This window comes from Jannaschia formosa (assembly GCF_003340555.1).
In the GTDB taxonomy this organism is placed as follows: Bacteria; Pseudomonadota; Alphaproteobacteria; order Rhodobacterales; family Rhodobacteraceae; genus Jannaschia; species Jannaschia formosa.
Genome location: NZ_QPLJ01000030.1, coordinates 1 through 42921, shown reverse-complemented (window position 1 = coordinate 42921; position 42921 = coordinate 1). Strand labels below are relative to the sequence as shown.

The window sequence follows — 42921 nt, the reverse complement described above, 5'->3', positions numbered from 1 at the left end:
GATCGAGATGGCCTTCTCCAAGCTGAAAGCCCACCTCCGCCGCATCGGCGCGCGGACCTACGATACGCTCATCCGCGCGCTCGGCGATATCTGTGGCATCTTCGATCCCGAGGAGTGCTGGGGCTTCTTCAAAGCAGCAGGATACGCGTCATGCTAAAAGCAAAACGCTTTAGCCTCGCTGTTTCACCGAGCCGAGCCCCCAAGCCGGAGCAGCAGGTTCCGGACATTGGAGACGTGCCACTGCCAGCCGCGGCGGGTCCGGATGCCGCGGGCGTTCAGCTCTGCCGCCAGCGCCCGGAGCGTCGTGTGACCGGCGACCTGCAGGCCACGGACGGTCGGGGCAAGGTCGAAGGCGAAGGCGTTGGCGTTGGGCGCCCTGGTCCCGGCTCGGGATCTGCCAGAGCGTCGACTGCTTGCGGTCGCCCGACCAGCGCCCCGTGCCGCGGACGGCGTACCAGCAGGGCTCGTGCTGCCAGTGGTAGTGCCCGCGGCACAGCACGAGGCGCTCCTTGGCCCAGACGATCTGACTGCGGATGTCGAAGCCGGTGGCGGTGAGGCTCTCCGCCACCGTCGTGGCGTGCAGCGCGCCGTGCCAGACATAGGCCACCTCGCCGGGGAAGAGCGCCCAGGCCTCCCGCCAGTCGGCGCGGTCGTCGTTCGCCACCTTGCCGGTGCGCTTCGTCTTCGCGGCGCCGACTGCGTTGCGCCAGGCGGGATCGTAGTTCACGCCGTAGGGCGGGTCCGTGACCATCAGGTGGGGCCGGACGCTGTTCAGCAGACGGGCGACGTCCGCCGCGGCGGTTGCATCGCCGCAGAGCAGCCGGTGGCCCCCGAGGCACCACAGGTCGCCGGGGCGGCTGACGGGGCGGGCAGGGGGCTCTGGCGTCTCCTCCTCGCGCGGGTCTGCGGCGCCATTGCCGAGCAGAGCGTCCAGCTCCGCCCCGTCGAAGCCGAGGTCGCCGAGGTCGATGCCAAGCTCATCGAGATCGGCCAGTTCCAGCCCGAGCAGATCCCTGTCCCACCCGGCCTGCTCGGCGAGCCGGTTGTCGGCCAGCACGTAGGCCCGCTTCTGCGCCTCCGACAGATGCGTGAGCTCGATCACCGGCACGCGGTCCAGCCCGAGCTTCTGTGCCGCCAGCACCCGGCCGTGCCCGGCGATGATGCCGTTCTCGCCATCCACGAGCACCGGGTTGTTGAACCCGAACTCGCGGATCGAGCCGGCGATCAGGCCGACCTGGCGCTCGGAATGGGTCCTGGCGTTCCGCGCGTAGGGGATGAGCGTCGCGACGGGTCGCTGCTCGATCCTGTCCGCCCATGCCACCTGCGTCATCGCCATCGTCGCCCCCACCCGGAATTGCGCCCCGGCCCGCGGGGCGCCCGGCGACAGTCTATCACGATCGCTATCATCCTGGCATCATGACGTTTTCCGACGAGGGGCGACACCGGCCGACAATTTCCTCAGGGGCATGGTCGAGGGTCAGTCCTGTCGCTGCCGCGCGGGGCAGGGGGGCTGACGCGAAGCGGAACCGTCACGAAGATGCGGCGCCCCGACGTCGATCGCCCGAGCTTCGGAGCGCAGACCGGCTGGAATGACAAAAGTGACAGTTTTTCCCTTATCCACCGTATAGGTGTGGGCGCGCGTATACGGGTGATAACGGGGAACCTGTCATTTCTGTCATTTCTGTCATCTCTGTCGCGCCAGTTGCGCCGTGGACGATGAACCCGCCGGCCTTTGACGCCTCGCGCGCGCAGTGAACGACTCTATCTGTATGTGCTTGTGTCGGTTGGTGAGCCCTTGTGTGGAAGGCACAGGACGACCAGCCCCGGCGATCTGCCGAAGCCGGTCCCTGCTGCCTTCCGCTGTCCGTGTCGGTCGGAGCCGCCCCGTCGCTTCAGGCCCCCGAGGCCGCACTGGCCCGCGTCTCGGGGTTGGCCGCTACTTGCGACACCGGGCCTGGTGCCGGGGGACGCGCTTCGGCCTTTCGGACTGCGCCTGGCATGGGTCCCCGCCCCGTGGTGTGCCATCCCGGTGTCGGCGCCACGGTCATGATAACCCTCCGCCGGTCCGGGCCACGACGCGGAACCTTGGGTGCCGGCCGTAGCATTGGCAGAATACCTTACGAAGCAACATGTTGGAATATCGACATTTTGGGACACCTTCCGCCATCCGCCGACATTTCCGACGACAGCTTGCGAGTTCCGCCGCTGTCAATCTGCAAAAGGGGCGAACCGGCGCGCTCTCCGCCGGCGTCCCCGATGATCTTTGACTCGATCCGCACGACCGGGTTCTGATCATCGGGGGAGGCGGAGACGATGGGGCACAACACGCTCGGCGTGATCCCGAGAACGGTGAAGTGGCGCCGGGTCGTCGATCTTCTCGGGTCCGATGCGAGCAACGCTTCGGTCTTCGCGGCGAGCGGCGCGGCTGCGGAGAAGAGCATTCTCGCGGCGGCCGACGACCCTGTCTTCGTCGAAGCCGTCAGGCTGTTGCTCCTCGTTCCGGCGGCAGCCCGCGCCGAAGATTTCCGGGGTGCATTGAACGAGATCGGGGTTGTCGTCGGTGACAGCCCGGACTGCTCGATCTGCTCGTGGCCGTCTCCGTCCGCCTCGACGAGGTCAAGCGCAGCACCAACCGCCGCACCGATCTTGGCGAACTCGCCGGCCGCGCGATCGGAACGGCCCTCAACCAGCACATCAGCGACGCGCTCCCGGGCCTGTTCGAAGCCACCCCCGAGGACGTCAGGCTCGCCGCCCGGAGGCTCTCGCGGTCCGACGGGATATCGCAGCTGACGCGGGGATTCTTCGCCAACGTGATCCAGGCGACGCTCTCCTATTGGCTCGAACGGACGCTGGCGGACCAGGCCGTCTCGGGCGGCCGGTTCAGCTCCACGGGGAGCCGGAACGCCTTCGATGCGGAGCTTCGGGCGTACAGCCTGGAGGCCACGCGGATCATCAAGGAGTTCTCCAGCGGCTGGTATACGAAGACGCTGCATCAGCATGGAAGCATCTCCGGGAACGATGCGGCGGTCTTCGCCGCGGTCTGCCTCAGGAAGGTGACGTCGGAACTGCAGGTGAAGCGGGTCTCGGATGCCTGAGGCCCAGGTTCAGGTCGGGGGAGAGGCGGATCCGCGTTCCATCCGCATCAACGGCGCAGACCCGAACTTCATCCTTGCCTCGGACGTGATCCGGGCGGCGGCAGTATCGGAGATCGACACGCGGGCGCTCGACTTCCTCGAGATCGCGGCCGCGGTGTTTGCCGCCGACAGCAGCGTGAGCAGGGGCGGACCACCACGTCAGGAGATGGGGAAGGCTTGGCGTCGCGAGTTCACCTTCCGCCTTCCAGTCCGGCATCCGGAGACCTGGTCTCGGCCCGACGTGGCGGCAGCACTGGTGGCCGCGGTCGAGTTCCTGACGGAGGATCACGTTCGTTTCGACTTCGTAGCGGCAGACCCCGATCCTTCGCCCGAGCCCTATCTCGACCTGCAACCCGAGGAGCATTCCTTCCAGGCCGACGAGGTCATCCTGTTCTCCGGCGGCCTCGACTCCTTCGCGGGCGCGTTGGAGACGCTCTCGACGACCTTGGCGAAGGTGGTGCTGGTCACCCACGGTTCTGCGCAGAAGGTCATCCCGCGTCAGGTCGAACTCGGAAAGTATCTCCAGGAGCGGTTTCCGCGCCGGGTCCTCCACGTGAACGTTCAGGTGCGCCGCAAGGGGCAGGAGGCCAGGGACGCGTCCCAGCGGTCGAGGACCCTCCTGTTCGCCGCGCTCGGGCAGGCCGTCGCCACGACCTTTGGCGCGCGCCGGATCAGCTTCTACGAGAACGGGGTCGTCAGCCACAACCTGCCGATCTCGCAGCAGATCGTGGGCACCATGGCCACGCGCACGACGCACCCGCTGTCGCTGAAGCTCGTCGGCGATCTGATCGACCTCGTCTGGCCCGGGCGCGAGCGCATCTCGAACCGGTATGAGTGGCGGACGAAGACGGAAGTCGTCCGCACCATTGCCGAGCATGGCGGCGCGGAGAGGATTCCCCGGGCGGTCAGCTGTACGAGTGTCCGCGAACAGACGAGGCGACACACGCATTGCGGGGCCTGCACGCAGTGCCTCGACCGCCGCTTCGCAATCCTTGCGGCGGGACTGTCGGACCGTGACTTCGTGGAGGGCTACGCCACCGACGTCCTGTTCGGGGCGCGGCACACGACCTCCTCCCGGACGATCGCGATCGAGTGGACCCGGCATGCCCTCCGCCTCGGCAAGCTGGACGCTACCTCCTCCATGTCGGAGTTCCCGCTCGAGATCGGACGCATTCTCCAAGGGCATCCGGACATGGCCAAGGCCTCCGCGCTCGACCTCACCGTCGCAATGCATCGGCGGCATTCCGAGGCGGTCCGGGCCGTTCTGGCGGACGCCTTGAAGAACCGGGCACGGGAAGTCGCAGACCACGCCCTCCCAGGGGACTCGCTGCTGGTCCTGCATCTGGGCCAGGCCACCGGAGAGACGGGCGGGCCGGAGCCCCGGTATGTCGGCACGGTACAAGACAGCTTCCAGAGCGCGAGCGGCACGCCTGTGGGACGAACTCTTCCCCGCCGATCAGGCGCGCATTGTGGCCCTGCTGGTCGAGCGCGTGGACATCGGCACGGACGGTCTCGACGTCCGGCTCCGCGTGGACGGCTTGGTCGGCCTCACGCGCGAGACGCTGGCCGGCGGCATCGGAGAAGCTGCATGACCCGCGCAGCACCAATCCCCGACATGGTGACGCTCCACGTGCCGTTCCGCATCATGAAGCGAGGCGGGCGGAAGGAAATGCATTTGCCGAACGGTGCTGTTCAGCCGCGCCGGACGGATGGTGCGCTGGTCAAGGCGCTTGCCCGCGCCTTCCGCTGAAAGCGCATGCTGGAGTCGGGCGAGTTCGCGTCGATCTCCGAAATGGCTGAGCGCGAGGGCATCGCGCCCTCTTACGTGACGCGCGTCCTGCGCCTGACCCTGCTCGCGCCGGACATCGTCGAGGCGATCTTGGATGGGAAACAACAGGGGCCGGAGGTGACGCTGGCTCAGGTGCTGGAGCCTTTTCCAGAGGAATCGGTTGCACAACGAGCCAGCCTTCCGTGATCGAGTTCCTCGGCCCAATGGCGGCTGTCAGCGTGGGTAGCATGCTGCGCTGCTGTATCACCGAACCGGCCGTTGGTGCTTGTCGCGGCGATCCTTGCCGGTCAGCGTCTCTGATGCGGGACGCAGCGGCCCAACGCCGGTGCAGCGAAACTTGCCTGCGGGTGGCGACCGACATCTGAGCCATACGCGGCAGTGCAGCAGGATTTGCCGGAAGTGGAGATGTCAGGCCGGCAATTTCGCCAGAATCCGAAGCGGTCTTTCCCCGCACGAGTGCCCTGCACAATACGGCGGCAGGCGCGCCACTCCCCCTTGATACTGCGGCATCCCGAGAGAATGGCGACGATCCTTTCCGGCTCTGGTAACGTGACTTCCGAGGGGCCGCGAAACTGCCGATGGATAGCGTTCGTTTTACAGAATTTACATTGCAGCGGCGCGCAAGGCGGCTGGTGCGGGGCGATGAAGACGTCGCCATCGGGGCGCGCGCCTTCGATCTACTCGATCTTCTGATCACCTGCCGGGACCGCGTGGTGGCGCGGGACGAGATCATGGCGGCGGTCTGGCCGGACACCGTCGTGGGCGAGAACAACCTGAACGTGCAGATCGCGAACTTGCGGCGGGTGCTGGGGGCGGGTACGATCGTCACGGTGCCGGGACGCGGCCTGCGCTTCGCGCTCGAGGTCTCTTCCGCGAATCCGCTGGCGCTCGAGCTTCCGGACCGTCCCTCGGTCGTCGTCCTGCCCTTCGACGACCTCGGCGGCGATCCCACCCTGTCGTGGCTCGTCGATGGCTTCGTCGAAGAAATCACGACCGAATTGTCCCGATTTCGGGACCTCTTCGTCGTGGCGCGCAACTCGGCCTTCGCCTACCGGAACATGCCGCGAGACCTGAGGGTCATCTCGCGCGAACTGGGCGTCCGCTACGCCGTCGAGGGCAGTGTCCGCGCCGCGGCCGAGCGCGTGCGCGTCACTGCACAGCTGATCGACGCGCACACCGGAGGGCATGTCTGGGCCGAAGTCTTCGACCGCGATCTGGTCGGGCATTTCGATACGCAGGCGCGCGTTGCGCGTGCCATCGTGACGTGCCTCGCGCCGCAGATCGACCGGGCCGAGGCCGAACGAATACGCACCGCCGCACCCCAAGACCTGACCGCACATGGCCTCGCGCTCAGGGGATGGTCCGTTGTCTCGGCTGGCGACATGGCCTACGAGCCCGCCCCGCGCGACAAGGCGGCCGAGCTTGCCCGGCAGGCGCTGGACCTGGATCCGACCTCGGGCCTCGCCTGGCGCGTGCTGGCCTGGGTCGCGTGGTGGAACGTCTATCATGCCACGACGCACTCCGTGGCCGACACGCTCGCCGGAGGCATCAGCGCGGCCACGAATGCCATCGCCGCCGACGCAACCGACCACCATGCACGGCGTCTTCGGGCGCTGCTGCACTTCATGAACCAGAACGCCGAGGCCGGCCTGCCCGAGCTTAGGCAGGCGCACGAGATGAACCCGAACTGCGCGGTGACGCTGGCTTGGCTCGGCCTCTACGAGGGCTTCCATGGCGATGCCGAGCGCGGGGTGTCGCTGGCCGAGGCCGCCCTGCGTCGCTCTCCGCGCGATCCCTCGCGCGGCTCTCTCCTCGCGGCGCTTGGCTTCGCACAATTCGCCGTGCGCAACTATGATGCGGCCGCGCAGGCGGCAGAGGCAGCGCTGGCCGAAGCCGCGGGAAGCGCCACACCCCTGATCCTTGCCGCGATCGCCTGGGTGGGCGCGGGGCGCGTAGACCGGGCCGAGGCGGCCTTCAAGAAGGTCGAGCAGATTGCTCCGGCTTTGGTGAATGCGCGGCTCTCCGGACGCTGGCTGAGTTCGAACCCCGATTACCTTGCGCGTGCCGACATGTTCTTTCGGATCGCGGCCGGTCTTGCGCCGCCCGATGCTGCGGACGCCCTGCGATAGAGGAGCGCTTGCGCGGGGTTGGACGCCAGTCTGTCGAGCCGGGTCTTTATATCATTTTAGACGGTCGTGTAGTGGGCGCAGTGCAGGACTGCTCCACTGGAAAAGGCCGCCGCGGATCGCGGCCACCTGCCAGGGAGCGACAAGATGAACAAGTCCATGACGATGGCCGACACCGCCGCCGCGTTCTTCGACACCATCGAGACAGGCAAGGGCTGGGCTGCCTGCGCGCCCTTCTGCACGCCGGACGCCACATTCTCCTGCCAGTCCGCCGACGCCCTGGCGGAGATCGGCACGATCGAGGCTTATGCCGGCTGGATGGAGGGTCTGCTGACGCTGGCACCGGACGGCCGCTATGACATGAAGGCCTTTGCCGCCGACGAGGAGCGCGCCACGGTGTTGGGCTTCGCGGTATTCCACGGGACCCACACGGCCGAAGGCGGACCGGTGCCGCCGACCGGGCGCAGTGTTGCGGCCGACTACGTCTATGCGATGACATTCGACGGCTCGAAGATCAATCACATGACCAAGATCTGGAACGACGTCCAGTCCATGCGCGCCCTTGGCTGGACCTGACGCCGACCGCGCGGGCGCGCTTGCCGGCGCCGGCCTGTTCCGGATGCGCGGCATCGGCGCAAGTCACCCGCGTGGGACGAGAGGCCGGGATGCGCGCTCATAGGGATCGGTATGGGGTCGTCTGCGAGGCCGGGCGGATGGCCAGCACAGCTGAGCGGATAGGCCGGGGACGGCTTTGTCGCCGCGGCAGCCCTGATCGGTCTTTGCATCCCGATGCTGCTAAGGGTCTGCCAAATAACCGCGGGCAGGTTCTAAAATCAAGCCGCATGGACCAGGCCGAGGCAGCCTTCGCACGGGCCGCCGAGATCGCGCCGCCCTTTGTCGGGAGCCGGCTTGCGGGGCGCTGGCTCACGTCGAACCCCGACGACCTGGCGCGAGCGCACGCCTTCTTCCGCGTCGCCGCCGGTCTCGTCCCGACCGACATGGACGAGATGCTCAGGTAGCGGCGGCGCCTTCGATTTATATCGTTTTAGCCGCAATGGGTGACGCCGTTCTTCCGGGCGCGCCACTCTCACAGAAGGCGAGACGGCATCACGCCGGACGCCGCCACGAGGGAGAAAACACAATGCCGTTCTACCTGTACCAACTGGCCTATTCAGGCGAAGCCATCAAGGCGATGGTCGCCGATCCGACCGACCGCGAAGCCGCTGCGCGGAAGCTCGTCGAGGCGCTTGGCGGCAAGCTGCATCACCTGTTCTTTGCCTTCGGACAGTACGACGTGGTCTGCCTGATCGAAGCCCCGGACGACGTGGTCATGATGGCGGGCGCCGCGGCCGTCGGCTCGTCGGGGACGGTCTCGGCCTCGGCGACGACGAAGCTGATGACCTCGTCCGAGGCGATGGCGGCCCTGAAGAAGGCCGGCGAGGTCACCGCCGCCTACCAGCCACCACACGGATAGGCCGGGCCGCATGGCGATGATCGTTGCAGCAAGGGGACATGAGCGGACATGGACGAACAGGGCCACGACTGGATCACGCTGCACCGGGTGCGCTTCGCCGCGCCGATCGCCGCTCGGGACCGCAGCTTTCCCCCGGTGGCGGGCGCGTCGGTCTGGCGGTTCTGCCCGCAGCACGTGCCCGGCGCGGACGGGCTGACGACCCTGACCTCGGAGTTCTGGGGCGGGCTGGGGATCTGGGACAGTCGGGCAAAAGCCGAGGCCATGCTTTCCGATCCGGGGCCCGCGATGCCCTGGCTGAAGGAAGCCGTCGCGGCTTGGCACTGCCTCGCTGTCCCGGTCTCCCACCGAGGCAAGGTGAACTGGCGCGGCCATGTCGAGGATGGCACCGCCTTGCGCCCCGCCCCGGTTGACCCAGGCGGTCCGCTGGTCGTCGTCACCACGGCGGGGTTCCTGTCGCGCGAGGACTGGATGCTGCCCCGCATCAAGCTGTTTGTCGAAGGCGTGTCCGAGGTGATGGCGTGGTATGGCGCGCTGCCCGCCAACCTGCGCAACGACGTGTTCAACGGCCCCGACGGGCGCGAAGGCTTCACCTGCTCGCTCTGGCGGTCGGACGAGGCGATGCGCGAGGCCGCCTATCGCGACGGTCGCCACCGCGCCCGGATGGAGCAGAACCGCGCTGGGCTGATGTTCGACCGCTCGTCCTTCACCCGCCTGCGCGCCCTGCGCAGCCATGGCGACTGGGACGGAGATCCGTTTGCCGAATTGCAGGAAGGAGCCATGACATGACCGAGGCCATCGCGGCGATTGCCGCCAGCTACACGGCCGCGTGGAACAGCGGCTCGGCCGAAGCGGTGGCGTCGCATTACGCCGGGACAGTCGGGACCTCCATCGACCGGGGCAGGACCCGGGAGAGGGCGGGAAACGGGTGCCGAACGCGAGGCCGCCGCCTCGCGCGGGCGGGCCGACGCCGCGGACTGCACCCGGCAGGTGATTTGCGCCGCCTTCGCCACCGCCGATGCGGTGAACCCGGTTTTCGCGCAACGCGACCTTCAACGCCGCAATGATGGAGATGCGCATGTCCGCCAATCCTGAACCACCGCGCCGCATCTATACCGACGCCGTTTCCGACAGCTCGCGTTGGGACGCGTTCGTGCCGCGCGTCGGGGATGTTGTGGTCTCCACTCCGCCGAAGTCAGGCACGACCTGGACACAGGGCATCCTTGCCATGCTGATCGCGGGCGACCCGGAGGTGGACGCGCAGACCTCGATGAAATCGCCCTGGATCGACATCACCATTCGCGATCTCGGCGAGGTCATGGCGAGGCTCGAGGCGCAGGAGCACAGGCGGCAGGTCAAGACGCACACGCCGTTCGACGGCATCCCCTTCTGGCCGCAACTTCGATATGTCACGGTCTATCGCCACCCGATCGACGTGCATTTTTCCTATCGTCGGCACCTGGCCAACATGGCCCGCGACGTGGGACAGGCTCCGCTGTCCGAAAACCCGTCCGAGAGCTTTCAGGAGTTTCTGGCGGAAGACGTCGATCATCGCGGCCTCGGGGCGATCCTGGATCACTACCGCTGCACATTGCGGCGGGAGCCACGCGAAAACCTGATCCGGCTGCACTATGCCGACATGCTGCGCGATCTCCCGGGTGCCGTGGCGTCGCTGGCCGCGCATGTCGGCATCGCCCATCCGGCCGAGGTCATGGCGGCGATCGCCGAGGCCGGGACATTCGCCAGCATGAAAGCCAACGCGGCCCGATTCACGCCGTCGGCCGGACAAGGCTTCTGGAAGGCCGATGCGGGGTTCTTCGACAGCGCGACGTCGCGAAAGTGGGAGGGCGTGCTGACCGATGACGACCTTGCCGCTTACGATGCCAGGATGAACGCAGGGCTGACGGTCGAGGAACGCGCCTGGCTTGAATGGGGAGATGCAGGCCGTGACTGAGGGTCGGGCGGCTCTCATCGAAGCAGGCCGTCCTGCGCGCTTGCCCAAGCTCCGCGGCAAAGGGACAGGCAGGGCGTGCCGGAGTTGAGCAGTCCCCGTTTTTCGGGCGTCGACGTCTGCATGGACATGATCCCGGTCCGTGACACTGCACAGGAGAACCGCCTTGACTGACATGCCCGACCCGTTCGTCCACCATCCCGAACTGCGCGGTCGGATCGAGGATTACGAAACCTCGCTCTTCCGGACCTTCCGGGCTGACAATCTCATCGTGCAAGAGCCGCATCTGCGGGACTGGGTCTATCCCGAAGACCGGCGCGCGGCGATCCGGGCCGAGGCGCTGGCCGGCCACTCCGGCGACCTCTGGATCTTCGGCTATGGCTCGCTGATGTGGAATCCGGCGCTGCGCTTCGCCGAGGTGCGCCGCGCGCATGTCCCTGACCATGCCCGTCGCCTGATCCTCGTGGAATACCGCGGCGGCCGCGGAACGATGGAGGCGCCGGGCCTGATGGCGACGCTGGACGCGGGCGACGGCTGCGATGGGCTGGCCTTCCGCATCGCCGCCGCGGATGTGGAGAGCGAGACCGATATCCTCTTTCAGCGCGAAATGCTGGCGCCCGGCTACCTCGCCCGGTTCATCCCGGCCCGGATCGGCGATGAGGAGGTCCGCGTGCTGACCTTTCTCGCGGATCATGACGTGCCCGATGTCCGCCCGGACCTGACACACGAGGAACAGGTCCGCTACGTCGCCCACGGGGCTGGGGACCTCGGCACCAGCCGCGACTACCTCGCCAGCATCGTCGGGCATCTGGGCGAACTCGGCATCGTCGACCAGCCTTGCACCGACCTTCTGAACGCGGTCGATACCTATCTCGCGGCGACTGCCGAAAAGGAGCATGCTCCATGACCGCCCTCGTCCCCTTCTTCGACGGCCACAACGACTTCCTCCTGCGACTGATGAAGACGCCCGCCCCGCGCGAGGAGACCTGGCTCGGCGCGGGCGGCCACGGCCACCTCGACCTCGCGCGGATGAAGGCTTCGGGCTTCGCGGGTGGGCTTTTCGCGATCTTCGTGCCGCCGGCGTCCAGTGGTCCGCCGCCCGACTTCAAGGCGCTGATGGCCGATCCGCCTTATGCGCTGCCCATGCCGCCCGAGATGACGCACAGGCAGGCCCAGCCCGACGCGCTCGCCATGGCCGGGCTTCTGCACTGGATGGAGCGGGCGGCGCCGCAGGATTTCCGGGTCTGCCGTTCGGTGTCCGAGATCCGCGCCGCCATGCAGGCGGGCATCATTGCGGGCGTCATGCACATGGAGGGCGCCGAGGCCATCGGCCCGGACCTCGACGCGCTCCATCTTTTTCACGACATGGGCCTGCGGTCGCTCGGCCCGGTCTGGAGCAGGCCCACGATCTTCGGCCACGGCGTACCGATGGCCTTTCCGGGTTCGCCCGATACGGGGCCGGGCCTCACCGGGAAAGGCCGCGACCTCGTCCGCCTCTGCAACCAACTCGGCATTCTGATCGACCTGTCGCACCTGAACGAGAAGGGGTTCGACGACGTTGCCCGCGTCTCCGACGCGCCGCTCGTTGCCACGCACTCGAACGCCCATGCGCTCTGCGACAGTCCGCGCAACCTGACCGACCGGCAGCTTCACATGATCCGCGAGCGCGGCGGCATGGTGGGGTTCAACTTCGCGACCTTCTACCTGAACGCAGACGGCAGGGCCGATGGCGGCACAGGCTGGGACGTGATGCTCCGTCATCTCGACCATCTGATCGCCGAGGCAGGCGAGGACCATGTCGGCCTCGGCTCGGACTTCGACGGCTGCGTGTTGCCCGATCTCATCGGCGACGTGACCGGCGTTCCGCTTCTCTTCGAGGCGATGGGCGCGCATGGCTGCGATGCGCCGCTCCTCGGCAAACTCGCGCGCGACAACTGGCTCGCCTGCCTCGACCGGAGCATTCGCTGATGCGCGGGAGAGGCGACATCGCAATCCCTGCGCGAGCGTCACAAGGCGCGACCGGCGGAGCATCGCTATGAACGCCTGCCAGCCATCGGCATCACCGGAACGAAGGAGACCGCGATGAAGAACGAGGAAGAAACCCTCGACCCGTCCGACTGGACGGAGGTGCGCGAGCTTGCGCATCGCATGGTCGAGGACGCCGTCCGCCACCTCGACGAGCTGCGCGAGCGCCATGTCTGGCAGCCGATCCCCGAGGACGTCCGAGCCCGCTTCCGGACACCATTGCCGACGGACCCACGGCCGCTCGGCGACGTCTACGAGGAATTGCGGACCAACATGCTGCCCTATGCCATGGGCAATATCCATCCGCGCTTCTGGGGCTGGTACATGGGGTCGGGGAACTTCACCGGCGCGCTCGGCGACTTCCTCGCTGCCATCGACGGCTCCAACCTCGGCGGCGGCTCGACGGCGGCCGCCATGATCGACATGCAGGTGATCGACTGGTTCAAGGAGATGATGGAGTTCCCGTCGACCGCCAGCGGCACGCTGACGAGCGGCGGCTCAGTGGCCAACCTGCTGGCGCACACCATCACACGCAACATGATGGCGGGCGTGGACGTGCGGGCCGAGGGCATACTGGGCCTCGCCCGGCCCTTGCGCTTCTACGCCTCCGACCAGGTCCATAGTTGCCACCAGAAGGCGCTCGAGACGCTGGGCCTCGGGGCGCGGTCGCTCCGCATGGTCCCGTCGGACGAAAGGCAGCGCATCGACCTGTCCGCGCTGGAGGCGGCCATCGCGGAGGATCGGGCGGCCGGCCTCGCGCCGGTCTGCGTCATCGGTACGGCGGGCACGACGAACACGGGCGCGACCGACGACCTGCGCGCGCTCGCCGCGATATGTCGGCGGGAAGGGCTTCGCTTCCATGTCGATGGCTGTATCGGCGCCTTCCTCAAGATCGCCCCGGAAAACAGGGCCCTCGTTGCCGGGATCGAGCTGGCCGATTCCATCGCGCTCGATCCGCACAAGTGGCTGCACACGCCTTTCGAGGCGGGCTGCGTGCTGGTGCGCGACGCCGAGCGCCATTTCGAGACCTTCGAGATGCATGGAGAGTATCTCCAGTTGCAGACCCGAGGCATGATCGCGGGGAAGTTCCTCGCCGACTACGGGCTGGAACTCAGCCGCGGCTTCAAGGCGCTGAAGATCTGGATGTCGCTGAAGGAGAACGGTGCGGCCAAGCCGGGCGTCTGATCGACCAGAACATCGCACAGGCCCGCCATCTGGAAGCGCTGATCGCCGCGGAGCCACGTCTGGACCTCGTGGCCCCGGTCGACCTCAACATCGTCTGCTTCCGCTACGCCGACGGTTTGAAGGACGAGGCGGCCCTCAAGGCGATCAACACCGAAATAATGCTGCGCATCCAGGAGTCGGGCGTCGCCATCCTGTCCGACACGACCGTCGGAGGCCGGCATTGCCTCAGGGTTGCCATCAATAATCACAGGACAACCCGGCAGGATCTGGCACTTCTACTGTCGGAAGTCCTGCGCACCGGAGAGGGCGTCGCGCGCGATCAGGCGCCGCCGGCAGCTCCCGTTTCGACTGCTGGAGAAAGAAAGGCTGACCACCCACGCGCGTAAATCGAACAGGCTGCGCTGGAGCCCGGGGAGCGAAGCGCAACTGCCCTCGACCAGTTGTTGCCGCGATTGCCGGGCAAGCTCTCCGATAAACTTTGGTCTGGTCGGTTCTGAGCCGGAAATTCCGCTACTTAGGCGAATAGATGCTTCCGAGTAACTCTGTCATGCGCTTTACCTGCTCGACACCCGGGAACCTCGCCACTAACGAAGCAGGTCAGCATTGGGCTCGACGCAGGCCCTTGCCGCGGCCATGAGGCAGGTTCGGCATGGGCCGTCCCTTTTACCTCCGAGTATGCTGCGGCAGCGAACCACCACGGCGCCGGGCAGTCAGCTTGGGCTCGTTGCGCGAAGGCGATGTGCGGCATGCTCGGCCCGCGCTAGCGTATCGATGAAAGATCGCTGCGGCCGTATGCCGTGAGCGCTCTACCGCACTTGCATCGGTCCGGTCCCCGCCCTCTCCGACTGCTCAGCCCGATACGACACGATGACCAGACACGGTTCGACCGCAGTTCCACAACGCGCGAACGTGACCGTGATCCAACTCCATTAGGGTCTTGAGAAATCTGTTCCTTCGCAAGGTTTTAAAACCTGAACACCGAAACGGCGCAGTCATGAGGTCCGGAGAATATCCGCTCTGAGAGACCGCTTTCGACCCGTGTGGCGCCGGGGCCGGTGCTCAGCCCTGCCCGCATAACCCTCGAAAAGCACGGAAAAATCCGGCCCCGCCCGGATCAGGAGAACGCTTTCGCGAGGGCAAGTGGCGGAGACGAAGGGATTCGAACCCTCGAGACGGTTTCCCGCCTACTCCCTTAGCAGGGGAGCGCCTTCGACCACTCGGCCACGTCTCCGCCGACGGGGATAGGCCGCCCCGGGGACCGGGCGCAAGGCGAAAGTGACCGGGGCGGCGCCTCGGGGCCGCCCCGGCAGAACTCAGACGTATTTCGGATGCAGCACCACGCGCGACTGCAGCGGCACGCGGTTGTAGAGGTCGATGGCCTGGTCGTTCACCAGCCGCGCGCAGCCGTTCGACACCGCCGTGCCGATCGTGCTCGGGGCGTTGGTGCCGTGGATCCGCAGGAAGGTGTCGCCGCGACCGGGCTCGAACAGGTAGAGCGCGCGCGCGCCCAGCGGATTGTCGGGGCCGCCGGGCATCCCGTCCTCCCACTGCTTGTAGTCCGGGTTGCGCTCGATCATCGACTGGGTCGGCGTCCAGGACGGCCATTCCTTCTTCGCGCCGACGAAGAACTCTCCGCTCTCGTAGAGACCCGGGCGGCCGACGCCGACCATGTAGCGAATCGCGCGGGCGCCGGGCAGCGTCCAGTAGAGCATGAAGCTGTCCGGGATCACGTGCAGCTCGTTCGGCGGGATCTCCGGGCGGATGTCGACCTCGACGGGCAGCAGCGAGGCAGGGGTCGCCTGCGCCTGTGCCGGCTCCACCGCGGCCAGGGCCAGCGCACCGGCTGCGGCGCCGCCCAGCAATACGTCACGTCTGTGCATCTCTGTCGCTCCTTTCAAGCCCCGACCGGGTCCGGGGCAGCCTCGCAGGCATCATATCTATCGGTTCAACGATCCATCGACCGCAAGGTTTCGCCGTTCACGTTTCCGCAGGTCGCCACTCCGCGGCCCCCCGGGGCAGGCCGCGCTTTCAGGTGTTGAACAGGAAGTGCAGGACGTCGCCGTCCTTGACGGTATAGCCCTTGCCCTCGGCGCGCATCCGGCCGGCCTCCTTGGCGGCCTGCTCGCCGCCGAGCGAGACGAAATCGTCATAGGCGATCGTCTCGGCCCGGATGAAGCCCTTCTCGAAGTCGCCATGGATCACGCCCGCGGCCCTGGGCGCGCTGGTGCCCGCGCGGATCGTCCAGGCGCGCGCTTCCTTTGGCCCCACGGTGAAGTAGGTCTCCAGCGACAGGAGCGTGTAGCCCGCGCGGATCAGCCGGTCGAGACCGGCCTCCTTCAGCCCCATCTCCGCCAGGAACTCGGCGGCCTCCTCCTCGCGAAGCTGCGCGATCTCCTCCTCGATCCGGGCCGAGATCACGACATGCGCGGCGCCCTGCGCCTCGGCCATCGCGGCCACGGCCTCGGAATGGGCGTTGCCGGTCGCCGCCGAGCCCTCGTCGACGTTGCAGACATAGAGGATCGGCTTGGCGGTCAGCAGTTGCAGCATCGACCAGGCGCGGGCGTCCTCGGCATCGACGGCGACCGTCCGCGCGGGGCGTCCCTGCTCCAGCACGGCCAGCGCGTCCTTCAGCAGCCGCTCCTGCTGGATCGCCTCCTTGTCGCCGCCGCGGACCTTGCGCGACAGGCCGACGAGACGCTTCTCGATCGACTCCATGTCGGCGATCATGAGCTCGGTCTCGATCACCTCGGCATCCTCGACCGGGTTCACCCGGCCCTCGACATGGGTGACGTCCCCGTCCTCGAAGCAGCGCAGGACATGGGCGATGGCGTCGGTCTCGCGGATATTGGCCAGGAACTGGTTGCCCAGCCCCTCGCCCTTGGAGGCGCCCTTCACCAGCCCCGCGATGTCGACGAAGGTCATGCGCGCGGGGATGACCTGCTTCGACTTCGCGAGCTCCGCCAGCCGATCGAGCCGCGGGTCGGGCACGGCGACGTCGCCGACATTGGGGTCGATGGTACAGAAGGGGAAGTTGGCGGCCTGCGCGGCGGCCGTCTTCGTCAGCGCGTTGAACAGGGTCGACTTGCCGACATTCGGCAGCCCCACGATGCCCATCTTGAAGCCCATTGCGCCCTCCTGTGGCAGACCGCGCCCGCTTATCGCCGCCCTGCGGGCAGGGCAAGCCGACCGAAAGCCGACAATTCGAGTAAAATTGGCCCGCCCTTCCTGTGGCCCGAAATACTCCGGGGGGGCGCCGGAGGCGCGGGGGCGGAGCCCCCTCCACGGCCGAGGCCCTGCGCCGTCAGACGCTCTTGTTGCGCCGCTCGAAGATGACGAACCAGGCCAGCAGGATGAACATCGGGTGGGTCAACCCGCCCGAGAAGATGAGGGCCGGGATCCAGATCAGGAAGACGACGATCCCGAGGATCGGACGCCCCGCAAGGAAGATCGACAGGGGCGGCAGCAGGATGGCGAGCAAGTAGTTCATGGACCCGACATGGGGGTTCGGGGTCCCCGCGTCCAGTCTCGGTCGAAAACCTGACCGGAGCCCTTGGCGGATCGCCGCCGGATGTGGACGTCCGACGCGGATCCGACGCGGATCACCCGTGGATCATACCTTCGGCGCCGACTCGTTCCGGTCCGGACTCCGGACCAATCTGCCTTACCCGTCCGTTAACCGTCACGCCTTCGATTGACCTCGCCGCGCCGCTCGGGCACCCCTCCGGCCAGCAGACCGGAGGCCCTTCCATGACCCGCATCGACGCCACCTTCGCCCGCCTTCGGGCCGAGAACCGCAAGGCCTTCGTCGCCTACCTGATGGCTGGCGACCCGGACGCGGCCACCGCGGCCGAGATCGTGAAGGGCCTGCCCGGCGCCGGCGTCGACATCATCGAGCTCGGGCTGCCCTTCACCGACCCGATGGCGGATGGCCCGACGATCCAGCTCGCAGGCCAGAGGGCGCTCGAAGGCGGCATGACGCTCGACGGGACGCTGGAGACGGTCCGTGCGCTGCGCGCCCAGGACGATGCGACGCCGGTCGTGCTGATGGGCTACTACAATCCGATCTATTCCCGGGGCGTCGATCGCTTCCTCTCCGAGGCGTCCGAGGCCGGCGTCGACGGGCTCATCATCGTCGACCTGCCGCCCGAGGAGGACGACGAACTCTGCCTGCCCGCGCAGGCGGCGGGGATGAACTTCGTCCGTCTGGCCACGCCCACGACCGACGACCGGCGTCTGCCGAAGGTGCTGCAGAACACCTCGGGCTTCGTCTACTATGTCTCGATCACCGGGATCACCGGCGCCGGCTCGGCCAGCGCCGCCAAGGTCGGACCGGAGGTCGCGCGGATCAAGGCGAAGACGGATCTCCCCGTCATCGTCGGCTTCGGGATCAAGACCCCCGAGGCCGCCCGCGAGATCGCCGCCGTGGCCGACGGCTGCGTCGTCGGCTCCGCCATCGTCGAGCGGATCGGCAAGGGCGACAGCGTGGGCGACGTGCTGGCCTATGTGAAGACGCTCGCCGACGGGGCCCATTCCGCCTGACGGAGGGGATCTCGATGGAGGCCATGTTCCTCGTCGCGGCGCTCGGCGCGGCCGGCCTGCTGATCTTCGCCGTCCTTCGGCGCGTCCTCGGACGGGGGCGCAAGCCGGGGCCGGAGCTGATCCTCGACGGCTCCAACGTGATGCACTGGCGAGAGGGCGGGCCGAGCCTCGATACCGTGCGCGAGGCCGTGGACCATCTGACGGCCAAAGGCTTCACCGTCGGCGTCATCTTCGACGCAAATGCGGGCTACAAGCTGTCGGGCCGCTACCGCGACGACGACTGGTTCGCTGCGAAGCTCCGCCTGCCCGGGTCGCGCGTGGTGGTGGTGCCCAGGGGCACCCCGGCCGACGCGACGATCCTGCGCGCCGCCCGCGACCGGGGCGCGCGGATCGTCACCAACGACCGCTTCCGCGACTGGGCCGATGCCCATCCGGAGGTGACACGTCCCGGCCATCTCGTTCGCGGCCGCTATCGGGCGGGAAGGTTGCAGTTCGACACGTAGCGCGAACGCCCCGGTCTCAGGGCAGCGTCAGGACGTAGCCGTCGCCCCAGCCATGCACCGAGTCATGCGCCCGGATCACGACCTCCGACAACCCGTCCGGCACCTCCACGCCCGCCAGCGACCGGGTAAAGGGCTGTTCGTTTTCATGGGGATGCAGCAGCTCGCGATGACCCAGTTCGGCCCCGTCCGGCGCAAAGACGGACCACCCGTCGGCATAGTGGTCCCAGCCGGCATCGGCATGGCGCACCGTGACCGAGAAGGTCCAGCCGGCGCCGTCCTCGCGCGCGACGACCTCCTCGACGACAGGCAGGTCGGCCAGGGCCGGGGTGGCGAGCAGCAGGAAGGCGAGGGCATGTCTCATCCCTCAATCCTCCATCAGGACGCCCCGGGAGGTCGATGCAAATTCCCGTGACAGCACCGTCCAGGTCGTCACCGCGACCGCCGCCATCAGGCCCCAGGGCCCCAGCAGCCAGGCCAGCGCGGCGAAGGCGAAATAGACCGCCCGGAGGCCGCGGTTGAAGTTCAGGGCCGCCCGCACGTTCAGCTCCGCCGCCTTCGCGGCGCGGGGCAGGGCGTTGGCGTTCCTCGGGTCGTTCGGGACCGAGGCCATCACGACCGCGCAATAGCCGAACAGGCGGTTCGACCAGACGAACTTGAAGGCGGCATAGACCAGCAGCAGCGCGACGATCGCCAGTCGCAGCTGCTGGATCTCGGGCGACGGCCCGTCCAGCCCGACGCCCATGACGACGCCGTCCAGCCGCTCCGCATTCCCGGCGAGCGCCAGCACGCCTCCGACCGAGATCATCGCCGCCGAGGTCAGGAATGTCGTCCCCTGCCGCAGGCTCGACAGGATGGTCGCGTCGAAGATGCGCGGCTGGCGGGTGGTCATCTCGACCATCCAGTCGCGGCGATAGCCCTGCATCAGCAGCGTCACCGACATGCGCCCGCGCGGCGGATGCTCGATCGCCCAGCCGCTGCCGAGCCAGGCGAGCAGCAGGACCGCCAGGGCGGCGAGGTCCAGCGACGACAGCGGGAAGGGCAGGACGGGGATCATGCCTCGTCCCTAGCGCGGAACGCGCGGCGGGGGAAACGTCCGGCGGGCGAGGCGGGCGGGCCCTTCTTGCCATCTGTGAAATTGGTTATATTATCTTACCAATCCAGCGCGCGGAGGCCGCCTCCATGGAAATGCCCAAGCCCGACCCCTTTGTCCTCGACCGCAAGGCCGAGCTCGTGTCGCGCCTCCTGACGGTGCTGCCCGAGGACGCGGTGATCTCCGACGTGGAAGAGACGCGCGCCTATGAATGCGACGCGCTGACCGCTTATCGCTGCCCGCCTCTCGCGGTGGTTCTGCCGCGGAGCACCGAGGAAGTCAGCAAGGTTCTGGCGATCTGCCACGAGATGCGGGTGCCCGTCGTGCCCCGCGGCTCGGGCACGTCGCTGGCCGGTGGCGCGCTGCCGACCGCCGACAGCGTGATCCTCGGCGTCGCACGCCTGACCGAGGTGCTGGAGACAGACTATGCCGACCGCATCATCCGGGTGCAGACCGGCCGCACCAATCTCAGCGTCACCGGCGCGGTCGAAGCGGACGGCTTCTTCTACGCGCCGGACCCCTCGTCGCAGCTGGCCTGCGCCATCGCGGGCAACATCGCGATGAACTCGGGCGGGGCGCATTGCCTGAAATACGGGGTGACGACCAACAACCTGCTGGGCGTCACCCTGGTCCAGATGGACGGCACCGTGGTCGAGATCGGCGGCGCCCACATGGACGCGGGCGGGCTGGACCTGCTGGGCGTGATCTGCGGATCGGAGGGCCAGCTCGGCGTCGTGACCGAGGCGACGCTGCGCATCCTGCCCAAGCCCGAGGGCGCGCGCCCGGTGCTGATCGGCTTCGACAGCCTGGAAGTCGCGGGCGCCTGCGTGGCCGACATCATCAAGGCAGGCGTGCTGCCGGTCGCCATCGAGTTCATGGACCGCATCATCATCCGCATCGTCGAGGACTACGCCAAGGCCGGCTATCCGGAGTGCGAGGCGCTGCTGATCGTCGAGGTCGAGGGCTCCGAGGACGAGATCGAGGAGCAGCTGGGCCTCATCGAGGAGATCGCGAGGCGCCACGAGCCTGTCGCGCTGCGCCGCTCCGAAAGCGAGGACGAGAGCGCGAAGATCTGGCTCGGCCGGAAGTCGGCCTTCGGCGCCACGGGGCGGATCAGCGACTACATGTGCCTCGACGGGACCATCCCCGTGTCGGAGCTGCCGCGCGTGCTGGGGGGGATCGAGCGGCTGTCGAAGGAATACGGGCTGGCCGTCGGCAACGTCTTTCACGCCGGCGACGGCAACATGCACCCGCTCATCATGTACGACGCCAACACGCCGGGCCAGCTGGAGACCTGCGAGAAGCTCGGCGCCGAGATCCTGAAGCTCTGCGTCGAGGTGGGCGGCTGCCTGACCGGCGAGCACGGGGTGGGCATCGAGAAGCGCGACCTGATGGATCACCAGTTCGCGCCCGAGGACATGGAGGCGCAGATGCGCGTCAAGGACGTGTTCGACCCGAAATGGCTGCTGAACCCCGCCAAGGTGTTCCCGCTGGCCGTCACCGCAGGGCGGCGCGCGGGCTGAAGCCCCGGGACCGCCTCCGGCGGGAGTAGTTTTGGCCACAGGAAGGGGGCACGCGGTGCTTCGACCCGAGACGGAAGAGCAGCTTGCCGAGATGGTGCGCGGAGCCAACGGGCCGCTGGCGGTCCGGGGCGGCGGCACGCGGCATCTGCCGGGGGCGGGAGAGCCGCTGACGACCTCGGCGATGACGGGGATCACCCTCTACGAGCCGGGCGCGCTGACGCTGGTGGCACGGGCCGGGACGCCGATGGTCGAGATCGAGACGGCGCTCGCCGCCCAGAACCAGCGCCTGCCCTTCGAGCCGATGGACCACCGCGCGCTGCTGGGCGCCGAGGGGCAGCCGACGATCGGCGGCGCGGTGGCGATGAACGTCTCCGGCCCCCGGCGTGTGCAGGCCGGAGCCTGCCGAGACAGCCTGATCGGTGTAGGTTTCGTCGACGGGACCGGGGCCATCGTGAAGAACGGGGGGCGCGTGATGAAGAACGTCACCGGCTACGACCTCGTCAAGCTGCTGGCCGGGGCGCGGGGGACGCTGGGCGTGCTGACCGAGGTCAGCCTCAAGGTCCTGCCCGCCGCCGCGACGCAGGCGACGCTGGTGCTGGAAGGGCTGTCGGTCGAGAACGCGGTGCGCGCGATGGCGGCGGGACTCGGGTCGCCCTTCGAGGTGACGGGCGCCGCGCATGATCCAGCGGCCAGAGAGACGCGGCTCCGGATCGAGGGGCTGGCGGGGTCCGTCGATTACCGCGCCGGGCGGCTGGCGGAGGTTCTGGCTCCCTTCGGCGCGGCTCGACGGCTCGACGCGGACGCCTCCGAGGCGGTCTGGCGCGAGGTCCGGGACGCCGGCGCGATGGCGGGGCAGGGCGATGTCTGGCGGGTGCATGTCCGCGCGTCCCATGCGCCGCAGGTGGTGGCGCGCGCGCAGGCCGAGGCGGCGTTGCTCGACTGGGGCGGCGGGCTCGTCTGGCTGCGCCTGCCGGAGGGGACCGACCTGCGCGCGCGGCTCGACGGCATCCCAGGCCACGCCACTCGGGTCCGGGGGCAGGGCCCCGGCGCAACGCCGCCCGAGGCGCCCGCGCTGGCGGCGCTGACCGACGGCATCCGCGCGAAGTTCGATCCCCGCGGCCTGTTCGGAGCGGCCTGACATGCAGACCACCTTCACCCAAGAGCAACTCGCCGACCCGCAGACCGCGCGGTCCAACGAGATCCTGCGTGCCTGCGTGCATTGCGGCTTCTGCACGGCGACCTGCCCGACTTACCAAGTACTTGGCGACGAGCTCGACAGTCCCCGCGGCCGCATCTACCTGATCAAGGACATGCTGGAGAACGACCGTCCGGCGGACGCCAGGACGGTCAAGCATATCGACCGCTGCCTCAGCTGCCTCGCCTGCATGACGACCTGTCCTTCGGGCGTGCATTACATGCACCTCGTCGACCATGCGCGCGAGCATATCGAGAAGACCTACCGCCGGCCCTTCATGGACCGGGCGCTGCGCTGGACGCTGGCGCGGATCCTGCCCTATCCGACCCGCTTCCGGCTGGCGCTGCTGGGCGCGAAGATCGGGCGGCCCTTCGCGTGGGCGATGCCCGACGCGCGGCTTCGCGCGATGCTGGACATGGCGCCGAAGACCATCCCGCCGGTCAGCCGCAACGACGACCCGCAGACCTTCCCGGCGAAGGACAGGAAGATGCGCGTCGCGCTGATGACGGGCTGCGCGCAGAAGGCGCTCAACACCGACATCAACGACGCCACCATTCGCCTGCTGACGCGGCTGGGCGCCGAGGTGGTCGTGGCGAAGGGGGCGGGCTGCTGCGGGGCGCTGACGCATCACATGGGCAAGACCGATGAGAGCCACACCTTCGCGGCGCGCAACATCAGGGCCTGGATGCGCGAAATTGAGGGCGACGGACTCGACGCCATCGTCATCAACACCTCCGGCTGCGGCACGACCGTGAAGGATTACGGCCACATGTTCCGCAACGATCCGCTGGCCGAGGACGCCGCGAAGGTCAGCGCGCTGGCGAAGGACGTGTCCGAGGTGCTGCTCGACCTCCTGGCGAAGGATCATCCGTTCGAGACACCCCCGCGCCCGGCCCGAGACGGCGTGGGCGGCGTCCCGGCCTCGCGCGTGCCCGACGCACGGGGGGCGGGTCCGATGCATGTCGCCTATCATGCGGCCTGCTCGCTGCAGCATGGCCAGCAGATCAAGGGCGCGCCGAAGGAGCTTCTGAAACGCGCGGGCTTCACCGTGCTGGAGCCGAGGGACCCGCATCTGTGCTGCGGCTCGGCCGGGACCTATAACCTCATGCAGCCCGAGATCAGCAAGGAGCTGAAGCGCCGCAAGGTCGCCACGCTCGAGGCGCGGGACCCGGACGTGATCGCGGCGGGCAATATCGGCTGCATGATGCAGATCGGGTCGGGCACCGGCGTGCCGGTCGTCCATACCGTCGAGCTGCTCGATTGGGCGACGGGGGGGCCGAAGCCTCCCGCGCTCGACGCCGCCGGGGCCGCCGCCCCGCCCGTGCCGCAATTGCGCTGACCTCCGGCCACATCCCTGTGGCAGCCCGGTGGCGACGCCCCTGCCGCCGGAGCCTGCCATGCGCCCCTTCCTCGCGATCCTCGCCGCCTGCCTGACGCTCGGCGCACCTCTCGCCGCCTCCGCCGATGGGCTGCGCCCGCTCGCCACTGCCGCCGAGATCTCCGGCTTCGAGGCGGTGGGGCGGGTCGACCATGTCAGCGACACCGAGCAGGGCTTCTGCACCGGGACGCTGATCACGCGGTCGCTGGTGCTGACCGCGGCGCATTGCCTGACTCGCAAGGACGGCATGCTGCACGATCCCGAAACGCTGCGCTTCCGGGCCGGGCTGCGGCTGGGCCTTGCCAAGAGCGAGCGAGGCGTGCGCCGCTTCACGCTTCACCCCTCCTACCGCCACGAACCCGACCCCACCGGCGCCAGCGTCGCCCACGACCTCGCCCTGCTGGAGCTGGACCGTCCGCTCGACTACTGGACCGTCCCGCCCTTGCAGACGACCACGGGGTTGGAGCGCGGCCAGAGCGTCCAGGTCATCAGCTACGCGCAGGACCGGGAGGACACGCCCTCGCAGGAGACGGCCTGTTCGGTGCTGGGACGCACCGGGCCGGTGCTCGCGCTCGACTGCCAGGCGACCTACGGCGCCTCCGGCGCGCCCGTCTTCGTGGCGACGCCGCATGGGCTGAAGATCGTTTCGGTGGTCTCGGCCATCGGCCTCTATGACGGCGAGCGGGCGACCTTCGCCGTCGAGGTCGCCGATGCGGTCCCGACCATGATCCGGGCCTTCCCGCCGCAGCAGGCGCCGGCGCGGGTTGCCGTGCCCGGCAGCCGGACGCTGCGGCCCGGCGACCGGGCCGGGGCCAGCGGCACGATCCGATTCCTGCGGCCGGGTGGCTGATCCCCGCCCGACGCCGTCCGATCGCGGCAATCCTGCCCAGATCTGTCGCCAAACCGGAACCAATCGCGCGGGGCTGCCGCGAAATCCCCCAGAACCGGGGACAATCACACCTCTCTCCCGCCCTGTTCGCCTCCTAGCGAGTAGGTAGGATGACGTAGGGGGCTTCGATGCGAACCACTTTGCGAAAGATCGGGCTGACGACGCTCGCCGCCTTGCTGTTCCTGTCCTCTCCGGTCTCGTCGGAGGGGCTGAGGACGCTGAGCACGGCCGACGACAATCGCGGCTGGGAAGCGGTGGGCCGACTCAACTTCGGGGAGGCGGGGTTCTGCACCGCTGTGCTGCTGACCTCGGAGATCGTGCTGACGGCGGCGCATTGCCTTTACGACAAGGGGACGCACGACCCTGTCCCGGCCGACGAGATCGAGTTCCAGGCCGGGCTGCGCTTCGGCCGCGCCGAGGCCAGTCGTGGCGTCCGCCGAATCGTGATCCACCCCGATTACGATTTCGAGGTCGAGGACCGGCTGGGCCGCGTCGGCGCCGATGTCGCCCTGCTGGAGCTCGACCGTCCCGTCCGGCTGGGCCACGTCCAGCCGTTCCGCACCCAGTTCCGCGTCCAGGCCGGGCAGCGGGTGCAGGTCGTCAGCTATGCCAAGTCCCGCGCCGACGCCCCCTCCCGCGAGGAGGAATGCGAGATCCTGACCCGCGACGCCGAGATTCTGGTTCTGTCCTGCGAGGTCGATTTCGGCTCCTCCGGGGCGCCGGTCTTCGCCTCCTTTGACGGCGAGATTCGTATCGTCTCGGTGATCTCGGCCAAGGCCGAATGGGAGGGGCGCCCGGTGTCGCTGGCCGCGGCGATGGAGGGCGAACTGTCGGCCCTTCTGGCCGAGTTCGCCCGCACCCCCGCCTTCGCCCCGGTCGGCGAGCCGCTGGCCATCGAGGAGCCCATCGACACGCGCGCGATGCGATGAGGCGCTTGACCCGAGCCGCCCGCGCGTCATGATCCGGACATGATCCGCGCGACGCTCTCCGCTCTTCTCCTCTCCGCCACCGCCGCATTGGCGGATTGTCCACCGGCGCCCGATATCTCGGCCGAGATGGAGGCGCTGCTCGACCAGATCCAGGACGTCCCGAACGAGGGGGCGGCCCGGCCGCTGTCCAACCGGATGTGGATGCAGTGGCTGCGCGCCCCCGACTCCCGCGCGCAGGAGCTGCTGGACGAGGGCATGGCCCGGCGGGAGTCCTATGATTTTCAGGGCGCCATCGCGGCTTTCGACGCGCTGGTCGACTACTGCCCGGACTATGCCGAGGGCTACAACCAGCGCGCCTTCGCGAATTTCCTGCGCTCCGACTTCGAGGCGGCGCTGCCCGATCTCGACCGCGCGATCGAGTTGAGCCCCCGCCACGTCGCCGCCATCGCGGGCAAGGGGCTGACGCTGATCTCGCTGGGCCGCGTGGCCGAGGGGCAGGACGCGATCCGCGAGGCGGTCGCGCTCAACCCCTGGCTGTCGGAGCGCCGTCTCCTCGACATGCCCGCCGAGCCGGAGCGCGACGGGATCAAGCTCTGACGCTTGCCTCCGGCCCGCCGCGCCACTAGGCGGGAATGGCGCAGGCGTGGTGGAATCGGTAGACACAGCGGACTTAAAATCCGCCGGGCCCAGCCCATGCGGGTTCGAGTCCCGCCGCCTGCACGCCTCCCCTCTCCGCGGTTGATCGGCGAAGGTCCTCTGGGCTAGGCTTTTCGCGTTCCCCGGGGTGATCCTTGGGGCCGGAGGCCGCCAGCCCAAGGCCCGAAGGCGGATCCGCCCTCGATCGGCATGACCCCATCGTTTGCCTTTTTCAAAGGAGCGCCGTGACATGGCCGTGTTTTCCGAACCCCCCGACTTTTCCGACAGCGCAGCCGGCGCCAATACGCTCCGGCCCGGCGACACCGCCAATGGAAGCTTCGGCACCGCATCGGATCGGGATCTGTTCCTGCTGAGCGCCGAGTTGGGCTTCGACTATTTTGTCTCTCTCGTCCCACGCGGCGACAGCTTGCTGAGCGGCTACAGCTTCTTCAGCTTCGACACCGAGAACCGCTTCGCCGACGGCGCCGACGAGACGGCAGAGGGCGCTTCCCTCGTGCTGACCGCCGCCGATCTCGGATCCTTCCAGCCGCGCGGCACAGAGGATCGCGACTTCATCATCACACTGGAGCCCTTCGACGGCAGTGCCGCGACCGGCGATTACGCGGTGTCGGTCCTGCGCGAAGAGGACAGCACCGCCGCCACCGCCGTCTCTCTCGCGCCGGGCGAAAGCCATGACGGCGCCTGGCAGTATCGCGGCGATGTCGACATGATTGCGCTGGAGGTGCAGGCCGGACGATCCTACGCCGTCACCTTGGACATCCTCGACAGCTTCGCGCAGCGAGAGCTGCTGACCCTGAACAGCCGCGACTTCGCGTTGCGCGGGCCGTCCGACACGGCGGTCCGGGGCGCCTTCGTCGACAATGACGGGGCAGCGACGCAACGCGCCATCTCCTACCTGTTCGAAGCGGAGGAGACGGGGACGTATTTCCTCCTGGCCGAGAACGACAGCCGCGAGTTCGACAACCTCAATTTCGGCGCCGAAACGGGTAGCTATACCGTCACCCTGACCGAGGACGAGCCCGCCGACGAGACCAGCCCGCTGCGGCTGGAACTCGGCGTTCCGGTGATCGACAGGGTCGATTTCATCGGGGACGAGGATTGGTGGGGCGTCGAACTGCAGGGTGGCGTGACCTACGACGTCTTCTTCGGCGTCCAGACCGAGGACGGTCTCAGCGGCTCCTTCGTGGAGATCTTCGACGCGAACGGCGCCGAGGTCGCTCAGATCGACAGTCCAAGGCCGCCGTCCTTCTCCGACCCGATCCCGCCGGTCGACGGGACCTTCACGCCCGATGCGGACGGGCTCTACTTCTTCTCGGGCGTCCGCTTCGCCGAACTGGGCGAGTACCGGCTGGAGGTCTCGGCCCCGCCTCAGACCCTGACGGGCTCGGACGAGGTCGAGGACGTGCTGAACGGCGCCGGGGGCAACGACCTGATCCGGGGTCTCGCCCTGAACGACGTGCTGCGCGGCTTCGGCGGCAATGACACGCTGGACGGCGGCCTCGGCGCCGACCGGATGGAGGGCGGCCCGGGCGATGACCTGTTCATCGTCGACGACCGCGGCGACACCGTTGTCGGCGGCGACGGGACGGACACGGTCCAGACTTCGGTCAACTTCCAGATCCGCCGGTCCGGGGTCGAGCGGGTCGAGGCGACCGGCTCCGACAATGTCCGCCTGACCGGCACCGGTGCCGGCGAGGAGCTGATCGGCAACGGCGGCAGCAACATACTGATCGGCAACGGCGGCTCCGACATCCTGACCGGCGCAGGGGGCGACGACTTCTTCGTCATCAACGGCGCAGGCGGCACGGCGCCGAACCTGCGCGTTACCGACTTCGAGGACGGGGACAAGCTGGCCTTCGACGACCAGCTGGTCGGCCTCGGCCGCGGCAGGGTCGACGTGCGCGACCTGACGGCGGACGTGGCCAAGGGTCTGCTCCGCGACGGGATCGCGACCTATAACGGTCGAACCGGCGAGGTGAGGCTCGACCTCGACGGGGACGGCCCCGGCGGTCTCCAGACCGTCCTCACGATCGAGGGCGGGGGCCGCCTCGGCTTCGACGATATCCTGCTGTTCTGAGGCGAGGCCCCCGGCGCCGGCCGGGGGCCGCCCTCGTCACTGGATGCGGGCCGCGGACAGCGCGATGGCCTGCTGGTAGACCGTCGCCGCGTTCCATTCGTTGAGGACGCGGAAGTTCTGCGTCCCCTCCTGGAAGGGCTGCCCGGGCTGCCAGCCCTTCTGGCGCAGGAAGTTCGCGGTCGAGGCCATGGCGTCCGCCATGTTGTAGAAATCGACCCGCCCGTCGCCGTTCCCGTCCGCGCCGTAGCGCATGGCGTTGCCCGGCAGGAACTGGGTGTGACCCAACTCTCCGTGGGCGGCGCCCGCCTGGCCCGGCGACAGCATCCCGCGGTCGACCATCTGCAGCGCCGCCAGCGCGTGCGGCGTGAAGAAGTCCGACCGGCGGCAGTCATAGGCCACGGTCAGGATCGACGAGACGACGTTCTCGGACCCCATGTTGCGACCGAAGCCCGTCTCCATCCCGTGGATCGCGAGCAGGATCCCCGCGGGCACGCCGTAGCGCCGCTCCAGCGCGTCGAAGAAGGCCCGGTTCTGATCCAGCCGCCGCGTCGCCTGCGCCGCGAAGCTGTCGAGGGAGCCGAGGCGGATGCGGATGAAGTCGTTCAGGGAGTACCGCACCCCCCGCTGGTTCCGGTCGGCGGCGATGGTGCGCGTGGCATAGTTGGCCCCGGCCAGTGCCTGCAGCCCGCGCTGGCCGATGCCGGCGGCGGCGGCTTCCTGGGCAAATTGCTGCTTCCAGCGCTCCCACCCGCTGGCGTCGTTGCCGCACTGGGCGGCCAGGGTCGGGGAGGCGGCCAGGCCCAAGGCGAAGGCGAGGGATTTCAATAGGGTCGGTCGCGGCATTAGGCGATCTCCGGTCTGATACGTGCGGTCCCCCATTAGGGTAACACGCGACAGGGGCGCGGCAATCGTTATGCGATGACATCGCCCGCCAGGGCCAGGATCCGGTCGCAGTCGAGCGCCTGCGCGAGGTGATCCGCCAGCGCGTCCAGCGTCGCCTCGACCCCGGCGCCATAGGCCACGCTGCCCGGGGGCGCGCCCAGCCGCGCCAGCGCCGCAGCGCGGAACGCGTCGCCCGCGAACAGCCCGTGCAGGTAGCAGCCCCGCACCGTGCCGTCCACGTTCTGGGCCCCGACCGCGATGCCGTCCCGCTCCAGCCAGCCGCGCGCCGTGTCCGGGCCGGTGGTCTCGCCCAGGTGGATCTCGTAGCCCTCGACCTTCGCGCCCGAGGCCAGGTCCCGCGCCGTCACCCGCGCCAGGTGCTTCCTCGGCCGCATGACGGTATCGACCTCCAGCAGGCCCAGCCCCGGCACCTTGACCGCAGCGCCCTCCAGCCCCTCGGGGTCCGAGATCGTCCGCCCCAGCATCTGGTAGCCGCCGCAGATGCCCAGCACATGCCCGCCGCGGCGGACATGGGCGGCCAAGTCGATGTCCCAGCCCTCGGCCCGGAAGGCGGCGAGGTCGGCGATGGTCGTCTTCGAGCCGGGGATCAGCACCAGGTCGCAGACGGGCAGGGGCCGCCCGGGCGCCACGATGTCGAGGGACACGCCCGGCTCGGCGGCGAGCGGGTCCAGATCGTCGAAATTTGCGATCCGCCCGAGGCGTGGCACCGCGACCCGGAACCCGCCGGTCCGGGGAGTCGAGCGGATGTCGAGGATGTCCTCGGCCGGCAGCCGATGGGCATCGGCGAACCAGGGCACGACCCCCAGCGGCGCCCAGCCGGTCCGTCCGGCGATCTGCCGCATCCCCTCATCGAACAGCGTCACGTCGCCCCGGAACTTGTTGACGAGGAACCCTACGATGCGCGCGGCGTCGGCGGGGTCCAGCACCGCCTGCGTCCCGACCAGCTGCGCAATCACGCCGCCCCGGTCGATATCGCCGGCGAGGATTACCGGCACGCCCGCCGCCTCGGCGAAGCCCATATTGGCGATGTCGCCCGCGCGCAGGTTGATCTCGGCCGGGCTGCCCGCGCCCTCGACGACGATCAGGTCGGCATCGCGGGCCAGCCGCCGGAAGCTCGCGAGGCAATCCCCCAGCAGCCGCGGCTTCAGCGCGGCGTAGTCCCGCGCCCGGACCGTCGCCACCCGTTGCCCGCGCACCACCACCTGCGCGCCGGTCTCGGTTTCGGGCTTCAGCAGCACCGGGTTCATGTCAACCTTGGGCGCCACCCCGCAAGCCAGCGCCTGCAGCGCCTGCGCCCGCCCGATCTCGCCCCCGTCCTCGGTGACGGCGGCGTTGTTGGACATGTTCTGCGGCTTGAAGGGCCGGACCCGCAGCCCCGCGCGCGCGAAATGGCGGCAGAGCCCCGCGACGAGCATGGACTTGCCCACGTTGGAGCCCGCCCCCTGAACCATGATCGCCCGCGCCATGCCCGCACCTCCTGTCCCGTCTGTCGGACCGGCCCGCGCCCGCGTCAACCGGTCCCTTTCCTGTGGCGGGAAATACTCCGGGGGGAGGCGAAGCCGGGGGGCAGAGCCCCCCTCCACCGCCGTCGCGCTGACGTGGCCAGAGGGATGGAGAGGTGGCGCGAAGGCGCCGCGCGGGCGGGGGCTCGATGCCCCCGGTCGCGCGTCCCGCCCGGGGGCTTTCCCGAACCGTGCGGACCGGCTAGGCGCCGGGGATGAACACGCCTGCCCATCTCCTCCTCGGTCTCGCCGTCTTCGGCCGGCGCGAGCACCCGCGCGTCTCGGCGGCCGCGCTCGCGGGCGCGCTGCTGCCGGACCTGTCGCTCTACCTGCTCGCGGGCGGATCGCTTGCCATCGGCATCCCCGCAGGCCGCGTCTTCGGAGAACTCTACTTCTCCGATCTCTGGCAGATGATCTTCGCCATCGACAACTCGGTCCCGATCTGGGGCCTGCTGCTGGCGATGGGGATATGGGCGAAGCGGCTCTGGATCGTCGCGCTGGCCGGGGCGGGGCTCCTGCACCTCGCGCTGGACCTGCCGCTGCATCACGACGACGGGCGCCCGCATATCTGGCCGCTCTCCGACTGGGTCTTCGCCTCGCCGCTCAGCTACTGGGACCGCGCCCACCATGCCGGCTGGGTCGCGCCGATCGAGACGGCGCTGGCCCTCGTCGCGGCGGCCTGGTCCTGGGTCAGGTTCCCCTCGGCCTGGATCCGCGTGACCGTCCTGCTGCTCGCCGCAGCGCAGCTCTCGGTCGGCGGGCTCTGGCGCTACCTGTTCTGAACCACGTCCCGGGCCGCCGCCGCGACCGGGTCGCCGGTCAGGGGCGGAACCTCCGCGACAGGAAAGCCCGCCTCCGCCATCAGCCGGTTGGACGCGGTCTCGATCCGCGTCTCGAGCTCGGTCATGAAGCGCGTCCGGTCGAGCCCCGGCGGGATCGGGTCGAGGAACTCCATCACCGCCCTCCCTGGGCGCCGCAGCACACCGCGCTTGGGCCAGTAGAGGCCGATATTCGTCGCCACCGGATAGCAGGGCTGTCCCAGCTGTTCGTACATCGCGAAGGTGCCGACCTTGTAGGGCGCCTGCGCCCCCGGCGCGACGCGCGTCCCCTGCGGATAGATCAGCAGCTGCCCGTCCGCGCGCTTGCCGGATCGGATCTCGGCCAGCATCTGCCGGATCGCCTCGCCGCGCTTCCCGCGTGCCACCGGGATGCAGCCCGAGCGCAGTGCGTATTGTCCCAGCACCGGCGCGTATTGCAGGATGGACTTCATGATGAAGAACCCGCGCGGCACCGCGTTCCACAAGACGATCACGTCCATGAAGGATTGATGCTTGGCGGCTACCAGCGCCCCCTCGCGAGGGGGCGTGCCGCGGATCTCGCAACGCAGTCCGGTCAGCACCCCCAGCAGGACGAGCGTCGAGTGCGTGTAGAAGTCCATCACCCGGCGCGCGCCGTTCGCCGAAAGCGCCATCAGCGGCAGACCGGCGAGGCCCAGGATGCCCATCCAGACATACATCGCGGCGTTGAAGATCAGGGATCGGATCATCTGCATCGGGACAGCCTATTCGAAACGGGCCAGCGCGCGAAGCGCCGCGCGCCGCGTGGCGAAGAAGGCCGCGAGGCCCGCGAAGAGGGGGATCATGAGCGGCGCCAGCCAGCCCGCCCCGGAGAAGGAGAGCCCAGTCAGGAAACCCACCTTCTCGGCCGAGGGCAGCAGCGTCACCGCGACCATGCCGATGCCCGTCCCTGCGGCAGCCCCGGCGAGGGCGCGGAGGGTGATCCGGCGGGTGAAGGCACGGGCAACGTAGAAGTCGCGCGCCCCGACGAGGCGCAGCACGCGGATCACCTCGGCATTGGCCGCAAGCGCCGCCTTGGCGGCGAGCGAGACCATCGCCGCCGTCACGCAGGCGATCAGCAGGAGGGCGAGCCAGCCCAGCATCCGCAATCGCCCCGCCGCCTCGACCAGCGGCGCGCGCCAGCGCGTGTGGTCGTCGAGCACCGCGCCCGGCACCTCTCCTTCAAGCCGCAGGCGCAGCCCATCGACATCCAGGTCGTCGTCGCCGACCAGGTCTATCAGCCGGGGCAGGGGCAGCCGCCCGACGGGCAGGTCAGGGCCGAGCCAGGGCTCCAGCAGGGCGGCCTGTTCCTCGGGCGCGAGCGCCCGGGCCGAGGCGACGCCCGGCGTCTCCGCCAGCACGGCGAGGACGGCAGCCTGCTGCGCGTCCGCCTCGGCCGCGGGGGCTGCCAGCCGGATCGTCATGGATTGCGCGAGATCCTCGGCCCAACGCTCCGCCAGCCGCCCGGTGGCGAGCGTCAGCGCCAGGGCGAAGACGGCGAGGAAGGCCATCGCCCCCGCGCTCAGCACCGTCAGCCAGACCGTGTGCCCGGTCGGCGGCACGACGCGGTCCGACGCGCGGTCCCCCAAGGCCAGCTCCATGAGCTCGGCCAGCTTGCGGCGCAGCAGGTCGAGAAGGGGGCGCAGTCGGTTCACAGCTCGGCCCCCGCCGCCTGAAGCTGCCCGTCGGCGAGCCGCAGCACCCGCGCCTGCACCAGGGGCTTCGCCGCGCGGATCAGGGCCATGTCATGCGTCGCGACGAGGATCGTCTTGCCCAGCCGGTTCAGCTCCGCCAGCAGGGTCATCAGCCGCTGCGACATCTCCCAGTCGACGTTGCCCGTGGGCTCGTCGGCGATGACGACGTCCGGGTCGGTGATCACGGCGCGGGCGAGGGCCGCGCGCTGGCGTTCCCCCCCCGAGAGCTCGGCGGGGTAGGCGTCGGCGCGATGGGTCAGGCCGACCCAACTCATCAGCTGGCGCAGGTTGTCCGCTTCGGCCGCCGGGTCGCGGCCCGCGACCAGAAGCGGCAGGGTGACGTTTTCGGCCACCGGCAGGTGGTCGAGGAAACGGCAGTCCTGATGGACCACCCCGATCCGCTGGCGCACCAGCGCCAGCCCGTCCCGGCTGAGCATCCGGCTGTCCTTGCCCAGCAGCGCGACCTGACCCTGGGTCGGCTTCAGCTCTCCGTAGCAGAGCTTCAGCAGCGTCGTCTTGCCGGCGCCGGACGGACCGGTCAGGAAGTGGAAGGACCCGGCGGGCAGGGACAGGTCGATGCCCGACAGCGACCCGCCGCCGCCGCCGCCGTAGGAAAAGCCCGCTCCCCTAAGATCGATCACGAAGCCGTTCCCTTCCACCGCTCGCGGGGGGTTCTGCCCGATGCGGGATTCCGGCGCAATCCATGCGGTCGCGGCACAGGAATGGGCTGGCGGGGTTGACAGCGGGGTGGGGATGGGGCGCGGTAGCGCCTACTCTTTTCCGCGCCTGTCCAGAGGAATCGCGCCGCCGCCATGCGCCTCACCTGTCCCAACTGCAGCGCCCAGTACGATATTCCCGCCGACATGATCCCGGCCGAGGGGCGCGAGGTGCAGTGCTCGAACTGTGCGACGGTCTGGTTCCAACCCGGCTCCGGGGAGGACGCGGACGCGGCGCCGGAGGACGGCCCGCGCGCCCCGTCGGACCGGCGTCCGATGGCCGACGAGGCGACGCTCGACGTCCTGCGGCAGGAGCGGGCGCACGAGGCCCGGCTGCGCGCGGCGGAGCGGCGCCGCAGCCGCACCCTGTCGCATCTGCGCGACCCCGACGAGGCGGAGCCCGCCCTGGCGGAAAGCGGCGAGGCCGATCCGTCGCGCGCCGCGGCGGCCGCCGAATGGGCGCGCATGGCCACCGCGGCTTCGGTCGCCCGCGCGCGGGTCGTCCCGGAGGCCGCCACCGAGCCGGAGGCGCCGCGCCCGGTTCCCACCGTAACCGACGACGTCAGCGAGGCGATCGCGCGGACACTGCGCGAGATGGCGCTCGACCGCGCGAAGGCCAAGCCGGAGGAGGACGGCCTGGCGGAGCCTCCCGCGTCGCCCCCCCGCGCCAAGGGGGAGGAGCGGCGCCAGGCGCGCCGCAACCTGCTGCCCGATATCGAGGAGATCAACTCGTCCCTGCGTCCGGACGAGCGGGCGCTCGCCGCCGCAGCGGTGGAGGAGTCCGGATCCGAGATGGAGCTGGGCGAGCCCTCGACCGGCCGGGTCGACCGGCGGTCGGGCTTCAACCTGGGCTTCGTCGCGGTCCTGCTCCTGGTCGGGATCGCCGCCGCCCTCTACCTGTTCGCCGCGCCGCTCGCTCGGACCGTGCCGTCGCTGGAGTCGCCGCTGGCGAACTACGTCGCGACGGTCGACGATTTGCGCGTCGCGCTGGAGGCGCGGGTCGACGCCGTCGCGGCAAGCATCCTGCAGAGCCAGTAGCCCGGCGCTTCGCGGCAGGGTCGGGCCGTCCGCGCCCGCGATGCAGCGGCGCGCGACGACATGCGCTTTCGCCCGTTGCGTGGCGGTCCGGCGAGGCCGCCCGCTCCCTCGGGGCCTAGCCCGGTCGGGCGACTACGGCGAAACCGAAGGCGCTCCGGCGCCACCGCGGCGGGCCTCATGGCGCCGGAGGACAGGGTTTGCCCGAGAAGAGGTTGCCCGGCTGCGCCTTGCCGGGACTCGCCGGGATCTCCTTCGGCCGATGGATCGCCCGACGCTTTAGAACCGGTCGAGCAGACGGCGCAGGTAGTCGAGTTCCAGCTCCGGCCGCTCCCGCTCGCCGGAGCGGCGACGGATCTCGTCGAGCAGTTCCTGTGCGCGGCGTGCGGCGTCGGGTCCGCCGAGCATCGATTCCTCGGTGCCGAGCTGCCCGCCTTCGCCCGAGCGGCGGCCGAGCGGGTCGCGCTGGAAGCCGTCGCCCTCCTGCATCCCGGCCTGGCCCTGGCGCTGCTGGCTGTCGCCTTCCTGGCGGTTCTCGGCCAGGGCGCGGCCCAGTTCCTGCATGCCATCGCGCAGCGCGTCCATGGCTTGCGCCTGATCGTCCAGAGCGCCGCCCAGGTTGCCGTCCTCCAGGTCGCGCTGCGCCTCGCGCATCGCCCGCTCCGCGCGGCCGAGCGCGTCACGCGCGGCATCCCCGGCCTCGGTGCCGGCGCCGGGCAGGTTGTTGCGGAGTTCATCGACACCGCGACGCAGCTGTTGCTGGCGCTCGGCCAGGGTGCGGGCGCCGGACTGGCCGTCGCCCTGCTGCTGACCCGGCTGCTGGCCCTGACCTTGCTGCTGGCCTTGCCCCTGCTGCTGGCCTTGCTGCTGCCCTTGACCCTGCTGCTGGCCCTGTTGGGCCTGGCCCTGCTGTTGACCCTGCTGCTGGCCTTGCTGGCCGTTCGGGTCGAACTGCTCCTGCAGGTCGCGGAAGGCCTCGTCCGACAGCTCCTGCTGTTCACGGAGTTGCTCGCGCAACTCCTCCATGGCCTGCTCGCCCTCGCCGGGCTGGCCCTGGCCGCCCTGACCCGGCTGGCCCTGGGTGACCTGCAGGTTCTCCATCATCTCCTGCAGCTGGCGCAGAAGCTCCTGCGCCTCGGCGGTGCGGCCCTGGGCCATCAGCTCCTCGATGCGCTGCATCATCTGGTCCAGCATGTCGGGCGTGACTTCCTGCATCTCGCCGTTCTGGGCCTGCTGCTGCTGGCCCTGCTGACCCTGCTGCTCTGCCAGCTGCCGGGTGTAGTCGTCCATCGCCCGGCGCATCTCTTCCGTCAGGCGCGCGATCTCCTCGGGCGAGGCGCCCTGGCGGATCGCCTCGGAGAGGCGGTCCTGCGCCTGGCGCAGGCGTTCCAGCGCGCTGTCGAGCGAGTTCTCCTCCAGCCGGATCGCGGCCTGCCACAGAAGCTCCGCCACTTCGTCGCGCGCCTCGGGTGAGAGCGGTCCCTCGTCGAGCCGCCGGATCGCCATCCGCACCAGCAGGTAGGCCGAAGGATTGTCGAACAGGCCGTCAGCCTTCCAGGTCGCGGCCCTGAGGATGCGGGCGACCCGTTCCCGGTTCTCGCGCGACCAGAAGAGGTCGCGGCGCTGCTCGACCAGCGCGGCAGCGACGGTATCGTAGAAGGCGCGGCCCGGCAGCACGAAGCTCTGGACGTCCTGGCCGGACTGGCCGGCGTCGTCGCTCGCCTCCAGCGTCGCGGTGACGGGCATGCCGGCCAGCGGATGCTCGGTCAGCTCGGCCCGGAAGACGTCCGCGACCTCGCCCCGGTCCCCGGAGATCGGCAGCGCCATGTCGAGCGTCAGCGGCTCCCGCGGTTCGGGGGTGGCCGCGAGGCCGTGGCGCCGATCGGTTCCCTCGGGGTCGAGCGCAAAGGTCACGCGGGCGCCGACGATCCCGTAATCGTCGCTGGCGCGCCAGGGCATGGTGGTCATGTCCGGATGCTCGAAATCCGGCTCGCCGTTCAGGGCGATCTCGGGCGCGGCGTCGGGCGTCGCCGTCAGCGTCCAGAGCGGCGAGACATCGCCCTCCGCTCCGCCGATGGAAAGCGTGCCGGACTGCGCGACGCTGAAGTCCTGGATCGGGGCAGAGGGGTCGACCACGTCGCGGCCCGACACCGTCTCGGAGACGGACAGCGCGCCGACCTCGCCGTAGAGGCGCAGGGTGACGCGCGTGCCCTCGGGGACCTCGACCGCGCCCGGCTCGATCGAGGCCAGCGACAGGGTCGGCAGGCCGGTATGGCGCGGTGGCTCCAGCCAGCCCTCCCAGGCGGGGCCGGAGGCGAGCGCGGGGCCGCCCGGACCCGGCAGGACCGGCGCCTCGGGCACGCGCAGGACCGTGCCGAACAGCAGGCCGAGCGCGGCCAGCATCACCGCCATGTAGCGCAGCGCATAGGGGTCACGCCGCGACACGCGCAGGTCCGGCGCGACGGCGCGCGCACCGCCAAGCCGGGCGGCCATGCGCCGCTTGTGCGCTTCCCAGACCGCCTCGGAGGCGGCGTCGCCCGAGCCCACGGCCTGCACGTCCGAAAGCGTCGCGAGCGGCCGCCCCGGCAGCGTCGCGTCAAGCCGGTCGCGCGCGTCCTGCTCCGTCGGGCGGTGGAAGCCGCGCAGCCCGATCGCCAGCGTCAGGAGGATCAGCAGTCCGACCGCCGCCAGCAGGCTGCCGGACCAGGCCGGCGGGACCAGCTCGAACGACCAGACGGCGAGGCCGACGAAGGCGACGGTCCAGGCGGGCCAGAAGGCGCGGGTGATGCGTTCGGCCCAGAGGCCGGCACGGGTCAGCCGCAGCTTGCGCCGCAGCGCCGGGTCGGTCTGGTGATCGGTCACGCCTGTCTCCCTGCCGGTTCCCGCATAGCTAGGACTTTTCCAGCCACGCGGGAATGGTATCGCGCGAAATCATCTCTTCAAAGCTGGGCCGGGCCCGGATCACGGCGTAGTTATCGCCATCGACCAGCACCTCGGGCACCAGCGGACGGGAGTTGTATTCACTTGCCATCACCGCCCCGTAGGCTCCCGCAGAGCGGAAGGCGATCAGGTCGCCCGCCCCCAGCGGCACCATGTCGCGCCCCCTGGCGAAGGTGTCGCCGCTCTCGCAGACGGGGCCGACGATGTCGTAGGGTCGGCGCTCCGCGCCGGGCGCGGGCTCGATTACGGGCTCGATGTCGTGATGGGCGCCATACATCGCCGGGCGGATCAGGTCGTTCATGGCGGCGTCGACGATCAGGAAGTCGCGGCCCTCGCCCTCCTTCACGAAGATCGCGCGGGTCAGCAGGATACCCGCGTTGCCGGCGATCAGGCGGCCCGGCTCGATCTCGATCTCGCAGCCGAGATGGCCGACTTCGTCGCGGATCACCTGCCCGTATTCCATCGGCACCGGCGGCGCGAGGTTGGAGCGGGCGTAGGGGATGCCGAGGCCCCCGCCGAGGTCCAGCCGCTCAATCGCGTGGCCGTCGGCCCGCAAGACCTCGGTCAGCTGGGCGACCTTGCGATACGCTTGCCGGAACGGGTCCAGATCGGTCAGCTGCGAGCCGATATGCACGTCGATCCCGACGGCGCGCAGGCCGGGCAGGGCGGCGATCTCGGCATAGACGGCGCGGGCCTTCGAGATCGGGATGCCGAACTTGTTCTCGGACTTGCCGGTGGCGATCTTCTCATGGGTCCTGGCGTCGACATCGGGGTTCACCCGCACCGTCACCGGCACCTCGACGCCCAGTTCGGACGCGACCCGCGACAGCAGACGCATCTCCGGCTCGCTCTCGAGGTTGATCTGCCGCACGCCGCCGGCCAGCACGTGCCGCATCTCGGCTTCGGTCTTGCCCACGCCCGAGAAGACGATCCGCTCGCCCGGAACCCCGGCGGCGCGGGCGCGGCGATATTCGCCCTCGCTGACCACGTCCATCCCGGCGCCCCGGTCGCCCAGGAGCTTCAGGATCGCGATGTTGGATGCCGCCTTGACCGCGTAGCAGACCAGATGCGGCCCCCAGGCCAGCGCCTCGTCGAACAGCCGGTAGTGGCGCAGCAGCGTCGCCGCCGAATAGACGTAGACGGGGGTCCCGACGGCCTGCGCAATCTCTGTCAGCGGCACGTCCTCGGCATGCAGCACGCCGTCGCGGTAGAGAAAGTGGTCCATCAGGCACGCCTCAGCAGCAGGTAGAGCGGCAGGCCCAGCGACACGCCGATCAGGTAGGTCGCCGGGATCGCCAGGAGGCCGATCCAGCGGCGCTGGGTCACGCTTTCCCAGACGATCCAGACCGTCAGCGTCACCGCGGCGACGGTCAGGTCCCAGACGAGGCCCGAGGAGGCGTCGTTGACGTGCCACGCCTCGATCATCGCGCCGAGGTCCCAGTCGTTGGCGTTCAGCCAGGGCAGGAAGTAGCGGAACGGCAGCACCACGCCCAGCACGCAGAGCACGATCATCACGATGCGGAACGGGGTCATGGGCGTCTCCCTCTCGGTCGCGTTCCCTTAGCCGCTCGCGCGGGCGGGGGGAACAGGGGCGCATGGCCGCGCAATCCGCCTTCCGTCCCGGAAGTCTCCGGGAGGTGTCTGCGGGCGGCGAGGGCCCGGAGATTGGGCAAGACAAGCGCGGAAGAGGCAGGCAGGGTCCCCCTCAGCAAGGAGACGAGCATGAGAGACGTGAGAGCGGCGGTCTGCCGCGCCTTCGGAAGCCCGCTCGAGATCGAGACCCTGCGCCTGGCCGATCCGGGACCGGGCGAGGCGCAGGTCGAGATCGAGGCGGTGGCGATCTGCCATTCCGACATCACCTATGCCGAGGGCGGCTTCGGCGGCGACCTGCCCGCGGTCTACGGGCACGAGGCGGTGGGCCGCGTGGCGCGGCTGGGCGAGGGGGTGACGGGGCTGGAGGTCGGCTCCCGCGTGCTGGTCACGCTGATCCGGGCCTGCGGAACCTGCCCCGCCTGCGCCGCCGGACGGGCCACGCAATGCGCGACCCCCGGGGCTTCGGCGCCGCTGTCGCGCTCCGACGGCACGCCGGTGCTGGCCGCGATGAATTGCGGCGCCTTCGCCGAGGCAGTCACGGTCGACGCAAGCCAGCTCGCCGCCGTGCCGGACGGGATCGCGGCCGAGGCCGCCTGCATCCTCTCCTGCGGGGTGGTCACCGGGCTCGGCGCGGCCGTGAACACCGCGCGCGTCCGCCCCGGCGACTGGTGCGTGGTGATCGGCGCGGGGGGCGTCGGACTCAATGCGGTGCAGGGCGCGCGGCTCGCCGGCGCGGCCCGGATCGTCGCCGTCGACGTCACAGAGGAGAAGCTCGCCGCCGCGCGGGAGTTCGGCGCCACCGACGGGGTGCTGGCGGGCGAGGACGGGCATGCGGCGATGATGCGCCTGGGACAGCTGGCCGACCATGTCTTCGTCACCGTCGGCGCAGGACCGGTCATCGACCGCGCGCTCGACTGGTGCGCGCCGCACGGGACCGCCTATCTGGTCGGGATGCCGCATGTCGGGACGGTGGGGCATTACGACCCGGTCGGCGCCGCCTATTACGGCAAGGGCCTGCGCGGCACGCGGATGGGCGACGTGGTCCTGCGCCGCGACATCCCCTGGCTTCTGGACCTGCATTCCCAGGGTCGGCTGAAGCTGGAGGAGCTGGTCTCGGGCACCTACCCGCTGGAGGCGATCAACGACGCCATTGCCGCGACCCGCGCGGGGCAGGGGCGGCGCAACGTCGTGGTGATGGCATGAGGCTCGCCGATCTCGAGATCTTCGTCGTCGCGCCGCCCGCGCCGGGCTGGGGCGGGCGCTACTGGATCGTGCCGAAGCTGACGACGGCCTGCGGCATCACCGGTTATGGCGAATGCTATGCCAGCGCCGTCGGCCCGGATGCCATGCGCGCCGTCATCGCGGACGTCTTCGCCCGGCACATGGAGGGCGAGAGCCCGGAGAACGTCGAGCTCATGGCCCGCCGGGTCTGGGGCTCGGGCTTCACCGGGCGACCCGACCCGACCGTCTGGGGGGCCTTTGCGGGGCTGGAGATCGCCTGCTGGGACATCCTCGGCAAGGCCCGCGACCGGCCGGTCTGGGCGCTGCTGGGCGGCCGGGTGAACGAGCGGCTGCGCGCCTACACCTACCTCTACCCGGAGGGGGAGGCAGGCGATGCCTTCTGGACGTCGCCCGAGATGCAGGCCGAGGCCGCTGCCGCGCGCGCGTCCGAGGGCTGGACGGCGCTCAAGTTCGACCCGGCAGGACCCTACACGATCTTCGGCGGCCACCAGCCCGCGCGCCGCGACATCGCGCTTTCGGTCGCCATGTGTGCCGCGATCCGCGAGGCGGTGGGGGACCGCGCGGACCTGCTCTTCGGCACGCACGGGCAGTTCACCGCGTCCGGCGCGATCCGGCTCGGCCGCGCGCTGGAGGCCTATGACCCGCTCTGGTTCGAGGAACCCGTCCCGCCCGACGACCCGCACGCCATGGCCGAGGTCGCCCGGGCCGTCCGCATCCCCGTCGCCACCGGCGAGCGGCTCTGCGGCCTCGCGGAATTCGCCACGCTGCTGCGGCTCGGCGGCGCGTCCATCTGCCAGCCCGCGCTGGGTCGCCTCGGCGGCATCTGGGAGGGGCGCAAGCTCGCCGCGCTGGCGCAGGGCTTCGGCGCGCAGATGGCGCCGCATCTCTATTGCGGGCCAGTGGAGTTCGCGGCCTCGGTCGCGCTGGGCGCGGCGATCCCGAACCTGCTGCTGGTCGAGGCGATCGAATCGCCCTTCCACCATGCGCTGGCCTCCGGCCCACGGGTCGAGGACGGCTTCGTCACGCCGCCGGACGCGCCGGGGCTGGGCATCGCCTTCGACGAGACCCTTGCCCGCGCCCACCCCTACGAGGGCGATCGGCTGCATCTGGAGATGTCGGAGGCGCCCTGCGACTACGTCCGCGACAACGCCTTCGCGGGCGGGGCCAGCGATCACGGGCGACGGAGGCGGGGAGAGGGGTGAGAGGCTGGACAACGACCCAGACGTGACTCGTTGTGGCTGCTTCCTTCCGGACCTGACCAGGTTGGCGAGGCGCCTGCCCGTGCCAACCTCTCGACGCGTCAGATAGGCCCCATCCGCCGATCATGCAACCCGTCCGGGAGTCGGGCCCGCGTGGCCAGTTCATCGCTCGGGGGGCAGCTTTGCGCCGTTTGCTCGAGACGACGAGGCGGAGGCGCATCCTGTCATGGTCGGAGGGGGCTCTGCCCCCGCGCCTTCGGCGCCCCCCGGCATATTTGCGGAGCATCGAAGGAGGGCGGGCGTATCGGGGTCGATGAAATGTGACATCGGGTCCGGTCTCCATAGCTCCACTGGGTAGCCCTCCACGATCTCGACCACGCGCTCGACCGAGAGGATCGGGGGGAAGCAGGGTGTGGAAGAGGCCGCCCCCGTCCATGACTTTTATGTGGGCGCCATGCGCGTAGACGGTGCCGCCGAGTGGTTTCTCGAAGAGGGCCGTGCGCGCGACATGGAACAGGTCGTGGACATGGGCGAGGGCAGCCTCGCTGCCGGGCGGGCCGGGGGCGTGGGAGGCGAGGGCGGGGCCTAGGCGTCGTCTTCATTTAGGGGGTTCCTGTTTGGCTATGGTTTTGATTCACGGTCGTCGGATGTGGCGATCATGAGCAGACGGACGTTGACGGACGCGCAGTGGGAGCGCATCGCGCCCCTTTTGCCGGGCAAGGTGGGAGATCGCGGGCGGACGGGGGCGGACAACAAGGCTGTTCGTGGACGCCGTCTTGTGGCTGGCGCGCACGGCGAGC

Annotated in this window: 41 protein-coding genes, 2 tRNA genes, 1 other RNA gene and 4 pseudogenes; 30 read left to right on the top strand and 18 right to left on the bottom strand. The window is 69.6% G+C overall.

The window, feature by feature from the left end; translation table 11 throughout:
* Positions 1–157 (top strand): annotated as a pseudogene (locus DR046_RS24420) (IS630-like element ISSpo6 family transposase); the annotation flags it as partial.
* 12 nt (positions 158–169) lie between these two features.
* Here the strand turns inward: DR046_RS24420 and DR046_RS19945 are convergent.
* On the bottom strand, positions 170–1336 hold the full coding sequence (locus tag DR046_RS19945) for a ParB N-terminal domain-containing protein (protein WP_245191025.1): 1167 nt from the start codon (positions 1334–1336) through the stop codon (positions 170–172).
* A 781-nt stretch (positions 1337–2117) separates the two neighbouring features.
* A complete protein-coding gene (locus tag DR046_RS19940) occupies positions 2118–2441 on the bottom strand; it encodes a hypothetical protein (protein WP_115384122.1) in 324 nt (107 codons plus the stop codon).
* A gap of 147 nt (positions 2442–2588) precedes the next feature.
* On the opposite strand from DR046_RS19940, the gene DR046_RS19935 reads away from it, so the two are divergent.
* Complete coding sequence (locus tag DR046_RS19935) at positions 2589–3095, top strand: hypothetical protein (RefSeq protein WP_115384121.1); 507 nt, start codon at positions 2589–2591, stop codon at positions 3093–3095.
* Here the strand turns inward: DR046_RS19935 and DR046_RS24415 are convergent.
* Positions 3046–4011, bottom strand: a complete 966-nt coding sequence (locus DR046_RS24415) for a hypothetical protein (protein ID WP_135227344.1) — start codon at positions 4009–4011, stop codon at positions 3046–3048. The two genes, DR046_RS19935 and DR046_RS24415, sit on opposite strands and share 50 nt — an antisense overlap.
* 553 nt (positions 4012–4564) lie before the next feature.
* On the opposite strand from DR046_RS24415, the pseudogene DR046_RS24410 reads away from it, so the two are divergent.
* The 12 genes and pseudogenes from DR046_RS24410 to DR046_RS24405 form a co-directional block, all read left to right on the top strand.
* Positions 4565–4726 (top strand): annotated as a pseudogene (locus DR046_RS24410) (recombinase family protein); the annotation flags it as partial.
* A pseudogene (locus DR046_RS19920) lies at positions 4723–5109 on the top strand (hypothetical protein). The pseudogenes DR046_RS24410 and DR046_RS19920, both read left to right, overlap by 4 nt.
* A gap of 446 nt (positions 5110–5555) precedes the next feature.
* A complete protein-coding gene (locus DR046_RS19915; protein WP_167767202.1) occupies positions 5556–7052 on the top strand; it encodes a winged helix-turn-helix domain-containing protein in 1497 nt (498 codons plus the stop codon).
* 144 nt (positions 7053–7196) lie between these two features.
* A complete protein-coding gene (locus DR046_RS19910) occupies positions 7197–7625 on the top strand; it encodes an ester cyclase (RefSeq protein ID WP_245191024.1) in 429 nt (142 codons plus the stop codon).
* 266 nt (positions 7626–7891) lie between these two features.
* Positions 7892–8068 carry a hypothetical protein gene (locus DR046_RS23805; RefSeq protein ID WP_167767201.1) on the top strand — a complete coding sequence of 59 codons (177 nt, stop codon included), beginning with the start codon at positions 7892–7894 and terminating at the stop codon, positions 8066–8068.
* Between the two features lie 122 nt (positions 8069–8190).
* Complete coding sequence (locus DR046_RS19905; protein WP_167767200.1) at positions 8191–8523, top strand: GYD domain-containing protein; 333 nt, start codon at positions 8191–8193, stop codon at positions 8521–8523.
* A 48-nt stretch (positions 8524–8571) separates the two neighbouring features.
* Positions 8572–9309, top strand: a complete 738-nt coding sequence (locus tag DR046_RS19900) for a hypothetical protein (protein WP_115384117.1) — start codon at positions 8572–8574, stop codon at positions 9307–9309.
* Positions 9310–9598: 289 nt separating this feature from the next.
* On the top strand, positions 9599–10474 hold the full coding sequence (locus DR046_RS19890; RefSeq protein WP_167767199.1) for a sulfotransferase domain-containing protein: 876 nt from the start codon (positions 9599–9601) through the stop codon (positions 10472–10474).
* Between the two features lie 172 nt (positions 10475–10646).
* Positions 10647–11378: a gamma-glutamylcyclotransferase gene (locus DR046_RS19885; RefSeq protein WP_115384114.1), complete on the top strand. Its 732-nt coding sequence runs from the start codon at positions 10647–10649 to the stop codon at positions 11376–11378.
* Positions 11375–12439 (top strand): dipeptidase, encoded by a 1065-nt coding sequence (locus tag DR046_RS19880; protein WP_115384113.1) that lies wholly within the window; start codon positions 11375–11377, stop codon positions 12437–12439. The genes DR046_RS19885 and DR046_RS19880 overlap by 4 nt, the downstream gene beginning before the upstream one ends.
* Before the next feature lie 114 nt (positions 12440–12553).
* Positions 12554–13681, top strand: coding sequence for a pyridoxal phosphate-dependent decarboxylase family protein (locus DR046_RS19875; RefSeq protein WP_245191023.1), 1128 nt, complete (start codon positions 12554–12556; stop codon positions 13679–13681).
* Between the two features lie 68 nt (positions 13682–13749).
* Positions 13750–14067, top strand: coding sequence for a hypothetical protein (locus tag DR046_RS24405; RefSeq protein WP_245191022.1), 318 nt, complete (start codon positions 13750–13752; stop codon positions 14065–14067).
* A 755-nt stretch (positions 14068–14822) separates the two neighbouring features.
* Here the strand turns inward: DR046_RS24405 and DR046_RS19870 are convergent.
* The 4 genes from DR046_RS19870 to DR046_RS19855 form a co-directional block, all read right to left on the bottom strand.
* A tRNA-Ser gene (locus DR046_RS19870) sits at positions 14823–14912 on the bottom strand.
* An 82-nt stretch (positions 14913–14994) separates the two neighbouring features.
* The gene (locus tag DR046_RS19865; RefSeq protein WP_115384112.1) at positions 14995–15561 is read right to left on the bottom strand and encodes a L,D-transpeptidase; all 567 of its coding nucleotides are present in this window, start codon (positions 15559–15561) and stop codon (positions 14995–14997) included.
* A gap of 148 nt (positions 15562–15709) precedes the next feature.
* Entirely contained in the window at positions 15710–16807 is a 1098-nt protein-coding gene (gene ychF, locus DR046_RS19860) for a redox-regulated ATPase YchF (protein ID WP_115384111.1), read from the bottom strand.
* 175 nt (positions 16808–16982) lie between these two features.
* The gene (locus tag DR046_RS19855; RefSeq protein ID WP_115384110.1) at positions 16983–17168 is read right to left on the bottom strand and encodes a hypothetical protein; all 186 of its coding nucleotides are present in this window, start codon (positions 17166–17168) and stop codon (positions 16983–16985) included.
* A gap of 260 nt (positions 17169–17428) precedes the next feature.
* Between DR046_RS19855 and trpA the strand changes: the two genes are divergently transcribed.
* On the top strand, positions 17429–18220 hold the full coding sequence (gene trpA / locus DR046_RS19850; RefSeq protein ID WP_115384109.1) for a tryptophan synthase subunit alpha: 792 nt from the start codon (positions 17429–17431) through the stop codon (positions 18218–18220).
* Positions 18221–18234: 14 nt separating this feature from the next.
* Complete coding sequence (locus DR046_RS19845; RefSeq protein ID WP_115384108.1) at positions 18235–18723, top strand: NYN domain-containing protein; 489 nt, start codon at positions 18235–18237, stop codon at positions 18721–18723.
* Positions 18724–18739: 16 nt separating this feature from the next.
* Here the strand turns inward: DR046_RS19845 and DR046_RS19840 are convergent, their stop codons facing one another.
* Both DR046_RS19840 and DR046_RS19835 read right to left on the bottom strand, forming a co-directional pair.
* On the bottom strand, positions 18740–19084 hold the full coding sequence (locus tag DR046_RS19840; RefSeq protein ID WP_115384107.1) for a hypothetical protein: 345 nt from the start codon (positions 19082–19084) through the stop codon (positions 18740–18742).
* Between the two features lie 3 nt (positions 19085–19087).
* Positions 19088–19777, bottom strand: coding sequence for a DUF599 domain-containing protein (locus tag DR046_RS19835; protein WP_115384106.1), 690 nt, complete (start codon positions 19775–19777; stop codon positions 19088–19090).
* Positions 19778–19902: 125 nt separating this feature from the next.
* On the opposite strand from DR046_RS19835, the gene DR046_RS19830 reads away from it, so the two are divergent.
* The 8 genes from DR046_RS19830 to DR046_RS19795 all read left to right on the top strand — a co-directional run bounded on the left by DR046_RS19830 (position 19903) and on the right by DR046_RS19795 (position 28461).
* A complete protein-coding gene (locus DR046_RS19830; RefSeq protein WP_115384105.1) occupies positions 19903–21336 on the top strand; it encodes an FAD-linked oxidase C-terminal domain-containing protein in 1434 nt (477 codons plus the stop codon).
* Positions 21337–21391: 55 nt separating this feature from the next.
* Positions 21392–22474 (top strand): FAD-binding protein, encoded by a 1083-nt coding sequence (locus tag DR046_RS19825; RefSeq protein WP_115384104.1) that lies wholly within the window; start codon positions 21392–21394, stop codon positions 22472–22474.
* 1 nt (position 22475) lies between these two features.
* The gene (gene glcF, locus DR046_RS19820; RefSeq protein ID WP_115384103.1) at positions 22476–23870 is read left to right on the top strand and encodes a glycolate oxidase subunit GlcF; all 1395 of its coding nucleotides are present in this window, start codon (positions 22476–22478) and stop codon (positions 23868–23870) included.
* Positions 23871–23928: 58 nt separating this feature from the next.
* The gene (locus DR046_RS19815; protein WP_115384102.1) at positions 23929–24759 is read left to right on the top strand and encodes a trypsin-like serine peptidase; all 831 of its coding nucleotides are present in this window, start codon (positions 23929–23931) and stop codon (positions 24757–24759) included.
* Positions 24760–24926: 167 nt separating this feature from the next.
* Positions 24927–25727 (top strand): trypsin-like serine peptidase, encoded by an 801-nt coding sequence (locus DR046_RS19810; RefSeq protein WP_115384101.1) that lies wholly within the window; start codon positions 24927–24929, stop codon positions 25725–25727.
* A gap of 39 nt (positions 25728–25766) precedes the next feature.
* Positions 25767–26324, top strand: a complete 558-nt coding sequence (locus DR046_RS19805; RefSeq protein ID WP_115384100.1) for a tetratricopeptide repeat protein — start codon at positions 25767–25769, stop codon at positions 26322–26324.
* Between the two features lie 40 nt (positions 26325–26364).
* Positions 26365–26447, top strand: a tRNA-Leu gene (locus DR046_RS19800).
* A gap of 166 nt (positions 26448–26613) precedes the next feature.
* Positions 26614–28461: a calcium-binding protein gene (locus DR046_RS19795; protein ID WP_115384099.1), complete on the top strand. Its 1848-nt coding sequence runs from the start codon at positions 26614–26616 to the stop codon at positions 28459–28461.
* 36 nt (positions 28462–28497) lie between these two features.
* Here the strand turns inward: DR046_RS19795 and DR046_RS19790 are convergent, their stop codons facing one another.
* Together DR046_RS19790 and DR046_RS19785 are read right to left on the bottom strand one after the other, a co-directional pair.
* Positions 28498–29304 carry a lytic murein transglycosylase gene (locus DR046_RS19790; protein WP_115384098.1) on the bottom strand — a complete coding sequence of 269 codons (807 nt, stop codon included), beginning with the start codon at positions 29302–29304 and terminating at the stop codon, positions 28498–28500.
* 68 nt (positions 29305–29372) lie between these two features.
* Entirely contained in the window at positions 29373–30830 is a 1458-nt protein-coding gene (locus DR046_RS19785; RefSeq protein ID WP_115384097.1) for a cobyric acid synthase, read from the bottom strand.
* A gap of 251 nt (positions 30831–31081) precedes the next feature.
* On the opposite strand from DR046_RS19785, the gene DR046_RS19780 reads away from it, so the two are divergent.
* Positions 31082–31648 carry a cobalamin biosynthesis protein CobQ gene (locus tag DR046_RS19780; protein ID WP_115384096.1) on the top strand — a complete coding sequence of 189 codons (567 nt, stop codon included), beginning with the start codon at positions 31082–31084 and terminating at the stop codon, positions 31646–31648.
* Here DR046_RS19780 and DR046_RS19775 read toward each other — a convergent pair.
* Genes DR046_RS19775 through DR046_RS19765 form a run of 3 tightly spaced genes read right to left on the bottom strand, consistent with a single transcriptional unit; the run spans position 31636 to position 34037 of the window.
* Entirely contained in the window at positions 31636–32412 is a 777-nt protein-coding gene (locus DR046_RS19775) for a lysophospholipid acyltransferase family protein (RefSeq protein ID WP_306418064.1), read from the bottom strand. The two genes, DR046_RS19780 and DR046_RS19775, sit on opposite strands and share 13 nt — an antisense overlap.
* 15 nt (positions 32413–32427) lie before the next feature.
* Positions 32428–33303 carry a cell division protein FtsX gene (locus tag DR046_RS19770; RefSeq protein ID WP_115384124.1) on the bottom strand — a complete coding sequence of 292 codons (876 nt, stop codon included), beginning with the start codon at positions 33301–33303 and terminating at the stop codon, positions 32428–32430.
* A gap of 50 nt (positions 33304–33353) precedes the next feature.
* Positions 33354–34037, bottom strand: coding sequence for a cell division ATP-binding protein FtsE (locus tag DR046_RS19765; protein ID WP_115384123.1), 684 nt, complete (start codon positions 34035–34037; stop codon positions 33354–33356).
* A 171-nt stretch (positions 34038–34208) separates the two neighbouring features.
* Here DR046_RS19765 and DR046_RS24005 point away from each other — a divergent pair, with 171 nt between their 5' ends.
* Entirely contained in the window at positions 34209–35150 is a 942-nt protein-coding gene (locus DR046_RS24005; RefSeq protein ID WP_209313626.1) for a zinc-ribbon domain-containing protein, read from the top strand.
* A 276-nt stretch (positions 35151–35426) separates the two neighbouring features.
* On the opposite strand, the gene DR046_RS19755 is transcribed toward DR046_RS24005, so the two are convergent.
* From DR046_RS19755 to DR046_RS19745, 3 genes are read right to left on the bottom strand one after another with little or no spacing between them, the layout of a single operon-like run.
* Positions 35427–38009, bottom strand: a complete 2583-nt coding sequence (locus DR046_RS19755; protein WP_115384094.1) for a DUF4175 domain-containing protein — start codon at positions 38007–38009, stop codon at positions 35427–35429.
* Between the two features lie 28 nt (positions 38010–38037).
* Entirely contained in the window at positions 38038–39312 is a 1275-nt protein-coding gene (lysA, locus tag DR046_RS19750; RefSeq protein WP_115384093.1) for a diaminopimelate decarboxylase, read from the bottom strand.
* The gene (locus tag DR046_RS19745) at positions 39312–39620 is read right to left on the bottom strand and encodes a DUF2834 domain-containing protein (RefSeq protein WP_115384092.1); all 309 of its coding nucleotides are present in this window, start codon (positions 39618–39620) and stop codon (positions 39312–39314) included. Before DR046_RS19745 ends, lysA begins: the two co-directional genes overlap by 1 nt.
* Positions 39621–39809: 189 nt before the next feature.
* Here DR046_RS19745 and DR046_RS19740 point away from each other — a divergent pair, with 189 nt between their 5' ends.
* Positions 39810–40883 (top strand): alcohol dehydrogenase catalytic domain-containing protein, encoded by a 1074-nt coding sequence (locus DR046_RS19740; protein WP_115384091.1) that lies wholly within the window; start codon positions 39810–39812, stop codon positions 40881–40883.
* Positions 40880–42124: a mandelate racemase/muconate lactonizing enzyme family protein gene (locus tag DR046_RS19735; RefSeq protein WP_115384090.1), complete on the top strand. Its 1245-nt coding sequence runs from the start codon at positions 40880–40882 to the stop codon at positions 42122–42124. Before DR046_RS19740 ends, DR046_RS19735 begins: the two co-directional genes overlap by 4 nt.
* Here the strand turns inward: DR046_RS19735 and ffs are convergent.
* Positions 42120–42216, bottom strand: an RNA gene (ffs, locus tag DR046_RS19730) — signal recognition particle sRNA small type. The genes DR046_RS19735 and ffs overlap by 5 nt on opposite strands.
* A 359-nt stretch (positions 42217–42575) precedes the next feature.
* Between ffs and DR046_RS24725 the strand changes: the two genes are divergently transcribed.
* Together DR046_RS24725 and DR046_RS19720 are read left to right on the top strand one after the other, a co-directional pair.
* Entirely contained in the window at positions 42576–42710 is a 135-nt protein-coding gene (locus tag DR046_RS24725) for a hypothetical protein (RefSeq protein WP_280652864.1), read from the top strand.
* Between the two features lie 69 nt (positions 42711–42779).
* Positions 42780–42921 (top strand): annotated as a pseudogene (locus DR046_RS19720) (transposase); the annotation flags it as partial.

What these genes read in the sequence shown, in the direction of transcription:
- DR046_RS19945 (WP_245191025.1), bottom strand. Translation starts at nt 1,336, where the DNA reads ATGGCGATGACGCAGGTGGCATGGGCGGACAGGATCGAGCAGCGACCC.
- DR046_RS19940 (WP_115384122.1), bottom strand. Translation starts at nt 2,441, where the DNA reads ATGCTCTTCTCCGCAGCCGCGCCGCTCGCCGCGAAGACCGAAGCGTTG.
- DR046_RS24415 (WP_135227344.1), bottom strand. Translation starts at nt 4,011, where the DNA reads ATGCTCGGCAATGGTGCGGACGACTTCCGTCTTCGTCCGCCACTCATA.
- DR046_RS19910 (WP_245191024.1), top strand. Translation starts at nt 7,197, where the DNA reads ATGAACAAGTCCATGACGATGGCCGACACCGCCGCCGCGTTCTTCGAC.
- DR046_RS23805 (WP_167767201.1), top strand. Translation starts at nt 7,892, where the DNA reads ATGGACCAGGCCGAGGCAGCCTTCGCACGGGCCGCCGAGATCGCGCCG.
- DR046_RS19905 (WP_167767200.1), top strand. Translation starts at nt 8,191, where the DNA reads ATGCCGTTCTACCTGTACCAACTGGCCTATTCAGGCGAAGCCATCAAG.
- DR046_RS19900 (WP_115384117.1), top strand. Translation starts at nt 8,572, where the DNA reads ATGGACGAACAGGGCCACGACTGGATCACGCTGCACCGGGTGCGCTTC.
- DR046_RS19890 (WP_167767199.1), top strand. Translation starts at nt 9,599, where the DNA reads ATGTCCGCCAATCCTGAACCACCGCGCCGCATCTATACCGACGCCGTT.
- DR046_RS19885 (WP_115384114.1), top strand. Translation starts at nt 10,647, where the DNA reads ATGCCCGACCCGTTCGTCCACCATCCCGAACTGCGCGGTCGGATCGAG.
- DR046_RS19880 (WP_115384113.1), top strand. Translation starts at nt 11,375, where the DNA reads ATGACCGCCCTCGTCCCCTTCTTCGACGGCCACAACGACTTCCTCCTG.
- DR046_RS19875 (WP_245191023.1), top strand. Translation starts at nt 12,554, where the DNA reads ATGAAGAACGAGGAAGAAACCCTCGACCCGTCCGACTGGACGGAGGTG.
- DR046_RS19865 (WP_115384112.1), bottom strand. Translation starts at nt 15,561, where the DNA reads ATGCACAGACGTGACGTATTGCTGGGCGGCGCCGCAGCCGGTGCGCTG.
- ychF (WP_115384111.1), bottom strand. Translation starts at nt 16,807, where the DNA reads ATGGGCTTCAAGATGGGCATCGTGGGGCTGCCGAATGTCGGCAAGTCG.
- DR046_RS19855 (WP_115384110.1), bottom strand. Translation starts at nt 17,168, where the DNA reads ATGAACTACTTGCTCGCCATCCTGCTGCCGCCCCTGTCGATCTTCCTT.
- trpA (WP_115384109.1), top strand. Translation starts at nt 17,429, where the DNA reads ATGACCCGCATCGACGCCACCTTCGCCCGCCTTCGGGCCGAGAACCGC.
- DR046_RS19845 (WP_115384108.1), top strand. Translation starts at nt 18,235, where the DNA reads ATGGAGGCCATGTTCCTCGTCGCGGCGCTCGGCGCGGCCGGCCTGCTG.
- DR046_RS19840 (WP_115384107.1), bottom strand. Translation starts at nt 19,084, where the DNA reads ATGAGACATGCCCTCGCCTTCCTGCTGCTCGCCACCCCGGCCCTGGCC.
- DR046_RS19835 (WP_115384106.1), bottom strand. Translation starts at nt 19,777, where the DNA reads ATGATCCCCGTCCTGCCCTTCCCGCTGTCGTCGCTGGACCTCGCCGCC.
- DR046_RS19830 (WP_115384105.1), top strand. Translation starts at nt 19,903, where the DNA reads ATGGAAATGCCCAAGCCCGACCCCTTTGTCCTCGACCGCAAGGCCGAG.
- glcF (WP_115384103.1), top strand. Translation starts at nt 22,476, where the DNA reads ATGCAGACCACCTTCACCCAAGAGCAACTCGCCGACCCGCAGACCGCG.
- DR046_RS19815 (WP_115384102.1), top strand. Translation starts at nt 23,929, where the DNA reads ATGCGCCCCTTCCTCGCGATCCTCGCCGCCTGCCTGACGCTCGGCGCA.
- DR046_RS19810 (WP_115384101.1), top strand. Translation starts at nt 24,927, where the DNA reads ATGCGAACCACTTTGCGAAAGATCGGGCTGACGACGCTCGCCGCCTTG.
- DR046_RS19805 (WP_115384100.1), top strand. Translation starts at nt 25,767, where the DNA reads ATGATCCGCGCGACGCTCTCCGCTCTTCTCCTCTCCGCCACCGCCGCA.
- DR046_RS19795 (WP_115384099.1), top strand. Translation starts at nt 26,614, where the DNA reads ATGGCCGTGTTTTCCGAACCCCCCGACTTTTCCGACAGCGCAGCCGGC.
- DR046_RS19790 (WP_115384098.1), bottom strand. Translation starts at nt 29,304, where the DNA reads ATGCCGCGACCGACCCTATTGAAATCCCTCGCCTTCGCCTTGGGCCTG.
- DR046_RS19785 (WP_115384097.1), bottom strand. Translation starts at nt 30,830, where the DNA reads ATGGCGCGGGCGATCATGGTTCAGGGGGCGGGCTCCAACGTGGGCAAG.
- DR046_RS19780 (WP_115384096.1), top strand. Translation starts at nt 31,082, where the DNA reads ATGAACACGCCTGCCCATCTCCTCCTCGGTCTCGCCGTCTTCGGCCGG.
- DR046_RS19775 (WP_306418064.1), bottom strand. Translation starts at nt 32,412, where the DNA reads ATGATCCGATCCCTGATCTTCAACGCCGCGATGTATGTCTGGATGGGC.
- DR046_RS19770 (WP_115384124.1), bottom strand. Translation starts at nt 33,303, where the DNA reads ATGGAGCTGGCCTTGGGGGACCGCGCGTCGGACCGCGTCGTGCCGCCG.
- DR046_RS24005 (WP_209313626.1), top strand. Translation starts at nt 34,209, where the DNA reads ATGCGCCTCACCTGTCCCAACTGCAGCGCCCAGTACGATATTCCCGCC.
- lysA (WP_115384093.1), bottom strand. Translation starts at nt 39,312, where the DNA reads ATGGACCACTTTCTCTACCGCGACGGCGTGCTGCATGCCGAGGACGTG.
- DR046_RS19745 (WP_115384092.1), bottom strand. Translation starts at nt 39,620, where the DNA reads ATGACCCCGTTCCGCATCGTGATGATCGTGCTCTGCGTGCTGGGCGTG.
- DR046_RS19740 (WP_115384091.1), top strand. Translation starts at nt 39,810, where the DNA reads ATGAGAGACGTGAGAGCGGCGGTCTGCCGCGCCTTCGGAAGCCCGCTC.
- DR046_RS19735 (WP_115384090.1), top strand. Translation starts at nt 40,880, where the DNA reads ATGAGGCTCGCCGATCTCGAGATCTTCGTCGTCGCGCCGCCCGCGCCG.
- DR046_RS24725 (WP_280652864.1), top strand. Translation starts at nt 42,576, where the DNA reads ATGCGCGTAGACGGTGCCGCCGAGTGGTTTCTCGAAGAGGGCCGTGCG.